The following is a 56797-nucleotide window of genomic DNA, read 5'->3' as shown; positions in this document are numbered from 1 at the left end:
ACAGATATCCTGTTTCGGCATTATCTTCTGATTCAGGCCGCCACATCGGCCAGCGTCGCTCGGACGGTTCCGGGCGCTTACGTACTCAGAGGAAGCCATGGCCATCCCAGGTTCGCCGCGCCGCTTTGCGCGCATCGATCGTCTCCCCCCTTACGTCTTCAACATCACTGCCGAACTCAAGATGGCTGCCCGCCGCCGTGGCGAGGACATCATCGACCTGAGCATGGGCAACCCCGATGGCGCCACCCCGCCGCACATCGTCGAGAAGCTGGTGCAGGTTGCCCAGCGTGAAGACACCCACGGCTACTCCACCTCTCGTGGCATTCCGCGCCTGCGTCGGGCCATTTCCAACTGGTACAAGGAACGCTACGAGGTCGACATCGACCCGGAAAGCGAAGCCATTGTCACCATTGGCTCCAAAGAAGGCCTGGCCCACCTGATGCTGGCCACCCTTGACCAGGGCGACACGGTGCTGGTGCCCAACCCCAGCTACCCGATCCACATCTACGGTGCGGTCATTGCCGGCGCTCAGGTGCGTTCGGTACCACTGGTGCCGGGTGTGGACTTCTTCAACGAACTCGAACGGGCCATCCGCGAGTCGATTCCCAAGCCGAAGATGATGATTCTCGGTTTCCCGTCCAACCCCACCGCCCAGTGCGTGGAGCTGGACTTCTTCGAGCGCGTGGTGGCCCTGGCCAAGCAGTACAACGTGCTGGTGGTACACGACCTGGCTTACGCCGACATCGTCTACGACGGTTGGAAGGCCCCGTCGATCATGCAGGTGCCTGGTGCCAAGGACATTGCGGTGGAATTCTTCACCCTGTCCAAGAGCTACAACATGGCAGGCTGGCGGATCGGCTTCATGGTCGGCAACCCCGAATTGGTCAACGCCCTGGCGCGGATCAAGAGTTACCACGACTACGGCACCTTCACCCCGCTGCAGGTGGCAGCCATCGCTGCGTTGGAAGGCGACCAGCAGTGTGTACGCGACATTGCCGAGCAGTACCGCCAGCGCCGCAACCTGTTGGTGAAAGGTCTGCACGAGCTGGGCTGGATGGTCGAGAACCCCAAGGCATCGATGTATGTGTGGGCGAAGATCCCCGAGCAATACGCGCACCTGGGTTCGCTGGAGTTTTCCAAGAAGCTGCTGGCCGAGGCCAAGGTCTGCGTCTCGCCGGGGATCGGCTTTGGTGACTATGGCGATGACCATGTGCGCTTCGCCCTGATCGAGAACCAGGACCGTATTCGCCAGGCCATTCGCGGGATCCGGCAGATGTTCCGGGCTGACGGGCTGACCAACAAGTAATTTTCAAGGGGGCCGCTTTGCGGCCCCCTTTCTTCAGGTGAGAGCTTTCCGCCTGCATTCCATCGATCTGCCTACCTATCTTCAGCACTCATTTCTCACCACAGAGATCCACGAATGAGTGTCTTCACCGCCTATTTCTGCGGCACCGGCTCCCACCGCTTCGACGATACCAACCCCAACTTCTGGAACGGCGAGCTGGTCTCGACCCTGGCCAGCAACGACCAGGGCCGCGAATTCGCCCACTGGATCGCCGTAGACGGCCCTGGCAGCGGCAACCTGCAGGATGACAACCTGTTCGTCGAGCCCGGCGGCTACTTCAACTGGACGGGCCAGCTGTTCGGTCGCGGCTGGGAAGAAAACGTCAACCATGTGCTGCAGGTGATCAAAGGGGAGAGCAGCTGGCAGCGCACCAAACTCAGCGAAGAGGATTACGAGCGGCTAAAGAGCGCCGGCGTACCCATCCCGGACCCTTCCTCCACAGCCTCCTGGTTCTGGCGCACTTACGACTACGGCGAGCGCCACCCAACCCCGCAGGAACTGCAAGAGCGCATCATCAGCATGTTCCGCAAACCACGCATTCCAACCCAGGTCAACCTGGTCGGCTGGAGCAGGGGAGGAATCAGTTGCCACATGCTGGCCAATGCCATGGCGCAAGACCCTGTACTGCGCGGCATCCCGGTGAACATATTTGCCATCGACCCGGTGCCTGGGGTCGGCAATGTGCAAACCGAGCGCGTCACTTTGGCTGATAACGTCAAAGAGTACGTCGGCTTCTACTCGCGGGATGAGCGGTCCAAAGGGTTTGCCTGCGTGATCCCGTCAATTGCCAGTGGCACGCGGATCTGCGTTTACCCGATGCCGGGGCGCCATGCCACGCTGGTGGGTAATGCATCCGGCGATGGTGCGAGCGACGGCAAAGTGCTCAAGGAACCGGGGCTGATCGTTCGCCATCTCGCCGAAGTCTGCCTGACCCGTTGGGGTGTTCAGCTGGGCAAGCGGCTGGCCTTGAACGACACGCAACTGATGGCGTACCACCAGGCCATGGCCGCTGCCGAGGGGCAGTACCAAGCCATGCGAAGTAAGTCGTACACCGTACTGACCGAGGGTGACAAGCACGACCGGTTGGTACATTGCGGCGAGACCCGCACGGGTTTCAGCAAGGTGTGTGGTGATGACTACGATCCGATCGAGGGCCTAGCCCTGCAGCGTTGGGATACCACGACCTACAAGGCACTGCGATAAATGAAACGGGCGGCCGGATCAGTGGCAATTTTTTTTGCAGGCGCCCTCTATCCAGCCGCCCCGGATTCGATTGAAAATGGCGCAGCGGGCCAGCCCCGATAACAACAACCTTCCCTCCGTGACATCATGTCTGAATATAACCCTTGCCTTGACTGCGGCGCCTGCTGCGGGTACTTCCGTGTGTCCTTCTTCTGGGGCGAATGCCAGTCTGCCGGGGGCGTTGTGCCGGATGACCTGGTGGTGCAGATCAACCCCACCCGCGTTGCCATGATCGGCACCGATGCCAAGCCATGCCGCTGCGTCAGCCTTGATGGCGAGATCGGCAAGGAAGTGGCTTGTACCATTTATGCCAACCGTTCCAGCCCTTGCCGTGAGTTCGAGGCGTCGTGGGAGGGCGGGGTGCACAACCCAAGCTGCGACGATGCACGGGCGGCGTATGGGCTGCCCCCGCTCACGCCGCCGGGGGCCAACGAGCCGCATTGGCCGGATGATGGCGCTGAGGTGGCCTGATACTGCAAGGTTGCCAGTAGCGGCTGGCATGTGCATGTCGGAACGTTTGCGGGGATTTTGAAATCGAGCGCCGCCCGCGCGGCGCTCGATCTCTGCATCACCAAAAGACCCAAGCCATGCCCATCCACCCCCGCATGTAGTTAAACTGTCATCTCCCCAGCAATGGACAGGAGATCCGGCGTGACCCCACCCCGCAGTTTCCCCAGTGACCTCTGCCTCGACAGCCCGCGCCTGCAATTGCGCCCCATGCGCCATGCCGATGCCGCGCAGTGGCTGGCGATCATGGCCGACCCGGAGGTCATGCGTTATTGGCACCATGCCCCCTGGCAAGACCTGGCCGAGGCCGAAAGCGCTCTGGCCGCCGACCGCGAAGCCTATGCCAATGGCGACCAGCTCAAGCTCGGCATGTACCGCCGTGACAACGGCGAGCTGATCGGCATGGTCCAGCTGTTCAACATCGATGACGTATCGCGCCGTGGCGAAATCGGCTATTGCCTGGCCAGCGCGGTGCAGGGCAGGGGCTACATGGACGAAGCATTGACTTGCTTCATCGACTACCTTGCCCACACCCTGCACATGCGCCGCCTTGAAGGCGAAATCGACCCGCGCAACCAGGGCTCGGCCCGCACCCTGGAGCGCCAGGGCTTCGTGCTCGAAGGCACCCTGCGGGCGCGCTGGTGCGTGGCCGGCGAGCTGTCCGACTCGGGTATCTACGGCTTGTTGCTCGAACCACCTGTTGCATAGTCTTACGGCGAATAGCTACTATTCGGGAACAATTCTCACTTGTGTCCCGGTGCCCCATGCCCGTAGCCGACTCACCGAGCCCGTACCCGCTCGAACAGCTGTACAGCGAGCACCACGGCTGGCTGTTCAGCTGGTTACGGCGCAAGCTGCGCTGCTCGCACAGCGCAGCCGACCTTGTCCAGGACACCTTCGTGCGTATCCTGGCCTCGCGCGATGCCCTGCTGGGCATGCGCGAGCCTCGCGCCTACCTCAGTACCACCGCGCGCCGCCTGCTGATTGACCAGGCCCGTCGGCGGCAGATCGAAGAGGCCTACCTCAGCGAGCTGGCCCTGACTGCCGAGTTGCTGGAAGGGCATCAGCCCCCCGAAAACATCCTCATCACGCTCGAGGCGCTGGAACAGATCGCCTTCCTGCTTGAAGGCCTGCATGTAAACGCACGCGAAGCATTCGTGGGTTACTACCTGGACGAGCTGACCCAGCCACAGATCGCGCAGCGCCTGCAGATTTCCCCGCGTATGGTGCGCAAGTACCTGGCCCAAGCCCTGATTCATTGCCACCGCACGCTGGACATTGCCGCACCGTGAACCCGTCCCGTATCGAGCAGGAGGCCGCCGAGTGGGCCCTGTGCCTGGGGGAGGGCGAACTGGGTGCCACCGAGGCGCGTGAGTTCGAGGCCTGGCTGCAGGCCGACCCGCGCCACGGTGCGACCTTGCGGCGCATGCAAGGGGTGATCAGCCAGATGCATGCCCTGCGCCAGCAACGCGGGCCGGTTGGCGCAGGGTTACGCGCCGGCATGCAGCCCTCGGCGCCACGTTCGGTGGCGCGGCGCACCTTGCTCGGCCTGGTGCTGGCGGGTTCGTTGCTGGGCACCTTGCCGCTTGCCGGTGTGTCGCCACGAGACTGGCTAGCCGACCTGCACACCGCGCCGGCCGAGTGGCACAGTCAAACCCTGAGCGATGGCTCGCAACTGACTTTGGCGGGCAATTCCGCCGTGGATGTCGAGTTCAGTGCTGGCGAGCGGCGTATCCGCCTGCTGCACGGCCAGGTACTGGTGGATGTCAGCCATGACCCGGCGCGGCCGTTCGTGGTGCAAACCGACGAGGGCAGCTTCAAGGCCTTGGGTACTCGCTTCGTGGTCGGCCAAGGGCGCGAACGCAGCGAGCTGACCATGCTCGAATCCCGTGTCGAGGCGCGCAGTGCCGTGTCCGGCGATCAACTGGTCGCGGGGCGCGGTGAGCGGGCCTGGGTGGCACGCGACGGGCTTGGCCCGCTGCCGGCTATCGATCCGGCACGTGTGGACCAAGCCTGGCAGCGTCACCAATTGGTGGCCGAAGGCGTGCCGCTCGATCAGGTGTTGGACGCGTTGTCGCAGCAAAGGCGCGGCGTGCTGCGCTTCGACCGCCAGGCAATGCAGGCCATCAAGGTGTCGGCGGTACTGCCGCTGGATGACAGCGAACGCGCCCTGAGATTGCTGGCCGAAGCGCTGCCGATTCGCATCGGTGGTTTTGGCCGCTGGTGGACCACGGTCGAGCCAGCGCCGCGAGAAAATTGATCAAGGTGGTTCCGCTTCTGTGCGCTGGCCCGTCAAACAAGAGGCCAACCGATCAAGAACAAGGAGCCGATCCACCATGCGCCGATTTCCTGGCCACCCCGTCCTCAGCCCGCTAGCCCTGGCCTTGCGCCTGTCCTGCGCCGGGCTGGTCTTCTCCGTTGCGGCCTTGCCGGCCGTGGCCGAGGAGGCCGCCCGCCGTAGCTTCGATGTGCCTGCCGGCAAGCTGGCCGAGGCCCTTGGCAGCTATGCCCAGCAAGCCGCCGTGTCGCTGGCCTTCACCCCCGAAGCGCTGGCCGGTTTGCAAAGCAATGGCCTGCATGGCCTGTATTCGGTGGACAGCGGTTTTGCCGTGCTGCTGGCTGGCAGCGGCTACCGGGTGGCACGCAGCGACAACGGCTACCGGCTGGTGGCAGAGCCGCTGGTGGCCGTGAGTGGTGACGCGCTGGAACTGGGCGTGACCACCGTGGCCGGGCAGGGCATGGGCGAGAGTACCGAGAACACCGGCTCGTATGCGCCAGGCTTGATCAGCGTCGGCTCCAAGAGCCCCACCAGCCTGCGCCAGACGCCGCAATCGGTGTCGACGGTGACCCGCCAACTGATCGAAGACCAGCAACTGACCGACATCAACCAGGCGATGAAAGTAACGCCGGGCATCGTCACCCAGAGCACCACCTTCCGTACCCAGGACTTCCTTTCACGCGGCTTCAGCATCCAGAACCTGCAGATCGACGGCGCTGCGCCGCAGGCGTTGGGCACCGCCATGGGCTCGTTCTACTCGTCGAACATCTTCGAGTTGGCCGAGTTCGACCACATCGAAGTGCTGCGAGGTACCGCTGCACTGTATGGCGGCTCGGGTGACCCGGGCGGCATCATCAACATGGTGCGCAAGCGGCCCACCGCCTACAACCAGCTCAAGCTGACCCTGTCGGCCGGCAGTTGGGACAACTATCGCCAGGAGTTCGACCTGTCCGGCCCGCTGGGCTGGGATGGCCGCCTACGTGGGCGCTTGGTGATGTCCAATACCGACCGACAGTACTTCACCGACAACCGCGCCACCGAGCGGCCGCTGGTGTATGGCGTGCTTGAGGCGGACGTTACCGACGACACCATGCTTACCTTCGGCGCCCGTTACAACAAGTCCCACGAAACCGGCAGCAACAGCGCGGTGCCGCGCTATAGCAACGGTGCTGATCTGAACCTGCCGCGGCACACTGGCCTGACCAAGAACTGGGCCTACCTGGATGCCACCGCGCGCGAGTACTTCGCCAAGGTAGACCACCGCTTCAACGACGATTGGAAGCTCAATCTCAGTTACACCAACACTTGGGACCTCGGGCTGTTCAAGACCGCCACCACCCTGAACGCGGTAGACCCGGTGACCAATACCGGCGCGACCTGGTACGGCACGTCGACCCGCCAGGAGAACGAGCAGCACCTGTACGACGCTAACGTGTCCGGGCACTTCCAGGCCTTTGGCCTGGACCACGAAGTGGTTTTCGGGGCCGACTACCAGAAGATCGACAGCCGTTGGCTGGGCACCGCCCCCTACGCTGCATCGGGCTCGCCGGCCAACGTGTTCGACCCCGACAGCTCGGCGTTCGACGACCCTGGCAACGGGCGTGACTACAAGCGTGACTACAGCCCCAATTCGCAACGCCAGTATGGTTTGTATGGCAGCCTGCGCCTGCAGCTGGCCGAGCCGCTGCACCTGATCGTCGGGGCGCGTGCCCAGCGCTTCCACTTCTGGCAGACCTACACCAATGCCTTGACCACTAATGTGTCCAGGACCAGCCCCGAGCAGCGCATTGGCACCAAGGTCACGCCGTTCGGTGGCCTGGTGTACGACCTGGACGATCAATGGTCGGCCTATGCCAGCTATTCGGAGATCTACCGGCCGCAGTCCAGCAAGATCAGCGGCCCCGCCGAAACCGGTACGGCGCTTGAGCCTATGACCGGAAAAACCTACGAGACCGGCCTAAAGGGCGAGTTGTTCAATGGTGCGCTCAATGCCAGCGTGGCGCTGTACTACACCACCCGCGAAAACGAAGCGGTCCAGGACCCGAACTTCCCGGCGAGTTTCGCCGGCTTCTCCGGTAGCTGCTGCTATGTGCCCAACGGCAAGGTCGTGAGCAAGGGCATCGACATGGAGCTGTCCGGCGAGCTGTTGCCTGACTGGATGCTGGTGGGTGGCTACACCTTCAACCTCAACCGTAACCGCAGCTCCGACGCCCCGCTGAGCACGGTAATGCCCAAGCACCTGTTCAAGCTGTACACCACTTACCGCCTACCGGGCATCTTCAGCGACTTCAAAGTGGGTGGAGGTGTGCAGGTGCAAAGCGCTACCTACGCCACTGGTGAAGTCAACCGCTACGACAGCAGCGGCAAGCTGGTGCAACAGAATGTGCCCTTCGATTTCGACCAGAGCGGCTACGCCATCTGGAACGCCCTGGTCGAATACCGTGTCGACGACCATTGGAACGTCACGCTCAACGGCAACAACCTGTTCGACAAGAAGTACTACGAAACCGTGGGTACCTCGACCTACGGCAACTACTATGGCGAGCCACGCAACTTCATGGTGACCCTGCGCGGCACTTATTGAAGGTTTGGAAGCGGGGCAGGGCCTGAGTTAAGGTCGTAGCCTGTCCCGCTTCCCCAGGTATGTCCCTTGCCCGTTTTCTACTTGAGCATCAGCCTGCTGCTGTATCTGCTCGCCCTGTTTTTCGATGGCGCGCTGCTGAGCGGCGAGCGCCACATGCCGGCCTTGCAGATGCTGCTGTACGGGCCATGGGGCATGCCCTTCGGTTTGTACCAATGGTTCGCCAACCCGCTGCTGGCCCTGGCGGTTCTTGCCCACCGACGGTTCCGCAGGCTGGCCTTGCTGGCAGGGCTGGCTGCTGTCTACCTGGCCGCCAGTAGTTTCGGAATTGACCGCTTGCCGGACAACCAGAGCTACGCGTTTCATGAGCGGGTCGGCTTTGGCGCCGGTTTCTACCTGTGGCTGGCGGCAATGGGGGTGTTCTGCCTGGGCCAGGCCTGGCATTGCTGGAAGGCGCGCAGCGCCGACGACATGCCGGGCTGGAATTGGCTCGATGTGGCGTTGATTGCGGCGCTGGCCGTTGCGCTCTACTGGGCAACGCAGATACCGTCGCTGCGCTTCGAGCCGGGCAAGGTGTTGATGCCGCCAGAACAGCCGCAGTCACTTTGATTCCCACAAGGAGGGTTAGCATGATCAAGCATTACCTGGCAGGCCTGGCACTGGCCTGCGTGCTGCCGCTGGCCGTGGCAGAAGATTATACGGCGGCCTACGGGCAATGCATGGACAAGGCTTCCAGCACGGTGGCCATGAGCGCGTGCATCAACGCTGAAACGCAAGTACAGGACCAGCGTCTGAACCGGGTGTACAAGCAATTGATGGGCAAGCTGGAGGCCGGGCAGCAGAAGAACCTGCGGGAGGTACAACGCAAGTGGATGGCCTACCGCGATGGCAATTGCCAGTTTCATGTGCAGGCCAGTGGCGGGACCCTGGCGCAGCTCGAAGGCGGTACCTGCGTAATGAGCATGACCCGCGACCGGGCTGCGGAGCTGGAACGGGTGCTCAGCCCGGGGCAGTGAGGTGGCCTGCACCGGCCTCTTCGCGGGTAAACCCGCTCCCACAGGTAGGGTGCAGTTCTCAAGTGCAGCGCGGTCCCTGTGGGAGCGGGTTTACCCGCGAAGCAGGCGACGCGGTTGATGAGTTCGGCTGTACCGGTGTTAATGGTGAGGTTGTCGCCGCGCCCGTGCCTTCAGGTACTCGCGCACTTCCACTGCATCCCCGGCAAACTCGATGCGCTCGGCCTTCGCCGCACGCTGGTAGGCATACATCGGGTCGTAGTACTCGTTCAGCAAACCTTCGATCCAGCCCCGGTGCAGGTCCACTGCACCGCTGCGCTGCTGTTCTTCCAAGGCCAGGCGCAGGATCTCCGACAGCCGCTGATAACGTTCGCCACCCAAGCGCTTGTAGATGTTGGCCATGCTTTGCAGCATACGCTCGGCGAACAAGCGGCGGCCATCTTCCTCGCCATGCACGGCGATAAACTCGGCACTCAGGTTGACCACGTAGTCGCGCAAAATGCGCTCAACGCGGTTGGCAAAGCTGTCCTCAAGCCACACCAGCGAGTACTGCTGCATGCCTTGGTACAACTCCAGCGGCACAGTGCAACTGCCGACGATGCGGCCTTCATCTTCCAGCACGAACTGCTCGCAGCCGCGGGCGCGTTTTTTCAGTACATCGATGGCCAGCTGGTTTTCGAAATCGATCTGCGCCGGCTGCGCAGTGGCGCGCTTGCCGAAGCTGGAACCGCGATGGTTGGCGTGGCCCTCCAAGTCGAGCACGTTGTCCAGCTGGTGCAATACATCGGTCTTGCCGGTACCCGTCAGGCCGCCCAGCAATACGAAATCGCATTGCGCCACTGCCTGTTGGGTGGTCTCCAGCAAGAAGGTGCGCATGGCCTTGTAGCCACCTTTGACACGGGGGTACTGAATGCCCGCTTCATCGCGTAGCCAACCTTGCACGATCTGCGATCGCAGGCCACCACGGAAACAGTACAGGTAACCTTGCGGGTTAGCCTGGGTGAACGCCACCCAGGCGTCCATGCGTGCCTGTTTGGTGGTGCCACTGACCAGCTGGTGGCCAAGGGCGATGGCGGCGGCCTGGCCCTGCTGTTTGTAGCAGGTGCCGACCTTTTGCCGCTCCTGGTCGTTCATCAGCGGCAGGTTGACGACACCGGGGAAGGCGCCCTTGGCGAATTCGACGGGGGCACGCATGTCCATCATCGGCACGTCGTCGAGGAATAGCTGACGGAAGTCGGTGCAGTCGGGGCGCATCAGATCACCTCGACCGCGTGGCTCTGTCGCTCGACCAGCTTGCCGATCGGCGACAACTGCAGGCCCAGTTCGGCGGCCACGGCAAGGAACTCGGCTTCGCCCTTCGGGGTAACGGCCACCAACAGGCCACCGCTGGTTTGCGGGTCGCACAGCAGGTGCTTCTGCTCGTCGCTGAGGGCGCCGATCTTGTGCCCGTAACTGTCGTAATTGCGCAGGGTTCCGCCGGGGATGCAGCCTTCGGCCAGGTAGTGCTCGACGCTGGGTAGACGCGGCACGGCGGTGTAGTCCAGGTGTGCGGTGAGGCCACTGCCTTCGGCCAGTTCCACCAGGTGGCCGAGCAGGCCGAAACCGGTGACGTCGGTCATGGCCTTGACCCCGTCGAGCTTGCCGAAGCGGCTGCCGGGGGTGTTGAGGGTGCACATCCAGTCGCGGGCCAGGCCCTGGTCCTGCGCGCGCAGCTTGGCCTTTTTCTCGGCGGTGGTGAGGATGCCGATGCCCAGCGGTTTGGTCAGGTACAGCTGGCAGCCGGCGCAGGCGGTGTCGTTGCGCTTGAGATGGCGCTTGCTGACCACACCGGTGACGGCCAGGCCGAAGATGGGCTCAGGGGCGTCGATGGAGTGGCCGCCGGCCAGCGGGATACCGGCTTCGGCACATACCGCTCGGCCGCCGCGGATCACTTCGCGCGCCACTTCCGGTGGCAGCACGTTGACCGGCCAGCCAAGGATGGCGATGGCCATCAACGGGTCGCCGCCCATGGCGTAGATGTCGCTGATGGCGTTGGTGGCGGCGATGCGGCCGAAGTCGTACGGGTCATCGACGATCGGCATGAAGAAGTCGGTGGTCGAGACCACGCCGCGCTCGTCGTCCAGCGCGTACACGGCCGCGTCGTCGCGCGAGGCGTTGCCAACCCACAGGTTCGGGTCCAGGGCCTGGGCACCGCTTTCGGCGAGGATCACGTCCAGCACCTTGGGGGAGATCTTGCAGCCACAGCCGGCACCGTGGCTGTACTGGGTCAGGCGAATCGGCTCGCTCATACGTACCTCAGCAGGTCAAATTGTTGCGCGATTGTAGCAAAGCTGGCCTTTGGGCCTTTGCCTCTTATAATTCCCACTGTCGGCGGACTTGTCGGCGGATTTGTTGGCATCGTCCCGTTATTGAACCGGAGAACACCCATGCTCAAACGCCCCCTGGCGCTCGCCGCCGGCCTTGTGTTGTCTTGCTGCGCCGTTGTCGTTCAGGCCGCTGAAACCTTGCGGGTCAGCGCCATACCCGACGAAGCACCGACCGAACTGCAGCGCAAGTTCAAGCCCTTGGGCGAATACCTGGCCAAGCAGTTGGGCATGGACGTGAAGTTCGTACCGGTGGCCGATTACCCGGCGGTGGTCGAGTCGCTGGCCGCGGACCGCCTCGACCTGGCCTGGCTGGGCGGCTTCACGTTCGTCCAGGTGCACTTGAAGGACCCAACCGCCACACCGCTGGTGCAGCGTGAACAGGACGCGCAGTTCACCTCCAAGTTCATCACTGCCAACCCCGACGTGAAAAGCCTGGCGGACCTTAAGGGCAAGTCGTTTGCTTTTGGTTCCATTTCGTCCACGTCGGGCAGCCTGATGCCGCGTTACTTCATGCTCAAGCAAGACAACATCAAGCCTGAAGAGTACTTCAGCCGCGTGGCCTATTCCGGCGCCCATGACGCCACCGTGGCCTGGGTACAGGCTGGCAAGGTCGATGGTGGCGTGCTCAACGCCAGTGTGTGGCAGAAGCTGGTGGATGCAGGCAAGGTCGATACCAGCAAGGTGAAAGTGTTCGCCACCACCCCGACCTACTTCGACTACAACTGGACCGTGCGCGGCAACATGGACCCGGCGTTGAAAGAGAAGATCAAGCAAGCCTTCCTTGGCCTTGACCCGGCCAACCCGGAGCACAAGGCGATCCTCGACCTGCAGGCCGCCAGCCGCTTCATCGAAACCAAGCCTGAGAACTACGTGGGCACCGAACAAGCCGCACGCGAGGCCGGCCTGCTCAAGTGACCGCTTCGAACGTGGCAATCCATCTGCACGCTGCCAGCCTGCGCCATGGCCAGGTACGTGCGCTTGAAACGATCAGCCTGCGCATCGGGCAGGGTGAACGCATCGCCATCATCGGGCCGTCGGGGGCGGGCAAGTCCAGCTTGCTGCATGTGATGGCCACGGCCATCCAGCCCAGCGGCGGGCGCCTGGAACTGCTCGGTGAGCAGCCTTGGGCGTTGTCGGCAAGGGCTCGTCAGCGCCTGCGCGCGCGGGTTGGCCTGGTGCATCAGGCGCCGCCTTTGCCGCCGCGTCAGCGGGTGGTGACAGCGGTGTTGGCTGGCCGCCTGGGGCAGTGGGGTGTGCTGCGCGGTTTGCTTAACCTGCTATACCCCAGCGATGTGCCGGGTGCGCGCCAGGTGTTGGCCGAGCTGGGCCTGGCCGACAAGCTGTTCGTGCAGTGTGGGCAATTGTCGGGTGGCCAGTTGCAACGGGTGGGCATTGCCCGCGCGTTGTATCAGCGGCCGCAGGTGTTGTTGACCGACGAGCCGGTGTCGGCCATGGACCCGGTGCTGGCCGATCACAGCCTGGCCTTGCTCAATCGCCATGCCCAGACTAACGGCGTGACCCTGGTGGCAAGCCTGCATGCCGTCGAGTTGGCGCTGGCGCATTTCCCGCGGGTGATCGGTATTCGTGAAGGTCAGGTGGTATTCGACTGCCCGGCCCAAGCGGTTACCGAGCACATGCTCGATGCACTGTACGCCAACGAACAACTGGCTTCGCCACCAACCCAGGGGCCTACCCTGACCGTGCAGATCCCGAGATGTTGAGGGCCGACGCCCGCGACCCGGCATCGTTGCCACGGTTGCTGCTGGCCTTGCTGGCCGTGGCGGTGCTATGGCCGGGTATCCAGTTGAGCGAACTGAACCCTTGGGTGCTGTTGCAGGCGGACAACCGTCAGCAGATCGCCAGTTTCACTAGCGCCTTCTGGCCGCCGGCACATGATGCTGATTTTATCGCGCTGTTGTATGAAGCCACGCTGCAGACCCTGGCCGTGGCCACCGCTGGCATGGCGTTGGCGTTGCTGCTTGCAGTCCCGACAGGGCTGCTGGCCAGCCGCGCCTTGTCGTTGCGCGCCGCCTCTCGTGGAGGTCGCGCTGGGTTGTGGTCGCGGCTGCTGCGCCTGCCGGTGCGCGGGTTGTTGATTTTCCTGCGTAGCGTGCCGGAAATTGTCTGGGCGCTGTTGTTCGTACGGGCCGTGGGGCTGGGGCCGACGGCGGGTGTTCTGGCGATCGCCATCACCTATAGCGGCATGCTCGGCAAGGTTTACGCCGAGATTTTCGAATCGGTGGACCAGCGTCCGGCCCACGCGTTGTTGCAGGCGGGCAGTGGCCGGCTGGCGGCGTTTCTATACGGCATCCTGCCCAATGCCGCTTCCGAAGTTGTGTCGTACACCGTGTACCGCTGGGAATGCGCGGTGCGGGCTTCGGTGGTGATGGGCTTTGTCGGCGCTGGCGGCCTGGGGCAGCAGATCGACCTGTCGATGCGCATGTTCGCGGGTGCGGAGGTAGCCAGCATGCTGCTGACGTTCCTGCTGTTGGTGATTCTGGCCGACCTGCTGAGCCGCCTGTTGCGCTGGAGGCTGGCATGAACCGGGTGATCAACCTGTTGCTGCTGGCTGCAATCGTGGCGTCGGTGGTGGCTTCGTTCACTTACCTGGAGCTGGACCTGCAAGCCCTGGTCGGCAACGGCGGGCTGGGGCAGATGGGCGAATACGCCGGGCGTTTTCTGCACCCGGACCTGTCTGCCGGGCACCTGAAGGCAGTATGGCGTGGGGCGCTGGAGACACTGGCCATGTCTGGCCTGGGCACCTTGTTGGCGATGGTATTGGGGATGTTGCTGGCGCTGCCGGCGGCTGGCCGCTTCGGTTGGCCGTTGCAGGGCGCCGCGCGGTTGCTGCTGAATGCTCTGCGCGCCATTCCAGAGCTGGTGTGGGCCGCGCTGACGGTATTGGCGGCCGGCCTTGGGCCCAATGCCGGTACCCTGGCTTTGGCGCTGCACACCGCTGGTGTGCTGGGGCGCTTGTTTGCCGAGGCCTTGGAAAATGCGCCGCCGGAGCCTGCGGCGGCGATCCGCCTGCAGGGCGGTAGCCAGGTGGCGGCGTTCTGCTTTGGTACCTTGCCCAACCTGTGGCCGCAGTTGCTGGCCTACAGCTTGTACCGCTGGGAAAACAACATCCGCATGGCCAGCGTGCTGGGGTTTGTCGGTGCCGGTGGGTTGGGGCAGATGTTGTACACCACCTTGAGCCTTTTCCAGGAGGCCCAGGCCAGCACGGTGATTATCGGGATGCTGGTGCTGGTGTTGCTGGTGGACGCGTTGAGCGATGTGCTGCGCCAGCGTTACGTGCGGGCCTGACCAATAACCGGGCCCTAAGCCAGCTCCCCATGCTGCGCCTCCCGCTGCATCGACTCCAGGTTGCGCTCGATCGTTTCGCAAATGGTGTCCATCTGAATCTGGTGCTCACTGAACCTGAACGGGCTCTGCAAATCAGTCCCGATCCGCTCGATAGCCAGCAGCATGAAGCCAACTACCGTCGACGCCAGGGGGGTGAACCAGCCCAGCGACTCCACGAGCCCTACCGGCACGATCAAGCAGAACAGGGTGATGAAAAGCCGTGGGAAATACACATAGGGGTAGGGCAGCGGTGTGTTGGCAATCCGCTCCATGCCGCCCTGGGCATTGGACAGGTCCACCAGGGTCGATTCCAGCCGGGCCAGGCGGATGCTGTCCAGCCGCCCGGCCTGGTATTCACGCGCCAGCAAGGCCGCCGAGCCGCCGAGGATGTCGTTGGCGAAGTTGTTCGAGCGGTTGCGCCGTTCGAACTCCCCTGGCGGTATGAAGGCCATCAGTTCGTCCGGGCATTTTTCGCCCTTCAAGTGCGCCGCCAGGCAGTTCACATAAGCGATATGCCGGCGCAGCAGGGTAGCTTTGACCGGGTTCGGGCCTTCATCCGGGTCATCGATCAGGGTCAATGTCTGCCGGGCGAAGCTGCGCGAACCGTTCACCAACGCCCCCCACAGCGTGCGGGCTTCCCACCAGCGGTTGTAGGCGCTGCTGTTGCGAAAGCTCACCAGCACCACCAGCGCTGAACCCAGCAAGGTCAACGGGATCAGCGGCAGGGTGAACTTGCTGTTGAAGAACAGCATGAAATCGATGGTGACCAGCACATCCCAGATCAACAGCCAGAACAGCGACCAGCCGATGTAGCCGATGGTCTTCACGACCAGGCGGTACTTGCGAGTGATGATGTCTTTCACGCGGAGGGCCTCGAAACGCAGGGGATGCAGGATCGGACGTCGAGGCGGGGGCATGGTTCGGTGCTGTTCGTCGAGGTGTGTGAGCAAACGTATCTTACTAGCTGAATATTTGTTTCATCTGCACCAATGCCACCCGTGTGCCGTCCCACGCTTGCCGCTGCTCGATGCCGCACGGCACAAAGCCCAGTTGTGGATAAAGCAGCAAGCCCGCTGTGTTGTGGTTGAAGCAGGACACCCACAGTTCTTGGGCTGCGAATTGCTCCCGAGCCAGATCGACCATGGCGGTCACCAAGTAGCGTGCTACACCGTGGCCACGGGCGCCAGGTGCCACTACCACGTTGCCCAATGCACATACGCCGCCATGTTCGGCTTTGTAGAAGTTGGCAAAGGCCAGAATTGCGCCGTTGCCTTCCACCACTGTGGAGCCGCTGCGTTGGGCGACGGCGTCGCTCAACTGTGCGGGAGTGAGTGGGTAGGTGGCTTTGGGGAACATGTAGAACAGTTCGTCCGGGCTCTGCGGGAAGCCGCAGATGACAGGGATGTCCTCAGGCCGGACAGGGCGGTGGGTCAGATGCATGGCAGGTCCTTCGTGCGCTGGCGGGTAGGCCCTATTGGCGGGCAAGCCCACGAACAGGTCATCAGCCTTGCATCATAAGCCGCTTTGCATCGGCATATTCAACTCAAGGTTTGGCCGCCACCGCCACGTAGCCTTTGACCGAAGCCGGTGCCTGGGGCTTGGCCTTGTGCGCCAGCAGGTACTGATAGCGCCGCCATTCCTTGTCGATTTCGTTGAACGACATGAATACGCTGATGCGCGCCTTGCCGGCCAGGTCCGGGCGCTTGCCGGCGTCGATCTCGCGGGTGGGAATGATGGCGACGTTGATGCCCACCACCTTGCCATCATCGGCGAACACCGGCCCGCCCGACATGCCCTTGGTGATCGGGCCGTCATGCACCGAGTAGAAGACGCTGCCCGGTGTACCTTCCAGCCGAACCAACGACGGCAGGGCATGGCCCTTGCCCTGCATCGGCATCATCAAACTGTTGAAACCTACCGCCGTCACCGCTTCCCCTGGCACGTACTGCCGCCACAGCGGCACGCTGCTGGCCTTGTGCTTGAAGAACACCACATCGCCGAGGCCCTCGTGGACCACGTTGCGCAGGAAGGGGGTGTGTTTGGCGGTTACTGCGTAATCCTCGTTCCACTGGATGGCGCTGGCCATCAGCAACATCGGCAGTGGGGCACCGGAGGTGACCACGAAAGCCTGGTTGTAGACAGGATCTGAAACGTACGACGTTGGCACTCCATTGCACCCACTGAGCAGCATCATTGCCGCCATGCAGGGCGCGATTGTTTTCATGAGACACACGGGGGTGGAGAAATGGGAGCGCAACTATGGCTAAGTGCCATTACGCTAACAATACTTTCGGCATATATCCGATGAATGACAGCTTAAGAGCTAATCCTGTGTGCGACCAATAGATTGCAGGTATGGCTGCAAGCCCTGAAGTCATTGGTGCGGCGTCAAATCCTGATGGCGCTGCGGCCGCTGTGAAGGCGGCTTCAATGAATAATTGATCTGATAATCGTTATCATCTAAGGTGCTGTCCTCGCCCGGAGGGATACCCGTGATGAACGACGATCTGAGTCAGGTCTATGTCGAGCACAATGGATGGCTCAAGCAATGGCTCTACCGCCGGTTGGGCTGCTCGGCGCAAGCTGCAGACCTGGCACAAGATACCTTCCTGCGTATTCTTCAGGCCCAGCAGAAGGCCGGCGCCAAGCTGAGCCTGCAGCGCCCCCGCGCCTACCTGGCAACGGTGAGCCGGCGGTTGGTCTACGACCATTTCCGCCGTCAGTCACTGGAACGCGCCTACCTGGAAATGCTCGAGCAACTTCCCGAGCTGTTCGCGCTGTCCGCCGAAGAGCAGTGGTCCATGCGCGAAACCCTGCAGCAACTGGACGCACTGCTCGACACCTTCAAACCGGTGGTGCGCTCGGTGTTCCTGCTGGTGCAGTTGGAGGGCTTGACCTACATCGAGGTGGCACGCCGCCTGGGCATTGGCGAGCGCACGGTCAAGCGGCACATGGCCAACGCCCTGCAAGCCTGCATCCTGTTCGAAGAAGACTTCTGATGCCCAACCAACAGCCTCGAATCACTGCGCAAGTGGCTCGGCAAGCAGCCAATTGGCACATGCTGATGCTCGAAGACGCCGTCAGCCCGGCCCAGCGTGCTGCCTGCAACCGCTGGCGTTCGGCTGCGCCCGAGCATGAGCGGGCCTGGCAGAAAGCGTTGCGGGTGCAAGCGCAGCTGGGCCTGCTGCCGCCACAACTGGCCATGGGCACTTTGAACCGCGAGCGCCGCCAGGTGATGAAACAGTTGTTGGCGTTGGCCATCGTCGCGCCACTTGGCTATGTGGGTTATCGCCAGCTTGCACCGCAGAACGCTTATGCAACCGACGTGGGCCAGCACAAACAGCTGACGCTGGCCGACGGCACATTGCTCGACCTCAATACCGATACTGCGGTGGATGTGAATTTCGATGCGCATCAGCGCCTGATCAGTCTGCGCCGTGGTGAGATCCTGATAGACAGCGGGCGCGACAGCAGCAGCCCTCAGCATCGGCCACTAAGGGTTGCCTGCGAGCAGGGGTTGCTGGAGGCCTTGGGTACGCGCTTCCTGGTCCGCCAGCGCGAGGGGGCGACCCAATTGACCGTATTTCAAGGGGCGGTGCTGGTCACGCCCAGCCATGGCCCACGGCAAACCCTCGACGCCGGCCAGCAAGTCACTTTCGATGCAGCAGGGCAGGGGGCCGTGACCCCTGCGCGGGAACAAGACAGCCAATGGATTCGTGGGCAACTGCTGGTCGACGAGATGCCGCTGCGCGAGTTCCTCGGTGAGCTGGGGCGTTATCGGCCAGGTTGGCTGCGCTGCCAATCCGATGTGGCGCAACTACTGATCAGCGGCGCTTTCCAGCTGGAAAACACCGACGCCATCCTGGCTGCGCTGCCCGCCACGTTGCCGGTTCAGGTGGATTACCGCACCCGCTACTGGGTTACCGTGAACAAACGTTAATGAGAATTGGCCCGATCTTGAAACTCATCAGTCCTTACCTGTGGAACTGCCACACATAAAGGGACAATTTCTCAATGATTCGCTCTTCTTCAGCGGTCGTCATGACCGATCGCAGCATGGGCAACGCTCGCGTGCCTGGTTATCGACGTGCGCTCGCCCTGAGTGCGCTGGCCATCGCCTTGCTGGGTGCTGGCGTGCACGCCCAGGCCGCATCCGTCCAGGCACCACAAGCCTATAGCATCGCTTCTGGCAGCCTGGCCCAGGTGCTTGCCCGCTTCGCCAGTGAGGGAGGGTTTACCCTGCAATATACCTCGGAGCTGACCCGTGGCCTTTCTAGCCCTGGGTTGCAGGGGCAATACGGTATCGAGGAAGGTTTCCAGCATTTGTTGGCGGGCACCGGCCTGCAAGCCGTGCGTCGCGGCAATAACGTCTATGGCCTGCAGCCCTTGCCGCTGAGCGCGGCTTCTGGTGGCGAGGCGCTTAACCTGGAGCCGCTGAATATCAACGGTATCCAGGACAATGCAACCACCGAGGGCTCGGGCAGCTATACCGCCAATGCCGTCACCATCGGCAAAGGCACCCACCGCCTCAAGGATATTCCGCAGTCGGTCAGCGTGGTCACGCGCAAGGCCATGGACGACCAGCGCCTGGACACGCTGGATGAAGTGCTGGAAAAGACCACTGGCATCACCACCCTGCAGAGCCCGTCGGGCGGCAAGTACATCTACTCCCGTGGTTTCGAGGTGGAAACCATTCAGTACGACGGCGTGCCGCTCGATCGCCGCTACTATGCAATCGGCAGCAGCTTCACCTCCGACACCTTGCTGTACGACCGTGTCGAAATCTTGCGCGGCGCCAACGGGCTGCTGCAGGGCAGCGGCAACCCTGGTGCGGCCATCAACCTGGTGCGCAAGCGGCCGAAAGCCGAGCCTTCGTTGTCGGTAACCGCCAGCGCCGGTTCGTGGGACACCTACCGGCAGACCATCGACGGCAGTGCCCCGCTCAACGCCGACGGCTCGCTACGCGGCCGCCTGGTGGCAGGCCATGAAGACCAGAACTACTTCTACGACACTGCCGAGAGCCGCAAGAACGTACTCTACGGCATCCTTGAATACGACCTCAGCGACCGCACCACGGTAGCGGCGGGCGCCAGCGTGGAAGACCTGCACTCAACGCCGTTCTTCAGCGGCCTGCCGCGCAACAAGGATGGCAGTGCGGTCAACGTCAGCCGGTCCACCTACACCGGTGCCGACTGGAACAAGTGGGATAACAAACAGACCACCTACTTCGCCGATGTTACCCACGATTTCAACGAAGACTGGCGCCTGAAAGCTTCTGGCAGCTACATGCGCGAAACCAACTACATCCTCTACAGCTTTGGCCGCGGCGCTGTAGACCCGGCTACCGGTAACGGCATGCGTTCGCGTGCCTACCTGTACGACTTCGAAAACATCAACAAGGGCGGCGACATCAACCTGACCGGCAAGTGGCGTGCATTTGGCCGCGAGCACGAAGTGGTGGTGGGGGCCAATGCCAGCGATCTGCAGACTGACGACCTGCAAGGCGGCTTCATCAACCTGGGCCCGATGAACATCTACGACCCGGTTTCGCCACAGCGCCCGACCATGGATCAGCTATTGGGTGCCGAAGGGACCAACACCTACCCCGGTACTTCCAAGGCCAAGATCCGCCAGAGCGGCATTTATGCGGTGACTCGCTACAAACTCAGCGACCCGCTGACGTTGGTGCTCGGTGGGCGTAGCAGCAACTACAGCTACGACTATGAGCTAAACCGGTTCAACGGTGTGTCGCCAACCCCGGCTCATTCGCGGGAAAGCGGCGAGTTCACCCCCTATGGTGGCCTGATCTATGCGCTGAACGAGCAATGGTCGGCTTATCTGAGCTACGCCGATATCTTCAAGCCGCAGACCGAGCTGAGCGTGGACAACGCGCCGCTGAAACCTATCGTCGGCTCCAATTATGAGATGGGGCTGAAGGGCGAACTGTTCGACGGCCGCGTCAATACCAGCTTCGCGCTGTTCCAGGTCGACCAGGAAAACCGCGCCCAGGCCACTCTGTGCGGCGATAATGGCGGCGAGAATTGCTACGTAGCGGGTGGCAAGGTGCGCACCCAAGGTTTCGATGCCGAAATCAGCGGTGAAGTGCTGGACCGCATGCAATTGTTCGCTGGCTACACCTACACCCATACCGAGTACCGCAACGACCCAGCCGATGGCGAGTCGGAGGCCGGCGGCACCTTCAACACCTATACGCCCAAGCACCTGTTCCGGTTTTGGGCGGATTACAACTTGCCTGGCGAACTGGACCCGTGGACCGTGGGTGCTGGCGCCAACATCCAGAGCCGCAACTACCACGGCAACTTTGGTGGTACGGACGGGGTAGGGAAGATCGAGCAGGCGGGGTACGCCATCTGGAACGCTCGGGTGGCCTACCAGATCAACAAGAACTTCAGCGTTTCGTTGAACGGCAACAACCTGTTCGACAAGAAGTACTTCTCCAGCGTCGGTTGGCTGTATGCGGCCAACTACTACGGAGATCCGCGTAATTACACCTTGACCCTGCGAGCGGATTTCTAAAGCCAGCCACGATTGAGCTGTGGGAGTGGGCGTGCCCGCTCCTACAGGGATTTGCTGAGGCAGCAGTTCAACAAAGTGCAGGCGAAAAAAAACCGACTATAAGGTCGGTTTTTTCCGGATTTTGGTGCCCCGAGGGAGACTCGAACTCCCACTCCTTTCGAAAACGGATTTTGAATCCGCCGCGTCTACCAATTCCGCCATCAGGGCAGTGGCGCGCAGTATAGAGAGCTGCCGCTGGTCGGTCAATCGGCTTTCATGGTCAATTTTCACACATTGGGCTAAACTTCCCGGCCCTGCCGAACCGAACATCATCATGCGCGTCGCCGATTTCTCCTTCGAACTCCCTGATTCCCTGATCGCCCGCCACCCGTTGGCCGAGCGCCATGGCAGCCGTCTGCTGGTGCTCGATGGGCCGACCGGCGCGCTTTCGCACCGGCAATTCCCCGACCTGCTCGACTACCTGCGCCCCGGCGACCTGATGGTGTTCAACAACACCCGGGTGATCCCAGCGCGGTTGTTTGGCCAGAAAGCCTCCGGCGGCAAGCTGGAAGTGCTGGTCGAGCGCGTGCTCGACAGCCACCGGGTGCTGGCCCATGTGCGTGCCAGCAAGGCGCCGAAAGTGGGCGCGGTCATCCTCATCGATGGCGGTGGCGAGGCCGAGATGGTCGCGCGCCACGATACGCTGTTCGAACTGCGCTTCACCGAAGAAGTGCTACCGCTGCTCGACCGTGTCGGCCACATGCCGCTACCGCCGTACATCGACCGGCCCGACGAGGGCGCCGACCGTGAACGCTACCAGACTGTGTACGCCCAGCGCGCCGGTGCGGTCGCCGCGCCTACCGCAGGCCTGCACTTCGACGAGGCGCTGCTTGAAAAGATCGCCGCCAAGGGCGTCGAGCGAGCCTTCGTCACCTTGCACGTGGGCGCCGGCACCTTCCAGCCGGTGCGGGTCGACAAGATCGAAGACCACCACATGCATAAAGAGTGGCTCGAAGTGGGCCAGGATGTGGTCGATGCCATCGAGGCCTGTCGGGCCCGTGGTGGTCGAGTGGTTGCGGTCGGCACCACCAGCGTGCGCTCGCTGGAGAGCGCCGCGCGCGATGGCGTGCTCAAGGCCTTCAGTGGCGATACCGACATCTTCATCTACCCGGGCCGGCCGTTCCATGTGGTCGATGCCCTGGTCACCAACTTCCACCTGCCGGAGTCCACGCTGCTGATGCTGGTCTCGGCCTTCGCCGGCTACCCCGAGACCATGGCCGCCTACGCGGCGGCGGTCGAGCACGGGTACCGCTTCTTCAGTTACGGTGATGCCATGTTCATCACCCGCAATCCGGCGCCACGCGGCCCCGAGGATCAAGCATGAGTCGCACCTGTCGAATGTCCTTCGAACTGCTGGCCACCGACGGCAAGGCCCGTCGTGGTCGCATCACCTTCCCACGCGGTACCGTGGAAACCCCGGCGTTCATGCCGGTGGGCACCTATGGCACGGTCAAGGGCATGCTGCCACGCGATATCGAGGCCATTGGTGCCGAGATGATCCTCGGCAACACCTTCCACCTGTGGCTGCGCCCAGGTACCGAGGTGATCAAGAAGCACAACGGCCTGCACGATTTCATGCAGTGGAAAGGCCCGATCCTCACCGATTCCGGTGGCTTCCAGGTGTTCAGCCTGGGTGCCATGCGCAAGATCAAGGAAGAGGGCGTGACCTTCGCCTCGCCGGTCGATGGCTCGAAGGTGTTCATGGGCCCTGAAGAGTCGATGCAGGTGCAACGTGACCTGGGCTCGGACGTGGTGATGATCTTCGACGAGTGCACCCCGTACCCGGCCGAGCACGATGTGGCGCGCACCTCCATGGAGCTGTCGCTGCGCTGGGCTCAGCGTTCGAAGAACGCTCACGCCGACAACACCGCGGCGTTGTTCGGCATCGTTCAGGGCGGCATGTACCAGGACCTGCGCATGCGCTCGCTCGAAGGCCTGGAAAACATCGGTTTCGATGGCCTGGCCATTGGTGGCCTGTCGGTGGGCGAGCCCAAGCACGAAATGATCAAGGTGCTGGACTACCTGCCGGGCCAGATGCCTGCTGACAAACCTCGTTACCTTATGGGGGTAGGCAAACCGGAAGATCTCGTTGAGGGTGTGCGCCGCGGCGTCGACATGTTCGACTGCGTGATGCCGACGCGTAACGCGCGCAACGGTCATCTGTTCGTCGATACAGGGGTGATCAAGATCCGCAATGCGTTCCATCGCCATGATGAATCGCCGCTGGATCCGACCTGTGACTGCTACACCTGCACCAACTTCTCGCGCGCCTATCTGCATCACCTGGACAAGTGCGGCGAAATGCTGAGCAGCATGCTGAATACCATCCACAACTTGCGCCATTACCAGCGCTTGATGGCCGGTTTACGCGAGGCTATTCAACAGGGTAAATTGGCCGCCTTTGTCGACGCCTTCTACGCCAAGCGCGGGCTTCCTGTTCCGCCCTTGGACTGACTGTCCGCATCCATTATTAGAAAATTACATTAGGAGTGCCCAATGAGCTTCTTCATCCCCGCCGCATACGCGGACGCTGCAGCACCTGCCGCTGGCCCAGCCGGTACCGGCTTCGAGTGGATCTTCCTGGTCGGTTTCCTGGTCATCTTCTACCTGATGATCTGGCGCCCACAGGCCAAGCGCGCCAAAGAGCAGAAGAACCTGCTGAGCAACTTGCAGAAGGGTGACGAAGTTGTCACCAACGGCGGCATCGCCGGCAAGATCGTCAAGGTTTCCGATGACTTCGTGGTACTGGAAGTGTCCGACACCGTCGAGCTGAAGTTCCAGAAGGGCGCGATCGCTGCGACCCTGCCAAAAGGTACGCTCAAGGCTATCTGAGTTACCGGTTTTATTTTCCAGTCGGGGCGCGCAACGCGCCCCGCGTCTTGAACGGGCGGCGTGATGCTGAACAAATATCCTCTGTGGAAATATGCACTGATCGTGCTGGTACTGGTGGTCGGTTTCATTTATTCCGCTCCCAACCTTTACCCGGATGACCCGGCAGTACAGATCAGCGGTGCCAGCTCGGCGCTGCAGGTGAACCAGGCCGACCTCGATCGCGTCAGCAAGGCGCTGGTCGATGCCAAAATCACCGTCAAGGGCGCCAGCCTGGGTGAGAAGGGCAGCGGGCTGATCCGCCTGACCAATCAGGAAGACCAACTGCCAGCCAAAGATGTCGTGCGCAAGGCACTGGGCGATGATTACGTCGTGGCCCTCAACCTGGCTCAGACTACCCCGCAATGGCTGCGCAACCTGGGTGCAAGCCCGATGAAGCTGGGCCTGGACCTGTCCGGTGGTGTGCACTTCCTGCTGGAAGTGGACATGGACAAGGCCATGACTGCCCGCATGAAAGTCTACGAAGGCGAGGTCAAGACCTTGCTGCGCAAAGAGCGCATCCGCTACCGCAGCCTGCCTCAGCAGGATGGCGGCATCATGCTGGGCTTCGCTGACGATGCTACCCGCGAACAGGCACGTGTCCTGATCCGCAAGAATTTCAATGATTTCGACCTGACCACCACCGAGCGCAACGAGCTTGCGGTGCTGCGTCTGGCGCTGACCCAGGCGAAAGTCGCCGAGATCCGCGAATACTCGATCAAGCAGAACCTTACCACCGTGCGCAACCGCGTGAACGAGCTGGGCGTGGCCGAGCCGCTGGTACAGCGCCAGGGCGCCAACCGCATCGTGGTCGAGCTGCCAGGCGTGCAGGACACTGCCGAAGCCAAGCGTATCCTCGGTAAAACCGCCAACCTGGAGTTCCGCTTCGGTGCCGAGCCGGGCGCTTCCAAGGCCACTACCGAAGTGTTCGAGTTCCGTGAAGGCGGCCGTTCCGCCCCGGTCGAGCGCGGCCTGATCATTACCGGTGACCAGGTTACCGACGCCCAGGCCAGCTTTGACGAGCACGGCCGCCCGCAAGTGAACATCCGCCTGGATGGCCACGGTGGCGAGCTGATGAGCCGCGCTACCCGCAGCAACGTCGGTCGCAGCATGGCGGTGATCTTCATCGAGCAGAAGCCGGTCACTCGCTATGTGAAGCAGACCGTCGACGGCGTCGAGAAGGACGTTGCCGTACAAAGCTTCGTGGAAGAGAAGAAAATCATCAGCCTGGCGACCATCCAGTCGCCGCTGGGCAGCCAGTTCCGCATCACCGGCCTGAACGGCCAGGGCGAATCGTCGGAGCTGGCCCTGCTGCTGCGTGCCGGTGGTCTGGCCGCGCCAATGTACTTCGCTGAAGAACGTACCATTGGCCCAAGCCTGGGTGCTGACAACATCACCAAGGGTATCGATGCGTCGCTGTGGGGCATGTTGTTCGTCTCGCTGTTCATCATCGCCATCTACCGCGGCTTCGGCGTGATCGCCACCATCGCCCTGGCGGGCAACATGGTGCTGCTGCTGGCGCTGATGTCGCTGCTGGGTGCCACCCTGACCCTGCCGGGTATCGCCGGTATCGTGTTGACCATGGGTATGGCGGTGGACGCCAACGTGCTGATCTTCTCGCGTATTCGCGAAGAGCTCAAAGCCGGCATGTCGGTGCAGCGCGCCATCCACGAAGGTTTCAACCGCGCCTACACCGCGATCATCGACGCCAACCTGACCAGCCTGCTGGTCGGCGGCATCCTGTTCGCCATGGGGACCGGCCCGGTCAAGGGCTTTGCGGTCACCATGTCTCTCGGGATTTTCACCTCGATGTTCACCGCCGTCATGGTGACCCGTGCAATGGTCAACCTGACCTGCGGCGGGCGTGACATCAAGAAGCTGTGGGTTTGAGGGAGCTGCGATGAAAACCATCAATTTCATGGGCGTACGCAATGTCGCGTTCGCCATTACCGTGCTCCTCACCGTGCTGGCGCTGTTCAGCTGGTGGCAGAAAGGCCTGAACTTCGGCCTGGACTTCACCGGCGGTACGCTGATCGAGCTGACCTACGAGCGCCCGGCCGACCTCAAGGCGGTGCGGGCCGAGCTGGTCGATTCGGGCTTCCACGAGGCGGTGGTGCAGAGCTTTGGCGCTACCACCGACCTGCTGGTGCGTATGCCGGGCGATGACCCACAGCTGGGCAACAAGGTAGCTGCCGCGCTGCAGAAGGCTGGCGGCGACAACCCGGCAACCCTCAAGCGTGTCGAGTTCGTCGGCCCGCAGGTGGGTGAAGAGCTGCGCGACCAGGGTGGCATGGGCATGCTCCTGGCCCTGGGCGGCATCCTTATCTACCTGGCCTTCCGCTTCCAGTGGAAGTTCGCCGTGGGTGCGATCATCTCGCTGATCCATGACGTGGTGGTGACCCTGGGTATCCTGTCGTTCTTCCAGATCACCTTCGACCTGACGGTGCTGGCAGCGGTGCTGGCGATCATCGGCTACTCGTTGAACGACACCATCGTCGTGTTCGACCGTGTGCGTGAGAACTTCCGCGTCATGCGCAAGGCCTCGCTGATCGAGAACATCAACGTTTCCACCACCCAGACCCTGCTGCGTACCATCGCTACCTCGGTTTCGACCTTGTTGGCCATTGCCGCGCTGCTGTTCTTTGGTGGTGACAACCTGTTCGGCTTCTCGCTGGCCTTGTTCATCGGCGTCATGGCCGGTACCTACTCGTCGATCTACATCGCCAACGTGGTACTGATCTGGCTGAACCTGAACAGCGAAGACCTCATCCCGCCGACCAAGGCAGAGGGCGTGGACGAGCGTCCATAAGCTTCTGTTCCACGCCGTTTGGCGGCCCGAAAGGCGCGAGTATTGAACTCGCGCCTTTTTTTTTGCTCCAAGGCTGGGAGAAGCGGGTGGGACCCGCAAGTATGATCAGGAGGTTCATGTGAACAAATCAATGCTGGTGGGTGCGGTACTGGGTGCTGTCGGTGTGACTGCCGGAGGTGCTGTCGCGACCTACAGCTTGGTCAACAAGGGGCCTGAGTATGCGCAGGTTACCGACGTGCAGCCGATCAAACAGCAGGTAAAAACCCCGCGCGAGGTCTGCAAGGACGTCGCCGTCACACGCCAGGCGCCGGTCAAGGACCAGCACCAGATTGCAGGTACCGTGGTGGGTGCCATTGCCGGCGGCCTGCTGGGTAACCAGATTGGTGGCGGTACCGGCAAGAAAATCGCCACCGTGGCTGGTGCGGTAGGTGGTGGTTATGCCGGTAACAAGGTGCAGGAGGGCATGCAGGAGCGTGACACCTACACCACCACGCAAACCCGCTGCAACACGGTCAACGACATCAGTGAGAAGGTGGTGGGCTACAACGTCACCTACTCCATTGGTGATCAGGTAGGCAAGGTGAAGATGGACCGTGAGCCGGGCTCGACCATTCCGCTGGACAAGAATGGCAAGTTGATCCTGAGCGAAGCGGGTCAGTAAGCCGTACGCCGTTTGCCCCCACAAGTATCGCGCAAGGCCGGGGGAGAGGGCGCCGGGCACAAAAAAAGCACCCCGAGGGGTGCTTTTTGCGTTTCGGCAATCTGCGGTTAGCGCTTCATGCTTTCTGGCAGGTGCGGCTGGATAGCGGTCAGCACGGCCTTGAAGCACTTGATGTTGCCTGCAACGATGTGGCCCTTGTCGAGGAAGTCGTGGCCACCGTTGAAGTCGCTCACCAGGCCGCCGGCTTCCTGGATCAGCAGTACGCCAGCTGCCATGTCCCATTCCGACAGGCCCGACTCCCAGAAGGCATCGAAGCGGCCAGCGGCCACATAGGCCAGGTCCAGGCTGGCGGAGCCTGCACGGCGGATGCCGGCGGTCTGGCCAGTCAGGGCGCGGAACATGCCCAGGTAGTTGTCCATGTCGGCCATCTGGCCGTCACGGAACGGGAAACCGGTACCGAGCAGGGCGCCTTCCAGGCTGGTGCGCGAGCTGACACGCAGGCGACGACCGTTGAGTTGGGCGCCACGGCCACGGCTGGCGGTGAATTCTTCCTGGCGTACTGGGTCGAGTACCACGGCGTGTTCAAGGCGACCGCGGTATTTGCACGCGATGCTGACGGCGAAGTGGGGGATGCCGCGCAGGAAGTTGGTGGTGCCGTCCAGTGGGTCGATGATCCACAGGTAGTCTTTGCCTTCTTCGCCGGTGCCCGCGTGCATGCCCGTCTCTTCACCCTGGATGGAGTGGTTCGGGTAGGCCTTGCGCAGCGCGTCGACGATTTTCTGCTCGGCGGCACGATCAACCTCGGAAACGTAGTCCTTAGCCTCTTTCTCGTCCACCTTGATGCTATCCAGGCGTTCGATGGAGCGGAAAATCAGTTCACTGGCGCTGCGAGCGGCGCGCAGGGCGATATTCAGCATAGGCTGCATGGGCGGGTCACCTGGAGATGTTAAAGAAGAAAGCCGATCATTCTAGCAGAAAACTTTGGCGGCAGAAGTGTCACATTTGCTTTCATAGCGTTACGTCTGTCGGTTCTGTAAGATCGAAGGCCTTGATTCCTGCATCTGTGAGCACAACACCTTGCTGCAAAATATTCGTGTTGTTCTGGTCAATACCAGCCACCCCGGCAACATCGGCGGCGCTGCGCGTGCCATGAAAAACATGGGCTTGTCGCGTCTGGTGCTGGTGCAGCCGAAAGAATTCCCCGCCGTGGATGCCAGCGCCCGTGCATCGGGCGCCGACGATGTGCTGGATAACGCCCTGGTGGTCGACAGCCTCGAACAGGCACTGGTCGGCTGCAACCTGGTGATGGGCACCAGCGCCCGCGAGCGCAGCATTCCCTGGCCGTTGATCGGCCCGCGCGAGTGCGGGGCCAAGGCGGTGGAGCATGCCAATGGCGGCGAGGAGATCGCCCTGGTGTTCGGGCGTGAGCACGCCGGCCTGACCAACGAAGAACTGCAGCGATGTCACTTCCACGTGCACATTCCCTCCAACCCCGACTTTAGTTCGCTGAACCTGGCCGCTGCTGTGCAGGTGCTCTCTTACGAGGTGCGCATGGCCTGGCTGGCTGCCGGTGAAGCACCCGAAAAAGTCGAGAAGGTTGACGCCACCGAGCTGGCGACCATGGACGAAATGGAGCTGTTCTACGACCACCTGGAGAAAACCCTGGTGGGCATCGGCTTCCTCGACCCCGAAAAGCCCAAGCACCTGATGCCGCGCCTGCGCCGGCTGTATGGGCGGGTGGCGGTCGAGCGTTCGGAAATGAGCATTTTGCGCGGCATCCTGACCGAGACCCAGAAAGTGGTCCGGGGCGAGCCGCATAAACGGAAGGACTGATAGATGTTCGAACGCCTGCGTGAAGATATTCAAAGCGTATTCCACCGTGACCCGGCTGCGCGCAATGCCTTCGAGGTGCTCACCTGCTACCCCGGCATGCACGCCATCTGGCTGCACCGCCTGGGCAACGCCCTGTGGAAGCGTGATTTCAAATGGCTGGCCCGCCTGGTGTCGAACTTTGGCCGTTGGCTGACCGGCATCGAGATCCATCCCGGCGCCACCATCGGTCGGCGCTTTTTCATTGACCACGGCATGGGCATCGTCATTGGCGAAACCGCCGAAATTGGCGATGACGTCACCCTTTACCAGGGTGTGACGCTGGGCGGTACCAGCTGGAATAAAGGCAAGCGCCACCCCACCCTGGAAAACGGTGTGGTGGTAGGGGCGGGGGCCAAGGTGCTGGGGCCGTTCACCGTCGGTGCCGGGGCCAAGATCGGCTCCAACGCCGTGGTGACCAAGGCGGTGCCGGCCGGGGCCACGGCGGTGGGTATTCCCGGGCGAATCATCGTCAAGAGCGAAGACACCGAAGTCGAGGCCAAGCGCAAGGCCATGGCCGAGAAGATCGGCTTCGATGCCTACGGTGTCAGCGGCGACATGCCCGACCCGGTGGCGCGTGCCATCGGCCAGATGCTCGATCATCTGCAGGCGGTCGACGAGCGGTTGGAGGGTATGTGCGGTGCCCTGACCAAGATGGGCAGTGACTACTGCGCCAAGGAACTGCCGGCCTTGCCGGAGGATGACTTCACCGAAGCCGCCCTGGTGGCCAAGCGCGACACTCAGTCGCATTGATTGCGCCGCACTGAAATCATAGTGACATACGGGGCGTGTGCTCACGCCCCTCGTCTGCTACAATCGCGCCCGCCTCCCGATGCCAAACCCGACTAAAGCACTAGGTCTAATAGTTGACTTAAATGCTCGGGAATCGCATACTCGCACACATCCCGAAACTCCCGTGGTACCCAATAGCCATGCGACTGACTACCAAAGGCCGATACGCCGTGACCGCCATGCTTGACCTGGCGTTGCACGCGCAGCATGGGCCGGTGTCTTTGGCCGACATTTCCGAGCGCCAGGGCATTTCCCTCTCTTATCTGGAGCAGCTGTTCGCCAAGCTGCGCCGCAGCAGCCTGGTTTCCAGTGTGCGCGGTCCAGGCGGTGGCTATCAGCTGTCGCGAGGCATGGAAACCATCCAGGTGGCCCAGGTCATCGATGCGGTCAACGAATCGGTCGATGCTACCCGCTGCCAGGGTCTCGGGGACTGCCATGCCGGTGATACCTGCCTGACCCACCACTTGTGGTGCGACCTCAGCCAGCAGATCCATGAATTCCTCAGCGGCATCAGCCTGGCCGACCTCGTCATGCGCCGTGAGGTGCAGGAAGTCGCCCAGCGCCAGGACCTGCGTCGTGTCGCAGGCCGAACCGCCCAGTTGGACAAGATTGAGACGTCCGCCGTCGATTGATCCCTTTGGGACGACGAGCGACGCCACCGCCTGATAGGAGAGACAAATGAAGTTGCCGATCTACCTTGATTACTCCGCGACCACCCCGGTCGACCCACGCGTGGCCCAGAAGATGGCCGACTGCCTGCTGGTTGACGGGAACTTCGGTAACCCGGCTTCGCGTTCCCACGTATTCGGCTGGAAAGCCGAAGAAGCGGTCGAGAACGGTCGCCGCCAGGTTGCCGAGCTGATCAATGCCGATCCGCGCGAAATCGTCTGGACCAGCGGTGCTACCGAGTCCGACAACCTCGCACTCAAAGGCGTCGCGCACTTCTATCAGACCAAGGGCAAGCACATCATCACCTCCAAGATCGAGCACAAGGCGGTCCTGGATACCGCTCGCCAGCTGGAGCGTGAAGGTTTCGAAGTCACCTACCTTGAGCCAGGCGAAGACGGCATCGTCACCCCGGCCATGGTAGAGGCGGTGCTGCGCGACGACACCATCCTGGTCTCGCTGATGCACGTGAACAACGAAGTTGGCTCGATCAACGACATCGCCGCCATCGGTGAGCTGACCCGCTCGCGCGGCGTACTGTTCCACGTCGACGCCGCCCAGTCGGCCGGCAAGGTCGAAATCGACCTGCAAAAGCTCAAGGTCGACCTGATGTCGTTCTCGGCTCACAAGGTCTACGGCCCTAAAGGCATCGGTGCGCTGTACGTCAGCCGCAAGCCGCGTGTACGCCTGGAAGCCATCATTCACGGTGGCGGCCATGAGCGCGGCATGCGTTCGGGCACCCTGCCAACCCACCAGATCGTCGGCATGGGCGAAGCGTTCGCCATCGCCAAGCAGGAAATGGTTGCGGAAAACGCGCGCATCAAGGCCCTGAGCGACCGCTTCTTCAAGCAGGTCTCGGACCTTGAAGAGCTGTACGTCAACGGCAGCCAGACTGCCCGTGTTCCGCACAACCTGAACCTGAGCTTCAACTACGTCGAAGGTGAATCGCTGCTGATGTCGCTGAAGGACATCGCCGTATCGTCCGGTTCGGCCTGCACCTCGGCATCGCTGGAGCCGTCGTACGTACTGCGTGCTCTGGGCCGCAACGACGAGCTGGCGCACAGCTCGATCCGCTTCTCCTTCGGCCGTTTCACCACCGAAGAAGAAGTCGACTACGCCGCGCAGAAAGTCTGCGAGGCCGTCAACAAACTGCGTGAGCTGTCGCCGCTGTGGGACATGTACAAAGACGGCGTTGACATCTCCAAGATCGAGTGGGCCGCCCACTAAGCAGTCGCCGGCAAGAGCGGCTCCCTGATGAGGAAGGAATTGCACCATGGCATACAGTGAAAAGGTCATCGACCACTACGAAAACCCACGCAACGTCGGCAAGATGAATGCCGAGGACCCGGATGTCGGTACCGGCATGGTCGGCGCCCCAGCGTGCGGTGACGTGATGCGTCTGCAGATCAAGGTCAACGAGCAAGGCGTTATCGAAGACGCCAAGTTCAAGACCTACGGCTGCGGTTCGGCCATCGCTTCCAGCTCCCTCGCCACCGAGTGGATGAAGGGCAAGACCCTGGACGAAGCCGAAACCATCAAGAACACCCAGCTGGCCGAAGAACTGGCGTTGCCGCCGGTCAAGATCCACTGCTCGGTACTCGCCGAGGATGCCATCAAGGCAGCCGTGCGCGATTACAAGCAGAAGAAAGGCTTGATCTAAGTCGCCTGCGAGGTAAGGAGTTCTGATGGCTATCAGCATGACAGAAGCCGCCGCCAACCACATTCGCCGCTCCCTCGACGGGCGCGGCAAAGGTGAGGGCATTCGCCTGGGCGTGCGCACCACCGGTTGCTCGGGCCTGGCCTACGTGCTGGAGTTCGTCGACGAACTGGCGGACGAAGACCAGGTGTTCGAAAACCACGGCGTCAAGGTGATCATCGATCCCAAGAGCCTGGTCTACCTCGACGGCACCGAGCTGGATTTCGTCAAGGAAGGGTTGAACGAAGGCTTCAAGTTCAACAACCCCAACGTGCGCGGTGAGTGTGGCTGCGGCGAAAGCTTCAACGTTTGAGGCTGGCTGTGGGTACTCCTTGTCATTACGCATTGTTTGACCTCCAGCCAAGCTTCCGCCTGGATCTCGACAAGCTGGCCACTCGCTATCGCGAGCTGGCCCGCGAAGTCCATCCCGACCGCTTTGCCGACGCCTCCGAGCGAGAGCAACGTATAGCGCTGGAAAAATCCGCGGCCCTCAACGACGCCTACCAGACGCTGCGCAGTGCGCCGCGTCGCGCGCGCTACCTGCTGGCCATCAGCGGCCACGAAGTGCCCCAGGAGGTCACGGTCCACGACCCCGACTTCCTGCTGCAGCAGATGCAGTGGCGTGAAGAGCTCGAAGAGCTGCAGGACGAAGCCGACCTTGATGGTGTCGGTGTGTTCAAGAAGCGCCTGAAGGTTGCCCAGGACACGCTGAACGAGGACTTTGCCGCCTGCTGGGATGCCCCAGGCGAGCGCGACAAGGCCGAGCGCCTGATGCGCCGCATGCAGTTCCTCGACAAGCTCGCCCAAGAAGTGCGCCAACTGGAAGAGCGCCTCGACGATTAACCCGGTGCTGCCCGTGATGGCACCTAAGGTATTCAGATAAGCATGGCCCTACTGCAGATTGCCGAACCCGGTCAAAGCCCTCAGCCGCACCAGCGCCGCCTGGCGGTGGGGATCGACCTGGGTACCACCAACTCTCTGGTCGCTGCATTGCGCAGCGGTCGTAGCGAGCCCCTGCCTGACGCGCAGGGTAACGTCATTCTGCCGTCCGCGGTGCGCTACCTCGAAGGGCGCAACGAAGTGGGGCAGGCAGCGCGTGATGCCGCTTCCAGCGACCCGCTGAACACCGTGCTGTCGGTCAAGCGCCTGATGGGGCGCGGCCTGGCCGACGTCAAGCAACTGGGCGAGCAGCTGCCGTACCGCTTTGTTGGTGGTGAGTCGCACATGCCGTTCATCGACACTGTCCAAGGGCCGAAAAGCCCGGTGGAAGTGTCTGCCGATATCCTCAAGGTGCTGCGCGAGCGCGCCGAAGCGACCTTGGGTGGCGAACTGGTAGGTGCGGTGATTACCGTGCCCGCCTATTTCGATGACGCCCAGCGCCAGGCCACCAAGGACGCTGCGCGCCTGGCGGGGCTGAACGTGCTGCGCCTGCTCAACGAGCCCACTGCGGCTGCAGTGGCCTACGGCCTGGACCAGAACGCCGAAGGCGTGGTGGCCATCTATGACCTGGGCGGCGGCACCTTCGATATTTCCATCCTGCGCCTGACCGCTGGTGTCTTCGAAGTGCTTGCCACCGGTGGTGATACCGCCTTGGGTGGCGACGATTTCGACCACGCCATTGCCGGCTGGATCATCGAGCAGGCTGGCTTGTCGTCCGACTTGGACCCAGCTACCCAGCGCGCATTGTTGCAAACCGCCTGCGCGGCCAAGGAAGCGTTGACTGACACCGATGTGGTCAGTGTCAGCCATGGCGCCTGGCAGGGCGAGCTGAGCCGCGCCGCCTTCGAAGCCATGATCGAACCGCTGGTTGCCCGCAGCCTCAAGGCTTGCCGCCGCGCCGTGCGCGACAGTGGCGTCGAGCTGGAAGAAGTCAGCGCCGTGGTCATGGTCGGTGGTTCGACTCGCGTCCCGCGTGTGCGTGAAGCCGTGGGCGCGTTGTTCGGGCGCACCCCGTTGACGTCGATCGACCCCGACCAGGTGGTGGCCATCGGCGCCGCCATCCAGGCCGACACCCTGGCTGGCAACCGCCGTGAAGGTGGTGAACTGCTGCTGCTCGATGTCATCCCGTTGTCGCTTGGCCTTGAAACCATGGGCGGGTTGATGGAGAAGGTGATCCCGCGCAACACCACCATTCCGGTGGCCCGCGCCCAGGAGTTCACCACGTACAAGGATGGCCAGTCGGCCATGATGATCCATGTGCTGCAGGGCGAGCGCGAGCTGATCAGCGACTGCCGCTCGCTGGCCCGCTTCGAGCTGCGTGGTATTCCGGCCATGGTGGCCGGCGCGGCAAAAATTCGCGTTACCTTCCAGGTGGACGCCGATGGCCTGCTCAGTGTCGCCGCCCGCGAGCTGGGTTCGGGCGTGGAAGCCAGCATCCAGGTCAAGCCGTCCTACGGCCTGACCGACGGCGAAATCGCCCGCATGCTGAAAGACTCCTTCGAGCATGCCGGTTCCGACAAGCACGCCCGCCAGTTGCGCGAGCACCAGGTGGACGGCGAGCGCCTGCTCGAAGCGGTACAGGGCGCCCTGGACGCCGATGGCGAACGCCTGCTCAGCAGTGACGAGCGCGACGCCATTGCATTCCAGATGCAAGAACTACGTGATTTGCTGGCCGGCACCGATGGCGCTGCCATCGAGCAACAGACCAAGCGTCTGTCGCAGGTGACCGATGCTTTTGCCGCCCGTCGCCTTGATTCGACGGTCAAAGCCGCACTGGCCGGGCGCAACCTGAATGAGATCGAGGAGTAACCGATGCCGCTGGTGACATTCCTGCCGCATGAGAAGTTTTGCCCGGAAGGGCTGACCGTGGAGGTGCCGGCCGGGACCAACATCCTGGAACTGGCCCACGATCATCACATCGAGATGGAAAGCGCCTGCGGCGGTGTCAAGGCCTGCACCACTTGCCACTGCATCGTACGCAAGGGTTTCGACTCGCTTGAAGAAGCCGACGAGCTGGAAGAGGACATGCTGGACAAGGCCTGGGGCCTGGAAGCGCAGTCGCGCCTTGGCTGCCAGGTGGTCGTCGCTGACGAAGACCTGACCATCGAGATCCCCAAGTATTCGCTCAACCACGCTGCCGAAGCACCGCACTGAGGATCTGTACATGAGTCTGAAATGGGTTGATGTACTTGAGATCGCAATCCAGCTTGCAGAAAGCAAGCCGGAGGTCGATCCTCGTTATGTGAATTTCGTAGACCTGCACCGTTGGGTGCTGGCATTGCCAGAATTCAGCGACGATCCGTCACGCGGCGGTGAGAAAGTGCTCGAGGCCATCCAGGCTGCCTGGATCGACGAAGCCGACTAAGCGTCACTTGCAGGTTAGGCAATCCCCCAGAACCCGCGTATAATTCGCGGGTTTAATTTTTCGTAACACTCATATTCTGGAGTTTTCCATGGCTGTTCAACGTACTTTCTCGATCATCAAGCCTGACGCCGTTGCCAAAAACGTCATCGGCAAGATCACCACTCGCTTCGAAGAAGCTGGCCTGAAAATCGTTGCCTCGAAAATCAAGCAACTGTCCAAAGCCGAAGCCGAAGGCTTCTACGCTGAGCACAGCGCTCGCGGCTTCTTCGGTGACCTGGTTGCCTTCATGACTTCCGGTCCAGTTGTTGTTCAGGTTCTGGAAGGCGAAAACGCCATCGCTCTGAACCGTGAGCTGATGGGCGCGACCAACCCTAAAGAAGCTGCTGCCGGCACCATCCGTGCTGACTTCGCCGAGTCGATCGACGCCAACGCCGTTCACGGTTCGGACTCCGAAGCTGCCGCTGCTCGCGAAATCGCTTACTTCTTCGCTGCTACCGAGGTAACCACTCGCTAAGCGAAAGCTTACGGGTGAGGGTGAATCCATGACGACATCTACTGGCAAAATCAACCTGTTGGGCCTGACCCAGCCGGAAATGGAACAATTCTTCGACTCTATCGGGGAGAAGCGCTTCCGTGCCGGCCAGGTGATGAAATGGATTCACCATTTTGGCGTGTCCGACTTTGCGGCCATGACCAACGTAGGCAAGGTCTTGCGCGAAAAGCTCGAGGCCGTTGCCGAGATTCGCCCACCGGAAGTGGTCAGTGAAGACATTTCCGCCGACGGCACCCGCAAATGGGTGATCCGCGTTGCCTCCGGCAGCTGCGTCGAGACCGTCTACATTCCTACCGACGACCGCGGTACCCTGTGCGTATCGTCGCAAGCCGGCTGTGCCCTGGACTGCAGTTTCTGCTCCACCGGCAAGCAAGGCTTCAACAGCAACCTCACCGCCGCCGAAGTGATCGGCCAGGTGTGGCTTGCCAACAAATCCTTCGGGACCGTCCCTGCCAAAGTCGACCGCGCGATTACCAACGTGGTGATGATGGGCATGGGCGAGCCCTTGCTGAACTTCGACAACGTCATCGCCGCCATGAAAATCATGATGGATGACCTTGGCTATGGCATTTCCAAGCGTCGCGTCACGCTGTCCACCTCGGGCGTGGTACCGATGATCGACGAACTGGCCAAGCACATCGACGTGTCGCTGGCCCTTTCGCTGCACGCGCCGAACGACGAACTGCGCAACAAGCTGGTTCCGATCAACAAGAAGTACCCGCTGAAGGTGCTGCTGGAATCGTGCATGGGCTACATGTCTACCTTGGGCGGCAAGCGCGTGCTCACCGTCGAGTACACCTTGCTCAAGGACGTCAATGACCAGCCTGAGCATGCCGCGCAAATGATCGAGTTGCTGCGCGACGTACCGTGCAAGATCAACCTGATCCCGTTCAACCCGTTCCCGCATTCGGGCTACGAGCGGCCGAGCAACAACGCCATTCGTCGCTTCCAGGACCTGCTGCACCACGGTGGTTTCAACGTCACCACCCGTACCACCCGTGGCGACGACATCGACGCTGCCTGCGGCCAGCTGGTTGGCCAGGTCAACGACCGTACCCGCCGCAGTGAACGCTATATCGCTGTTCGCCAGCTTTCCGCAGACGTCGAGCTGCAAGACAGCGCCGCCAGCCACTGACCGGGACCTCGCCCATGAGCCTGCGCACCGCGCTGTCGATCCTTGCGCTTTCGCTGCTGGCCGGCTGCGTGTCGGGTGGCGTGGGCGACCCCCTGGCCAGTCGCCAGGGGAAGGTGGAAGCGGGGCGAGCTTATGTGCAGCTTGGCCTGGGTTATTTGCAACAGGGTTTGACCGAGCAGGCCAAGGCACCACTGGGCAAGGCCTTGGCGCTGGATGGGCGGGATGCCGACGCGCACGCTGCCCTGGCGCTGGTGTTTCAGGCCGAAGGCGAACCGGCGCTGGCCGAAACGCACTTTCGCAAGGCCCTGCAGATCAGCAGCGGCGACACACGAATTAGCAACAATTACGGCAGTTTCCTTTATGCTCAGGGGCGATTTGCCGAGGCCGAGCAGATGTTTCGCCTGGCCAGTGCCGATACCCTGTATCCTGAGCGCTCACGCGTGTACGAGAACCTGGGCCTGACCGCCCTCAAGCTCGAGCGCCGCGACCAGGCGCATGCCTATCTGTTGAAAGCGTTGCAACTCAACCAGCGGCAACCGAAAGCGTTGCTGGAAATGGCTGAGTTGTCCTACGAAAACAGGCATTATGTGCCGGCCCGGGACTACTACGATCGTTTCAGCCAGTTGAGCGACCACGACGCCCGTAGCCTGCTGCTGGGCAGCCGCCTTGCCAGGGTGTTCGACGAGCAGGGCGCACTGGCCGAACTGGGCCAGCAATTACAACGACTTTATCCCGGTACGCCGGAATACCAGCAATACCTGTCGGAGCAACGATGAACGCCGCGCATCCCGAAGTAGCAGTAGCGCCTGGCCAGAACCCCGGTGAGCTTTTGCGCCTGGCCCGTGAGAAACGGGACTGGTCTCAAGCCGAGGTGGCCCGCAAGCTCAACCTCACTGTCAGTTCGTTGAACCACGTGGAAACCGGCGCCTTCGACAAGCTGCCCGGGCATACCTTCGCGCGTGGCTATATTCGCGCCTATGCCAAGTTGATGGAGCTCGACCAGGCCGCCCTGGTAGAGGCCTTCGACCGCTACACCGGTACTCACGCCAAGGGCAGCGAAGTGCATTCGCTGGGCCGCATCGAAGAGCCGGTGCGCCTGTCGCATAACATCCTGCGCGGCGTCAGCCTGCTGTTGCTGGTGGCCGTGGTCGGTGGCGGCTTTGTTTGGTGGCAGGACCAGGGCAGCCTGCGTGGCAAGGACCTGGCCAAGATTGCCCTGGAGCACGTCGAAGTCGAAAGCGCCGACGGCACCACCCAGATTCACCCGCTCGATGAGCCTGAAGACCAGGCCGTTTCCGTCGGCCAGCAGGCCGAAAGCGCGCCATTGGCGCTGGAGCAGGGCGCAACCGAGCAGCCTGCCGCGGCCGCTGAACAGGCGCCGACCAGCGCGGCCCCAGCCGCTGCCGCAGTGCCGGCCCCGGCAGCGGGCCAGCAAGCACCCGCGCAACCCGCGCCTGCTGCTGCGCCTGCCCCGGTAGCACCGGTTACCCCAGCACCTGCCGCTGTTGCGCCTGCGGCGCCCGCGTCTACCGTGGTCGCCGCCGAGCCTGCCGCAATACCGGCTGGCAGTGCCAAGGTTGCCATCCAGTTCACCGCCGATTGCTGGACCCAGGTCAGCGACGGCAACGGCAAGGTGCTGTTCAGCGCCATCAAGCGCAAGGGGGACAACCTCGAGCTGACCGGCAAGCCGCCGTTCGCGGTGCGTCTGGGCTTTGCCCGTGGCGCCCAGGTCAGCTACAACGGCCAGGCCGTCGATGTTGCCCCGTTCACCAGTGGCGAGACCGCTCGCCTGAAGTTGGGACAGTAAGTCATGCACGGCGAATCTCCGATCAAACGTCGCGAATCCCGCAAAATTTGGGTCGGCAATGTGCCGGTGGGTGGTGACGCACCCATCGCGGTGCAGAGCATGACCAACACCGATACCAACGATGTAGCCGCCACCGTGGCGCAAATCCAGCGCCTGGTCGATGCCGGCGTGGACATCGTACGTGTCTCGGTACCGGACATGGACGCCGCCGAAGCCTTCGGCAAGATCAAGCAGCTGGTCAGCGTGCCGCTGGTCGCCGACATCCATTTCGACTACAAGATCGCTTTGCGCGTTGCCGAGCTGGGCGTCGATTGCCTGCGTATCAACCCAGGCAACATCGGCCGTGAAGACCGTGTGCGCGCCGTGGTCGATGCCGCCCGCGACCGTGGTATCCCGATCCGTATCGGGGTCAACGCCGGTTCCCTGGAAAAAGACCTGCAGAAGAAGTACGGCGAGCCAACCCCGGCAGCGCTGGTCGAGTCGGCCCTGCGCCACGTCGAGCACCTCGACCGCCTGGACTTCCAGGACTTCAAGGTCAGCGTCAAGGCCTCCGACGTGTTCATGGCCGTCGAAGCCTACCGGCTGCTGGCCAAGCAGATCGTGCAGCCGTTGCACTTGGGCATCACCGAAGCCGGTGGCCTGCGTTCGGGGACGGTGAAATCTGCCGTCGGCCTCGGTATGCTGCTGGCCGAAGGCATTGGCGATACCATCCGTATCTCGCTGGCGGCCGACCCGGTCGAAGAAGTGAAAGTCGGCTACGACATCCTCAAGTCGCTGCACCTGCGTTCGCGTGGCATCAACTTCATCGCCTGCCCGAGCTGCTCGCGGCAGAACTTCGATGTGGTCAAGACCATGAACGAGCTGGAAGGGCGCCTGGAAGACTTGCTGGTGCCGCTGGACGTGGCGGTGATCGGTTGCGTGGTCAACGGCCCAGGTGAAGCCAAGGAAGCCCATGTAGGCTTGACCGGCGGCACGCCGAACCTGATCTACATAGACGGCAAGCCTGCGCAGAAACTGACCAATGACAACCTGGTCGATGAGCTGGAAAAACTCATCCGCCAGAAAGCGGCCGAAAAGGTCGAGGCCGACGCGGCGCTGATCGTCCGTGGCTGACACACAGAATTCGTAAGGACTTTTCGTGAGCAAATCGCTGCAAGCCATCCGTGGCATGAACGACATCCTGCCAGAACAGTCGCCACTGTGGCGCTACTTCGAAGGCACCGTGGCCGGCCTGCTGGACACCTACGGGTACAGCCAGATCCGCACGCCGATCGTCGAGTTCACCGAGCTGTTCAAGCGCTCGATCGGTGAAGTGACCGACATCGTCGAAAAAGAGATGTACACCTTCGAGGACCGCAACGGCGATTCGCTGACCCTGCGCCCTGAAGGCACCGCGGCCTGCGTGCGCGCTGTGCTCGAACATGGCATCACCGGCAACGGCCAGGTGCAGAAGCTGTGGTACATCGGGCAGATGTTCCGCCATGAGCGCCCGCAGAAGGGCCGCTACCGCCAGTTTCACCAGATTGGCGTGGAAGTGTTCAACCTGGACGGCCCGGACATCGACGCCGAGCTGATCATGCTGACCTGGCGCCTGTGGGGCCTGCTGGGTATCCAGGATGCGGTCAAGCTCGAACTCAACAGCCTGGGCACCAGTGAAGCCCGTGCACGCTACCGTGACGCGTTGGTCGAGTTCCTCTCGGCGCGCCTGGAGCAGTTGGACGAAGACAGTCAGCGCCGCCTGAAGAGCAACCCGCTGCGCATTCTCGACAGCAAGGACCAGAACACCCAGGCGGTGCTGGTTGGCGCTCCGAAGCTGGAAGACTACCTGGACGAAGAATCCCGCGTGCACTTCGAAGGCCTCAAGGCCCGCCTGGACGCCGCCGGTATTCCGTTCGTGATCAACACCAAGCTGGTGCGTGGCCTGGACTACTACAGCAAGACCGTGTTCGAGTGGGTGACCGACAAGCTCGGTGCCCAGGGCACCGTGTGTGCCGGTGGCCGCTACGATGGCCTGGTCGAGCAGATGGGCGGCAAGCCAACCACGGGTGTTGGTTTCGCCATGGGCATCGAGCGCCTGATCCTGCTGCTGGAAACCCTGGGCAAGGTGCCAGAGTCCATCAGCCGCCAGATCGACGTTTACCTGTGCGCCTTCGGCGAGCAGGCGGAACTGGCTGGCCTGCGCCTTTCCGAAGGCCTGCGCGACCGCCTGCCGGGCCTGCGCCTGGCAGTCAACGCCGGCGGTGGCAGTTTCAAAAGCCAGTTCAAGAAAGCCGACAAGAGCGGCGCGCTGTTCGCCCTGATCCTCGGCGACGACGAATTGGCCAAGCAAGAGATTGGCTTGAAGCCCCTGCGTGGCCAGGGCGAACAACAGAACATTGCCTGGGATGCTCTTGCAGAGCACCTGGAAACCGCGATCGCGCAGGCGTAACGCGGTTCAACAAGCGAATAGGCGAAAAGGAGTATTGGGGTGTCGAGTACCGATGATGATGACCTGGCAGGGGTCAAGGACTGGTGGAACCGCAACGGCAAGCCGCTGCTGACCGGCGCATTGCTGGCTGGCGTGGTGGTGCTGGGCTGGAATACCTGGCACAAGTACCAGAACAACCAGTCGCAAGGTGCCTCGCAGCTGTATCAGGCTTTGCTTGAAACCAGCCTGACGCCGACTGGCCAGCCAGACGCCACCAAGGTCGCGGAGCTGTCCGGCAAGCTCAAGAGCGAGTTCGGCGGCACCGCCTACGCCCAGTACGGCAGCCTGTTCGTGGCCAAGGTAGCGGTCGAGACCGGCAAGCTCGACGACGCTGCCGCCGAGCTGAAAAGCGTGCTGGACAAGCCGGCCGACGTGACCCTGGGCGAGATTTCGCGCCAGCGTCTGGCTCGCGTACTGGCCGCCCAGAACAAGGCCGAGGACGCCCTGAAGCTGCTTGACGGCGACGCCGACAAAGCCTTCCTGGCCAGCCGTGAAGAGTTGAAGGGTGACCTGCTGGTACAGCTGGGTCGCGCCGACGACGCGCACAGCGCTTACGAAAAAGCCAAGGCTGCGCTGTCCGATGACGCGGCGGTCGGTGGCCTGCAATTGAAGCTGGATGACCTGGCTAAAGGGGACGCGTAAGTGATCGGTTGGAAACATGCAGCAGTGCTGACCCTGGCCGTACTGGCCGCAGGTTGCAGCAGCAACAGCAAGAAGGAACTGCCCCCGGCCGAGCTGACCAAGTTCACCGAGGAAGTGGTACTGAAAAAGCAGTGGAGCCGTTCGATCGGTGACGGCCAGGGTAAAACCTACAACACCTTGGTACCGGCCATCGAAAACGACCGTATCTACGCTTCCGACGTCAATGGCGAAGTCTTTGCCCTTGATCGCATCACCGGTGACGTGGTGTGGAAGAAAGACCTGGAGCTGCAGGTTTCCGGCGCTGTTGGCGTGGGCTACGGCCTGGTCATGCTCGGTACCCTCAAGGGTGAAGTCATTGCCCTGGACTCCAGCACCGGTGAAGAGCGCTGGCGCTCCCGCGTGACCAGCGAAGTGCTGGCACCACCGGCCAACAACGGTGATGTGGTGGTGGTACAGACCCAGGACGACCGCCTGATCGGCCTGGATGCCGCCACTGGCGACCGCCGCTGGATCTACGAAAACACCCCGGCCGTACTGACCCTGCGTGGCACCGGTGCGCCGATCGCCACCAACCGTCTGGCCATTGCCGGCCTGTCCACTGGCAAGGTGGTCGCGGTGGACATCAACAACGGCGTGCCGGTGTGGGAAAGCCGCGTGGCCATCCCGCAGGGCCGTTCCGAGCTGGACCGTGTGGTCGACATCGACGGCGGTCTGCTGCTGTCCGGTGAAACCCTCTACGTCAGCACCTACCAGGGCCGCGTAGCGGGCCTGGACCTGGAAAGCGGCCGCGTGCTGTGGCAGCGCGATGCCTCCAGCTATGTGGGTGTCGCCCAGGGTTACGGCAACGTCTATGTCAGCGAAGCCTCGGGTACTGTCGAGAGTGTCGACGAGCGCTCTTCCAGCGCCCTGTGGAGCAACGACACCATGGCCCGCCGTCAGCTGTCGGCACCGGAAGTGTTCTCCAGCTACGTGGCTGTAGGGGACTTCGAAGGCTACCTGCACCTGCTGAGCCAGGTCGATGGCCGCTTCGTCGGCCGTGAGCGTATCGACAGCGATGGCCTGCGCGCCCGGCCACTTGTGGTCGGTGACACCATCTACGTCTTCGGCAACAGCGGCAAGCTCGAGGCACTGACCGTCCGCTGAAGCTATGCTTGGAGCCTTGGCGGGCTTCAAGCCGCGGCGTAGGAAACGCCGCCCGTACTCCGGCCGCTGCCTTGCAGCGGCCTTTGCATTTTCAAGAATTCGAGAGTGGAGAGCCGATGGTTCCCGTAATAGCCCTGGTGGGCCGCCCGAACGTCGGCAAATCCACCATGTTCAACCGCCTGACCAAAACCCGCGATGCCATCGTCGGTGACTTGTCGGGCCTGACCCGTGACCGCCAGTACGGTGACGCCACCTGGCAGGGTCGTTCCTTCATTTTGATCGACACCGGTGGTATCACCGGTGACGAAGTGGGCATGGACGAGAAAATGGCCGAGCAGTCGCTCATGGCCATCGAAGAAGCCGACTATGTGCTGTTTCTGGTCGATGCCCGTGCGGGCATGACCGCAGCAGACCAGATGATCGCCGAGCACCTGCGCAAGCGGAACAAGTCGGCGATTCTGGTTGCCAACAAGATCGACAACATCGACCCCGACGTTGCCCGCGCCGAATTCTCGCCAATGGGCATGGGTAACGCCATTCCGGTGGCGGGTTCCCAGGGCCGTGGTATCAATGCCCTGATGGAAGCCGTGCTCGGCCACCTGCCGCGTGATGCCGAAGACGAAGCCCTCGACCAGGAAGTCGCCGAAGGCGAGGAAGCCGTGCGCATTCCTGGCCCAAGCGAAAAGGATGGCATCAAGATCGCCATCATCGGCCGCCCCAACGTTGGTAAGTCGACCCTGGTCAACCGCATGCTCGGCGAAGAGCGTGTGGTGGTCTACGACGAGCCAGGCACCACCCGTGACAGTATCTACATCCCGTTCGAACGCGATGGCGAGAAGTACACCTTCATCGACACCGCCGGGGTGCGTAAGCGCGGCAAGATCCACGAGGAAGTCGAAAAGTTCTCGGTGGTGAAGACGCTGCAGGCGATCAAGGACGCCAACGTGGTCATCTTCGTCATGGACGCCCGCGAAGGCGTGGTTGACCACGACCTCAACCTGCTGGGCTTCGCCCTGGAAGCCGGCCGCGCCATCGTCATCGCCCTGAACAAGTGGGATGGCATGGAACCGGGCGAGCGTGCCTACGTGAAGACCGAGCTGGAGCGCCGGCTGTTCTTCGTCGACTTCGCCGACATTCACTTCATTTCCGCCTTGCATGGCACAGGTGTAGGCAACCTGTACAAGTCGGTGCAGGCCGCGTTCAAGTCGGCGGTCACCCGTTGGCCGACCAGCCGCCTGACGCAGATCCTCGAAGATGCCGTGAGCGAGCACCAGCCGCCGTTGGTCAATGGCCGCCGCATCAAGCTGCGCTATGCCCACCTCGGGGGTGCCAACCCGCCGCTGATCGTGATCCACGGCAACCAGACCGAGAGCATTCCCAAGTCGTACTCGCGTTACCTGGAAAACACCTACCGCCGCGTACTGAAACTGGTCGGTACGCCGATCCGTATCGAGTACAAGGGCGGTGAGAACCCGTTCGAGGGCAAGAAGAACACCCTCACCGACCGCCAGGTCAACAAGAAGCGCCGCTTGATGTCGCACCACAAGAAGGCCGAGAAGAAGCGCCGCGACAAGCGCTAGCAGTGATAACGGGGCCGCTATGCGGCCCCGTTTTTGATCCACCGCAATCCCCCTATTGTTTCAACCTTTTTCCTGACCGCTCGATCCGCTATGCTCGGACTCCACCCCGTGCCGGATACACCCCAGGAAAGAGGGCTCCATGATCCGCAGCAAACTGCCGAATGTCGGCACGACCATCTTCACCACCATGTCCCAGCTCGCCGTGCAGACTGGCGCGCTCAACCTGTCCCAAGGCTTCCCCGATTTCAATGGCCCGCAGGCACTGCTCGATGCGGTAGGCCGGCACGTGGCCGCCGGGCATAACCAGTATTCGCCGATGACCGGCTTGCCGGCCCTGCGCCAGCAGGTGGCGGCCAAGGTCGAGCGCCTGTATGGCGCCAGGGTGGATGCGGACCAGGAAGTGACCATCACCCCGGGTGCCACCGAGGCGATCTTTTGTGCCATCCAGGCGGTGGTGCATGCCGGTGACGAGGTGATTGTCTTCGACCCGTGCTACGACAGCTACGAGCCGTCCGTGGAGCTGGCCGGTGGCCGCTGTGTGCATGTGCAACTGAGCGACGGCAATTTCCGTATCGACTGGCAGAAGTTCAGCGATGCGCTGAGCCCGCGCACGCGCATGGTCATCCTCAACTCGCCGCACAACCCCAGCGGTGCCTTGATCACCCGCGAAGACCTTGACCAGCTGGCAAAGCTCGTTGCCGACCGCGATATTTACCTGGTCAGCGATGAAGTGTACGAGCACCTGGTTTATGACGGCGTTCGCCATGCCAGCGTGCTGGCCCACGAGCAGCTGTACCAACGTGCCTTCGTGGTCAGCTCGTTCGGCAAGACCTACCACGTTACCGGCTGGAAGACAGGCTACGTGATCGCTCCGCCCGCGCTGAGCGCAGAGCTGCGCAAGGTGCACCAGTACGTCAACTTCTGCGGGGTGACACCGCTGCAGTGTGCGCTGGCCGACTTCATGGCCGAGCACCCCGAGCATATCGATGAACTGCCGGCGTTCTATCAGGCCAAGCGCGACCTGTTCTGCGGTTTGCTGGAGGGCTCGCGCTTCAGCTTTGCCCGCACGGCGGGCACTTATTTCCAGCTGGTGGATTATTCGCAGATCCGCCCGGACCTGAACGATGTCGACATGTCGCTGTGGCTGACCCGTGAGCACGGCGTGGCGACCATCCCGGTGTCGGTGTTCTACCAGCAACCCATCCCCGAGCAACGCCTGGTGCGCCTGTGCTTTGCCAAACGAGAGGAGACGCTGCGTCAGGCAGCGGAACGACTATGCGCGATCTGAGCACACTGCCGAACCTGAGAGTCGCCCTGGTGCAAACCACCCTGGCCTGGCACGACCGCGAGGCCAACTATGCACACTTCGAGGAGTTGCTGGAGCAGGTGGGCGAAGTGGACCTGGTGATCCTGCCGGAAATGTTCACCACCGGCTTTTCGATGCAGTCGGAAAGCTTGTGCGAGCCGGAGAACGGCCCGACCTATAAATGGCTGAAAGCCCAGGCGAAGAAATACAGCGCGGTGATTACCGGCAGCGTAATCATCCAGGCCGCCGATGGTAGCCACCGCAACCGTCTGTTGTGGGCGCGACCGGACGGCGAGATCCTGCATTACGACAAACGCCACCTGTTCCGCATGGCCGGTGAGCACAAGCATTACACCCCAGGCGAGCGCCAGGTGCAGTTCGAGGTAAAGGGCTGGCGGATTCGCCCGCTGATTTGTTATGACCTGCGCTTCCCGGTGTGGAGCCGCGATGCCCAGGACACCGACCTGCTGCTGTACACCGCCAACTGGCCGGCAGCGCGCCGCCAGCACTGGAACCGCCTGTTGCCGGCGCGGGGTATCGAGAACCTGTGTTATGTGGCTGCGGTGAACCGGGTGGGCACGGATGGCAAAGGCTTTGCGTATTCGGGTGACAGCCAGGTGCTGGACTTCCAGGGCGAGAGCCTGCTGAGCGCCGGCGAGGCGGACGGGGTATTTACTGCTGTGTTGAGTGCGGCGGAACTGGCGGCGTACCGGGCCAAATTCCCGGCCAACCTGGATGCCGATACCTTCGAGTTGCACTGACAGCAGGTCAGGCCCCTTGTAGCACAAGGGGCCTGATGCCTTTACATCAATGTCTGATCAGTAAACATCCCGCCGATACCGCCCATCCTCGATCAGTTGCTGCACAGCGGCTTCCCCAAGCATGCCGTTTAGCGCCGCATCTACCCCCGCAGCCATGCCTTGCAGGCTGCCGCAGACATACACATAGGCACCCTCCGCGACCCAGCGTTTGAGCGCGTCAGCCTGCTGCAGCAACACATCCTGCACATAGACCTTCTCGGCCTGATCCCGCGAAAACGCCAGGTCCAGCCGTGCCAGGTCGCCGCTGTCCAGCCAGCCCTGCAGTTCATCCCCACACAACAGGTCATGCGCTCGGTTACGCTCGCCAAACAGCAGCCAGTTGCGCTGCTCGCCTGCATTTGCCCGGGCCCGGATCAAGCTGCGCAGGCCGGCAATGCCTGTGCCGTTGCCGATCAGGATCAGGGGGGCAGCGGTTTCGGGCAGGTGGAAGCCACTGTTCCTTCGCAGGCGCAGGCTCAATGTGCCGTTCAACGGCAAGTACTCGGTCAGCCAACCGGAACCCAGGCCCAGGTGGCCGTCGGCGTGGCGTTCCTGGCGCACGATCAGCTCCAGCACACCATCACTGGCGATCGAGGCAATGGAGTATTCGCGGCTGCCGATTGGCACCAGTGCGTCGATCAGCGCTTGCGGCTGCAAGCCGATCAGGTGATCCCGGCGTGTTGGCAGCTGGCGGCCAGCCAGGGCTTGGGCCAGTGTTTCGCTCAGGCCATTCACTTGCACCTGGGTGTTGGCGTCCAGTGCCATACCCTTGAGGAACGCGTCGATCCGTGGCTGACCATTGAGCGGCAGGATCTCCACCAGGTCACCGGCTTCCCAGCTGGCAGGCGCCTCTGGGCGCAGGCCTAGCAGGTACACCGGTTGGCCCTGACTGCCCGGGTTGAGCAGTTCGCGGTGCACCAGCGACCAGTTGCCAAAGCTCGGCGGTTGCCATGCAGCTACCGGCTGGGCACCGGTTAGTTGTGCCAGTTCCTGCTGCCACTGCTGCAGGGCAGCCTGGTCGGCGTTGTCCACTTCCACCGGGCTGAAGGCGCTGCTGGCACCGCGCTCACCCAGCCACGCCTGCAGGCGTCGAGCAAAGCCGCAGAAGTGCGGGTACTGGCGATCACCGAGGGCGAGCAGGGCATAGCTGAGGTCGTTCAGTACCCAGGGCTGGCCGAGCACCTTGCGCTCGAAGGCGCGGGCGCTGTCGGGGGCTTCGCCATCGCCGAACGTGCTGACCACGAACAGCGCACGGCGGGCCTGGCGCAGGTCGTTTTCGCCCAACTCGGCCAGGGCGCGCACTTGCACTGGCAGGCCGGCGGCTTGCAATTGCCCGGCACTCTGCCAGGCCAGCTGTTCGGCAAAGCCGCTTTGGCTGGCAAAACCGATCAGCCAGCTATCGCCACTGCCGTTGCTACTGGCGACGTTGCCACGGGCCTCACGTACCTGGCGCTTTTTGCGGCGACGGTCGAGGTACAGCAGCCAGCCGGTGACGAAGAACAACGGCATTGTCAGGCTGGCGATGGTGACGATGATGCGCCCCGGCAGGCCAAAGTACTCACCGACGTGCAGGGCGTAGACGCTTTGCAGCAGTTGGGCCTTGAAGGATTTGTCGGTGTAGCGGTCGTGGTTTTTCACCTGGCCGGTGGCCGGGTCCAGCACCAGGGTGTTGAAGGCGCGAGGGTGATCGGCGTTGTCCAGCAGGTAGAACAGGTTGGCCGGCTGGCCGCCAGCCGGTGGCAGGCGCAGGTTGTAAGCGGCAAGGCCTGGGCCTGCGGCGTCCTTGAGGTTGGACCAGATGGCGTCGTAGTCGACCACCAGCGGCGGGGCATTCTTGTCGACTTTCTGCGGCCCGTGGCGGCCACGGCCTTCGCCGCGCTTCTGCTGTTGTCCGGCTGCTGGCGCGTCGGCCAGCAGCTTGTTCAGGCCTTCGCGGTACCATTCATAGGACCAGAACAGCCCGGTCAGGGCGAACAGCAGATAGAACAGCAGGCACCAGGTGCCGGCCACGGCGTGCAGGTCCCAGTTGAAGGCACGGCCTTTCTTGGCCCAGTCGAAGGTCAGCCAGGTGCGCCAGTCCAGCGCCTTGCGCGGCCAGCGCAGGTACAGGCCGGACAGGCAGAAGAACACCAGCATCAGGGTGCAGGCACCGGTGATCTGCCGGCCAGTGTCGCCCATGGCCAGGAAACGGTGCAGGTTGAGCATGAGATTGAAGAAGCCTTGCCCGGCTACTTCGCCTTTTAGTTCGCCAGTGTACGGGTCGGCATAGCGCAGCTCGCCACGGCGTTCGCCCGGTGGTGGCATGAAGAAGATGCGTGCGGCATTGCCTTCGCGCACGTCCACCCACAGCATCGACACTTTGTCATGTTGCTGGGCTTCGACCCGCTGCACCAGTTCGGCCGGTGGCAGCACGCCTTCGGCGCGCACTTCTACCTTGAGCACATCGGCATTGAACGCACGCAGCAGTTCTTCCTGGAACGAGTACAGGGCGCCGGTAATGCCCATCAAGGCCAGTACCAGGCCTGCGGTGATGCCAAAGAACCAGTGCAATTGGAACAGCGTCTTCTTCACCACATCGATCACCTTGTCTTACTGCCGCACACTGCGCGGCGTGCATTATGCCTTGATACGCAAAAGCCCCGCTCACAGGAATGAACGGGGCTTGAGGGTGTTTCGTCAGAAGTGGACGCTGGTGGTCAACAGTGCAGTCCGCCCGGCCGCCTGGTTGGCGAAGTGGGTGGAGAAGGCCTTGTCGTAGTACACCTCGTTGGTCAGGTTCTGCACGTTCAACTGCAGGTCGACGTTCTTGGTCAGCTTGTAGGCGGCCATGGCGTCGTAGCGTACGTAGCTGTCGACCATGGTGGTGTTGGCCACGCTGCCGTACACGTCATCCACGTAGAAGGCACCGCCACCGACGGTCAGCTTCGGCGTGATCGAGTAGGTCGTCCACAGGCTGGCGCTGTTGTTCGGCGTGTTCGGCAGCTGGTTGCCGTCGTTGGCCTTGCCCAGCGGGCCGCCGTCGATCTGGCGAGCCTGCATGTAGGTGTAACCGGCGAATATCTGCCATTTGTCGGTGATCTTGCCGCTGGCCGACAGTTCGATACCTTGCACGCGGGTTTCGCCGACGTTTTCGTAGGTGGTGGTGTCCACCTGGACGCGGGCGTTTTCCTTCTCGGTGCGGAACAGTGCGGCGGTCAGCGACAGGCGCTGGTCGAGCAGGTCCCACTTGGTGCCGATTTCGTAGTTGGTGGTTTCTTCCGGCTCCATGTCGCTGCTCAACAGGTTGCCGTTGCGGTCAGTGCTGTTTGGTGGCGGGTTGCCTTCCATGCCTTCGCCAAGCATCGCGCCTGGAGGTGTCGCGGAGGTGGCATAGGAAACGTAGATGCTACCGTTCTCGGCTGGCTTCCAGACCAGGCCAAGTTGGCCCGTTACGAATTCACTCTTGTCTCGACCTTTGGCTGCGATTCCTTTGGTGTTCACGACGGTCGCGCCAGCAGCGTCATAAGTACGGTACTGGGTGTCGAAGTGGTCGTAGCGCAGCCCCATGTTCAGCAGCCAATCAGGCGTTAGCTCCAGGGTGTCGAACACATACAGGGCGCGCGTAGTGCCTTTGGTATCGGTGCCGGCGTAGTTGCGCGAGATCGCGCCGTTCCATGGGTCGTCCGGGTTCGGGTTGCCCAGCGAGGTGCAGTTGTAGCCACTGTGCGCGCCGATCAGGCTTGGGTTACAGGTGGTGGCGGTCGAGCCACGGGTATTGGTGTCGACGTTGTAGGTGGAGCGCTTGCTCTCTTCACGGCTCAGTTCGATACCGGTGGAGAAGCTGTTCTTCAGGCCGCCCAGGTAGAACTCGCCGAACAGGTCGGTCTGGTTGGTGGTGGTGGCGGTGTTGCCGACACGGGTGTTGGCACGGCGCCAGACGCTACCGTTGTTGACGTTGCCCTTGCTGTCGTCAGGCTGGGTCAGGATGTAGTCCTGCATGCTGTTGCCGTGACGCAGGGTGTTCTTGATGGTCAGCGAGTCGGTCAGGTCGTGCTCGATGGCGAAGGTGGCGATGTCCACGCGGCTCTTGCGGAAGTCGCGACCGGTCAAGCCATAGAAGTTATCGCTGTCGCCGCCGTCGTCCGGTTTGCTCGGGTGCGCCGAGGTGCGTCCACCGCTGCCATTGGTCGGAATGCTGTACGGGATGCCCGAATCCGGCAGGTCGTCGCTTTCCAGGTGATAGTAGTCGAGGTTGACGCGGGTCGGGGTGCCCAGGCCGAAGGCCAGCGATGGGGCGATACCCCAGCGGTCGTAGTTGACCTTGTCGCGGCCGGCGACGTTGCTTTCGTGGGTCATCAGGTTCAGGCGGCCGGCAACGGTGTCGCTGAATTGGTAGTTGCCGTCGAAGGTGTAGCGTTGGGTCTGGTCGCTGCCCCAGGTCCAGGCGCCGTCCAGCGAGTTGCCCAGGTGCGCACGCTTGCTCACCAGGTTGATGGTGCCGCCGGCCGCGCCGCGGCCACCGATGGCCGAGTTCGGGCCCTTGGCCACTTCAACCGATTCGATGGCAAAGATTTCGCGGGTTTGCGCGCCAGTGTCACGCACGCCATCCAGGTAGGTATCGCCTTGGGCGTCGAAGCCGCGAATGAACGGGCGGTCACCTTGCGGGTTGCCGCCTTCGCCGGCACCAAAGGTGATGCCCGGCACAGTACGCAAGGCGTCCTGCAGGGTCAGGGCATTGGTGTCCTTGATCACTTGCTGCGGGATCACGGTGACCGAGCGCGGGGTGTCCACCAGCGGCGCGGTGTACTTCTGCGAGGCGGCCTTCTCGACCTTGTAATCGGTGCTGGCTTGTTCAGCCTTGCCGTTGACGCTGGTGGCATCGAGGGTAATGGCGCTGCTGGCGGCCGGGTCGGCGGCATACACCGACGAGGCGCTAAGGGCGACACCGATGGCAGACACGATCAGGCGTGGCGAACTCACTGCAGATGGTACGTACTGGCGCATTGCTTAGGACCTTCCCCAAGGTGTTGAGGCGGCGGATACTAGTGTAAGCAATTGTGACTAACAATTGAGAGTCGTTACCATTAGTGAAGAATTTACAATCTTTACAATTTGCCCTTACGGTTTCATACAGCTGAAACGTCTTAAGCGGCGAACGGGGCTTGTGCAGCGCAAAAGGGAATCAATATCATTGGCGCCTTTACATTTCCTAACGGTGCTGCCGCCATGCTGCTTCACATCCCAGGCCTGTTCGACGCTGATGAACTGGCCCGTATCCGCGAGGCGCTGGAGCAGGCCGACTGGGCCGATGGCAAGGTCACGGCTGGTTATCAGTCGGCCAAGGCCAAACACAACCTGCAGTTGCCGGAAGGGCACGCGCTGGCCAAGGAGATCGGCTCTGCGCTGATCGACCGCTTGTGGAAAACCCCGCGCTTCATGTCTGCAGCGTTGCCGCACAAGGTGTTCCCGCCGCTGATCAATTGCTACCGCGAAGGTGGCAACTTCGGTTTCCACATCGACAACGCCCTGCGCCAGCCCAAGGGCAGCCCGGAGCGGGTGCGTACCGACCTGTCTTCCACGCTGTTCCTCAGCGACCCAGACAGCTACGACGGCGGTGAGCTGGTGATTCAGGACACCTATGGCGTGCAGCAGGTCAAGCTGGCCGCCGGTGACCTGGTGCTGTACCCCGGCACCAGCCTGCACAAGGTCAACCCGGTGACCCGTGGGCAGCGCTATGCCGCATTCTTCTGGACCCAGAGCCTGGTGCGCGAGGACAGCCAGCGGGCACTGCTGTTCGAGATGGACAACGCCATCCAGCAACTGACTGCCGATGTGCCAGACCATCCTTCGCTGCTGCAACTGACGGGCACCTACCACAACCTGCTGCGCCGCTGGGCTGAGGTCTGAGCCGTGTCCTATCTGTTGCGACGTGAAGAAGTGGTGGATGTGGCCGGCTTGCAGGCCATGCTCGAAGAAAGCCCCGGCAAGGCCGCCCAGGCGATCTTGGCGGCGGCGGGGCAGGGCGCGGTCGAGGCGCAGTTGCTGTTGGGGCAGATCCTGCTGGATGGCCGCGGTATTGAAGAAGATGCAACCGTGGCCCGGCGTTGGTTTGGCATCGCCGCACAGGGCGGCAGTGCCATGGCGCACAACATGCTCGGGCGTTGCCTGGAACATGGCTGGGGTGGCGAGGTGAGTTTGTCGCAAGCGGCCGTTCACTATGCGCGTGCCGCCGACGCGGGGCTGGACTGGGGCCTGTACAACCTGGGCAACCTACTGGCGACCGGGCGCGGTGTGCCGGCCAATCAGGGGCAGGCACTGATGTGCTACGAGAAGGCTGCGCAAATGGGGCATGCCAAGTCGATGAACCTGTATGGGCGTTACCTGGAGCAGGGCATTGCCACGGCGCCCAGCCCGGCGCGGGCGGTACGCTGGTATCGGCGTTCGGCCGAGGCGGGGGATTTCCGTGGGATGTTCAGCCTGGCGCTGGTGCTGGTCGAGCGTGGGCAACTGACCGAGGCTGGGCAGTGGCTGGAACACGCGCGGGTTGAAGGGAACATGAACTTCCTGCGCGCTGCGTTGGTAACCTTGCAGGCCGCCGGGCCGGTGTTGATGGCTTTTGCGGCGCGGTATGCCGAGGAGATCGAGCGGCGCGGGGCGTGATGGCGCGGCCCGAAGGGCTGCCCGGTACCTGTGGGCGCCGGTAGCCGTTCCACATTACCTTCGGTGCGCGTGATGATCATGCTGAAAGCCCATTTCCCGAGGGGCTGACATGTCATTCATTCAAGAACGTTCTTTCATTGCCACGCTGACTTCCACTACGCCTGGCTACCAGGGCATTCTCGATTCTGTCGAGTTCAAAACTATGCCTGCCTCGCGTTGTAACAACTGGCTCACCGTTGCATCACCGTATTCAGTCCGGGCACAGCAACGCTTTTGGTTTGGTTACTTCGAGGGCGACAGGCCTGGCTACAGGATTGTCACCGTGGAGTCGGAGGCGGGGGCGTCCCATCGTGATACCTGGGACCTGGGCAGCGGAAACTGCGTGGGTTACTACCCGAAAGTCGCCAAGCCATTGTTATGGCGCATTTGGGTCAGTGGCCAAGCGCTGGCGATCCCAGAGGTTTCCGAGTATTCAGGGGTGACGATTGCCGCAGTTGGTAGCGTACCGCTGGGGGTTCGTGATCGTAAATCGTGGGAGGATCACTATGTCAGCGCAGGTGCGCCGAACAAACTGATCATGCAGATGTGTATCAGCGAGGTGAACGTGCCGTACTTCGACAGCTATTCAATGTTTCGGCGCTGAGCGAGCATTGAAAACGGGGCCTTGCGGCCCCGTCTTGCATTACAGGTAGTAAGCCTTCAGCGGCGGGAAACCGTTGAATTCCACTGCGCTGTAGCTGGTGGTGTAGGCGCCGGTCGACAGCCAGTACAGGCGGTCACCGATGGCCAGGTTCAACGGCAGGCCGTACTTGTAGTTCTCGTACATGATGTCGGCGCTGTCGCAGGTCGGGCCGGCGATGACCACTTCTTCGGCTTCGCCTTTTTTCTCGGTCCAGATCGGGAACTTGATGGCTTCGTCCATGGTTTCGATCAGGCCGGAGAACTTGCCCACGTCGGTGTAGATCCAGCGCTCGACGGCGGTACGCGACTTGCGCGCCACCAGCACCACTTCGCTGACCAGGATGCCGGCGTTGGCGATCAGCGAACGGCCTGGCTCCAGGATGATTTCCGGCAGCTCGTCACCGAAATCTTCCTTGAGGAAGCGAATGATTTCTTCAGCGTAGGTTTCCAGGCTGTTGGTGCGGGTGATGTAGTTGGCCGGGAAGCCGCCACCCATGTTGATCAGCTTCAGCTCGATGCCGTCTTCTTCTTTCAGGCGCTCGAAGATCACCTTGACCTTGGCGATGGCGGCGTCCCACACGCTGATGTCACGCTGCTGCGAGCCCACGTGGAAGGAAATGCCGTAAGGTACCAGGCCCAGGTCGCGGGCGAGGATCAGCAGGTCCATTGCCATGTCGGTCTGGCAGCCGAACTTGCGGGACAGCGGCCAGTCGGCAGTGGTGGAGCCTTCGGTCAGGATACGCACGTACACTTTCGAGCCCGGTGCGGCCTTGGCAATGTTGCGCAGGTCGGCTTCGGAGTCGGTGGCGTACAGACGCACGCCCTTCTCGTAGAAGTAGCGGATGTCCTTGGACTTCTTGATGGTGTTGCCGTAGCTGATGCGGTCGGCGCTGACGCCACGGTCCATCACCTTGTCCAGTTCGTAGATCGAGGCGATGTCGAAGCTCGAACCTTTCTCTTTGAGCAGGTCGATGATCTCGACGGCCGGGTTGGCCTTGACCGCGTAGTAGACCTTGGCGAATTCGAAACCGGCGCGCAGGTCGTCATAGGCCTGGCTGATCATCTGGGTATCGATGAGTACGAACGGGGTTTCCTGCTTGTCGGCGAACGCCTTCATTTTCTGGAAGGTGTCACGCGCGAAATAGTCTTCGACCTGGATCGACATGCTCAGGGACTCCATGGGCAAACTGAAAGATTAAGTGGCTGCAAACTGAACGTCCTCCGTATCCCCACTTTGGTTCGCCTACTCAGTACTTGAGCCGGATGGATCGTTTCCAGCATGGACGTTCGGCGCGCACTTTAGGGCGTGAAGAATGCAGAATCAACAGGCAATCCGGGCGTGATCGGCGTGGATCGACGACCAGCCATTTGAATAACCGACTCGTGTGACCGGCTGATGTTCCCCACGATGTTTCAAGCGTAAAAAATTGTGGAATGGACCCTGTCGGCCCCCGCGCGGGTAAACCCGCTCCCACAGGGTTTTTGCTGTTCCTGTGCCTGCATGTCTACCCGTGAAGGGGGCGTAGGTGTTCATATTTATGGCCACATTTTCCTGGTACCCACGTACAGGAAATGGCCCATAAATTTTTTGTTACCGACTGGCGGATTTGCTGGTTTTGATGAGAAACATTACTATTCGCACCCTTATCCGCCTCCCTGATGACCCAGACCGTGTCCGGACACAAAGGCTTCTTCGACCATTACCATGAGCTTATAGGCACCTGGACGCGCAAGCTGCGCTGTCGTCAGCAGGCCGAAGACCTCACCCATGATGCCTTTGTCCGGGTACTGGAAAACCCGCGCGAGCAGGTCGAGCAGCCACGCGCCTACCTGCACCAGACCGCACGCAACATTGCCGTGGATGGTTTTCGCCGCGAAGACCGCCGCCAGGCCCTGGCGCTGGAAGCCTTTGACGAGGGCAGCACCGGCAGTGGTGACCCAGAGGCCTACGTGCATGCGCTGGAGCTGGCCGACAGCGTCGAGCGGGCATTGGCCGAGTTGCCGCTCAACTGCCGGCAGGTGTTCATCTGGCAGAAGCTCGAAGGCCTGACCCAGGCCGAGATCGCCGAGCGCATGGGGTTGAGCAAGAACATGGTCGAAAAGTATATGATCCGCACGCTCCGGCA

56 protein-coding genes and 1 tRNA gene (1 of these 57 only partly in view) are annotated in these 56797 nt (G+C 62.3%); 47 read left to right on the top strand and 10 right to left on the bottom strand.

Annotated elements, in window-relative coordinates; genetic code table 11:
- The first annotated feature begins 97 nt into the window (after window positions 1–97).
- The 9 genes from alaC to DM807_RS27080 all read left to right on the top strand — a co-directional run bounded on the left by alaC (window position 98) and on the right by DM807_RS27080 (window position 8969).
- A complete protein-coding gene (alaC, locus tag DM807_RS27120; protein WP_012270562.1) occupies window positions 98–1306 on the top strand; it encodes an alanine transaminase in 1209 nt (402 codons plus the stop codon).
- Window positions 1307–1420: 114 nt separating this feature from the next.
- A complete protein-coding gene (locus DM807_RS27115; protein WP_179028170.1) occupies window positions 1421–2548 on the top strand; it encodes a hypothetical protein in 1128 nt (375 codons plus the stop codon).
- Window positions 2549–2674: 126 nt separating this feature from the next.
- Window positions 2675–3058 (top strand): YkgJ family cysteine cluster protein, encoded by a 384-nt coding sequence (locus DM807_RS27110; RefSeq protein ID WP_012270564.1) that lies wholly within the window; start codon window positions 2675–2677, stop codon window positions 3056–3058.
- 180 nt (window positions 3059–3238) lie between these two features.
- A complete protein-coding gene (locus DM807_RS27105; protein WP_012270565.1) occupies window positions 3239–3802 on the top strand; it encodes a GNAT family N-acetyltransferase in 564 nt (187 codons plus the stop codon).
- Window positions 3803–3858: 56 nt separating this feature from the next.
- A complete protein-coding gene (locus DM807_RS27100) occupies window positions 3859–4386 on the top strand; it encodes a sigma-70 family RNA polymerase sigma factor (RefSeq protein ID WP_179028169.1) in 528 nt (175 codons plus the stop codon).
- Window positions 4383–5354 (top strand): FecR family protein, encoded by a 972-nt coding sequence (locus DM807_RS27095; protein ID WP_012270567.1) that lies wholly within the window; start codon window positions 4383–4385, stop codon window positions 5352–5354. The genes DM807_RS27100 and DM807_RS27095 overlap by 4 nt, the downstream gene beginning before the upstream one ends.
- 76 nt (window positions 5355–5430) lie before the next feature.
- Window positions 5431–7956 carry a TonB-dependent siderophore receptor gene (locus DM807_RS27090; protein WP_179028168.1) on the top strand — a complete coding sequence of 842 codons (2526 nt, stop codon included), beginning with the start codon at window positions 5431–5433 and terminating at the stop codon, window positions 7954–7956.
- Window positions 7957–8022: 66 nt separating this feature from the next.
- On the top strand, window positions 8023–8562 hold the full coding sequence (locus tag DM807_RS27085; protein ID WP_012270569.1) for a hypothetical protein: 540 nt from the start codon (window positions 8023–8025) through the stop codon (window positions 8560–8562).
- Window positions 8563–8582: 20 nt separating this feature from the next.
- Entirely contained in the window at window positions 8583–8969 is a 387-nt protein-coding gene (locus tag DM807_RS27080) for a lysozyme inhibitor LprI family protein (protein WP_012270570.1), read from the top strand.
- A gap of 138 nt (window positions 8970–9107) precedes the next feature.
- On the opposite strand, the gene mnmH is transcribed toward DM807_RS27080, so the two are convergent.
- Together mnmH and selD are read right to left on the bottom strand one after the other, a co-directional pair.
- On the bottom strand, window positions 9108–10220 hold the full coding sequence (gene mnmH, locus DM807_RS27075; protein WP_060494634.1) for a tRNA 2-selenouridine(34) synthase MnmH: 1113 nt from the start codon (window positions 10218–10220) through the stop codon (window positions 9108–9110).
- On the bottom strand, window positions 10220–11254 hold the full coding sequence (gene selD / locus DM807_RS27070; RefSeq protein ID WP_179028167.1) for a selenide, water dikinase SelD: 1035 nt from the start codon (window positions 11252–11254) through the stop codon (window positions 10220–10222). The genes mnmH and selD overlap by 1 nt, the downstream gene beginning before the upstream one ends.
- 138 nt (window positions 11255–11392) lie before the next feature.
- Between selD and DM807_RS27065 the strand changes: the two genes are divergently transcribed.
- Genes DM807_RS27065 through phnE form a run of 4 tightly spaced genes read left to right on the top strand, consistent with a single transcriptional unit; the run spans window position 11393 to window position 14638 of the window.
- The gene (locus tag DM807_RS27065) at window positions 11393–12247 is read left to right on the top strand and encodes a putative selenate ABC transporter substrate-binding protein (RefSeq protein WP_012270573.1); all 855 of its coding nucleotides are present in this window, start codon (window positions 11393–11395) and stop codon (window positions 12245–12247) included.
- Window positions 12244–13053 (top strand): ATP-binding cassette domain-containing protein, encoded by an 810-nt coding sequence (locus tag DM807_RS27060; RefSeq protein WP_179028166.1) that lies wholly within the window; start codon window positions 12244–12246, stop codon window positions 13051–13053. Before DM807_RS27065 ends, DM807_RS27060 begins: the two co-directional genes overlap by 4 nt.
- Complete coding sequence (locus tag DM807_RS27055) at window positions 13047–13874, top strand: PhnE/PtxC family ABC transporter permease (RefSeq protein WP_012270575.1); 828 nt, start codon at window positions 13047–13049, stop codon at window positions 13872–13874. Before DM807_RS27060 ends, DM807_RS27055 begins: the two co-directional genes overlap by 7 nt.
- A complete protein-coding gene (gene phnE / locus DM807_RS27050) occupies window positions 13871–14638 on the top strand; it encodes a phosphonate ABC transporter, permease protein PhnE (protein WP_012270576.1) in 768 nt (255 codons plus the stop codon). Before DM807_RS27055 ends, phnE begins: the two co-directional genes overlap by 4 nt.
- A gap of 14 nt (window positions 14639–14652) precedes the next feature.
- Here the strand turns inward: phnE and DM807_RS27045 are convergent, their stop codons facing one another.
- From DM807_RS27045 to DM807_RS27035, 3 genes are all read right to left on the bottom strand, one after another.
- Window positions 14653–15540, bottom strand: coding sequence for a bestrophin family protein (locus tag DM807_RS27045; protein ID WP_012270577.1), 888 nt, complete (start codon window positions 15538–15540; stop codon window positions 14653–14655).
- A gap of 97 nt (window positions 15541–15637) precedes the next feature.
- A complete protein-coding gene (locus DM807_RS27040) occupies window positions 15638–16117 on the bottom strand; it encodes a GNAT family N-acetyltransferase (RefSeq protein ID WP_012270578.1) in 480 nt (159 codons plus the stop codon).
- A 103-nt stretch (window positions 16118–16220) separates the two neighbouring features.
- Window positions 16221–16868, bottom strand: coding sequence for a trypsin-like peptidase domain-containing protein (locus DM807_RS27035; RefSeq protein ID WP_041166376.1), 648 nt, complete (start codon window positions 16866–16868; stop codon window positions 16221–16223).
- A 304-nt stretch (window positions 16869–17172) separates the two neighbouring features.
- On the opposite strand from DM807_RS27035, the gene DM807_RS27030 reads away from it, so the two are divergent.
- The 3 genes from DM807_RS27030 (at window position 17173) to DM807_RS27020 (ending at window position 21214) form a co-directional block, all read left to right on the top strand.
- Window positions 17173–17676: a sigma-70 family RNA polymerase sigma factor gene (locus tag DM807_RS27030; protein WP_041166377.1), complete on the top strand. Its 504-nt coding sequence runs from the start codon at window positions 17173–17175 to the stop codon at window positions 17674–17676.
- Window positions 17676–18617 (top strand): FecR domain-containing protein, encoded by a 942-nt coding sequence (locus DM807_RS27025; protein ID WP_012270581.1) that lies wholly within the window; start codon window positions 17676–17678, stop codon window positions 18615–18617. The genes DM807_RS27030 and DM807_RS27025 overlap by 1 nt, the downstream gene beginning before the upstream one ends.
- A gap of 101 nt (window positions 18618–18718) precedes the next feature.
- Window positions 18719–21214: a TonB-dependent siderophore receptor gene (locus tag DM807_RS27020; protein ID WP_069942234.1), complete on the top strand. Its 2496-nt coding sequence runs from the start codon at window positions 18719–18721 to the stop codon at window positions 21212–21214.
- Between the two features lie 122 nt (window positions 21215–21336).
- On the opposite strand, the gene DM807_RS27015 is transcribed toward DM807_RS27020, so the two are convergent.
- Window positions 21337–21421 (bottom strand) — tRNA-Leu (locus DM807_RS27015).
- Between the two features lie 106 nt (window positions 21422–21527).
- Between DM807_RS27015 and queA the strand changes: the two genes are divergently transcribed.
- From queA to DM807_RS26985, 6 genes are all read left to right on the top strand, one after another.
- A complete protein-coding gene (gene queA, locus DM807_RS27010; protein ID WP_012270583.1) occupies window positions 21528–22577 on the top strand; it encodes a tRNA preQ1(34) S-adenosylmethionine ribosyltransferase-isomerase QueA in 1050 nt (349 codons plus the stop codon).
- 14 nt (window positions 22578–22591) lie between these two features.
- The gene (tgt, locus tag DM807_RS27005; protein WP_014589748.1) at window positions 22592–23707 is read left to right on the top strand and encodes a tRNA guanosine(34) transglycosylase Tgt; all 1116 of its coding nucleotides are present in this window, start codon (window positions 22592–22594) and stop codon (window positions 23705–23707) included.
- 42 nt (window positions 23708–23749) lie between these two features.
- Window positions 23750–24085: a preprotein translocase subunit YajC gene (gene yajC / locus DM807_RS27000; protein WP_003248556.1), complete on the top strand. Its 336-nt coding sequence runs from the start codon at window positions 23750–23752 to the stop codon at window positions 24083–24085.
- A 63-nt stretch (window positions 24086–24148) separates the two neighbouring features.
- Window positions 24149–26011 (top strand): protein translocase subunit SecD, encoded by a 1863-nt coding sequence (gene secD / locus DM807_RS26995; protein ID WP_012270585.1) that lies wholly within the window; start codon window positions 24149–24151, stop codon window positions 26009–26011.
- Window positions 26012–26021: 10 nt separating this feature from the next.
- Window positions 26022–26930, top strand: a complete 909-nt coding sequence (gene secF, locus DM807_RS26990; RefSeq protein ID WP_012270586.1) for a protein translocase subunit SecF — start codon at window positions 26022–26024, stop codon at window positions 26928–26930.
- A gap of 118 nt (window positions 26931–27048) precedes the next feature.
- Entirely contained in the window at window positions 27049–27591 is a 543-nt protein-coding gene (locus tag DM807_RS26985; RefSeq protein ID WP_041166378.1) for a glycine zipper 2TM domain-containing protein, read from the top strand.
- A 107-nt stretch (window positions 27592–27698) separates the two neighbouring features.
- On the opposite strand, the gene suhB is transcribed toward DM807_RS26985, so the two are convergent.
- Entirely contained in the window at window positions 27699–28517 is an 819-nt protein-coding gene (suhB, locus tag DM807_RS26980; protein WP_012270588.1) for a type III secretion system regulator SuhB, read from the bottom strand.
- A 151-nt stretch (window positions 28518–28668) separates the two neighbouring features.
- Between suhB and trmJ the strand changes: the two genes are divergently transcribed.
- The 21 genes from trmJ to DM807_RS26875 all read left to right on the top strand — a co-directional run bounded on the left by trmJ (window position 28669) and on the right by DM807_RS26875 (window position 47312).
- The gene (trmJ, locus tag DM807_RS26975) at window positions 28669–29424 is read left to right on the top strand and encodes a tRNA (cytosine(32)/uridine(32)-2'-O)-methyltransferase TrmJ (protein ID WP_012270589.1); all 756 of its coding nucleotides are present in this window, start codon (window positions 28669–28671) and stop codon (window positions 29422–29424) included.
- Window positions 29425–29427: 3 nt separating this feature from the next.
- Window positions 29428–30213 (top strand): serine O-acetyltransferase, encoded by a 786-nt coding sequence (cysE, locus tag DM807_RS26970; RefSeq protein WP_012270590.1) that lies wholly within the window; start codon window positions 29428–29430, stop codon window positions 30211–30213.
- A gap of 179 nt (window positions 30214–30392) precedes the next feature.
- Entirely contained in the window at window positions 30393–30884 is a 492-nt protein-coding gene (gene iscR / locus DM807_RS26965) for a Fe-S cluster assembly transcriptional regulator IscR (RefSeq protein ID WP_008092572.1), read from the top strand.
- 46 nt (window positions 30885–30930) lie between these two features.
- Window positions 30931–32145, top strand: coding sequence for an IscS subfamily cysteine desulfurase (locus DM807_RS26960; protein WP_012270592.1), 1215 nt, complete (start codon window positions 30931–30933; stop codon window positions 32143–32145).
- A 46-nt stretch (window positions 32146–32191) separates the two neighbouring features.
- The gene (iscU, locus tag DM807_RS26955) at window positions 32192–32578 is read left to right on the top strand and encodes a Fe-S cluster assembly scaffold IscU (protein WP_003248539.1); all 387 of its coding nucleotides are present in this window, start codon (window positions 32192–32194) and stop codon (window positions 32576–32578) included.
- 25 nt (window positions 32579–32603) lie between these two features.
- Complete coding sequence (gene iscA / locus DM807_RS26950; protein ID WP_003248536.1) at window positions 32604–32927, top strand: iron-sulfur cluster assembly protein IscA; 324 nt, start codon at window positions 32604–32606, stop codon at window positions 32925–32927.
- An 8-nt stretch (window positions 32928–32935) separates the two neighbouring features.
- Window positions 32936–33457, top strand: a complete 522-nt coding sequence (gene hscB / locus DM807_RS26945) for a co-chaperone HscB (protein ID WP_060493217.1) — start codon at window positions 32936–32938, stop codon at window positions 33455–33457.
- A 42-nt stretch (window positions 33458–33499) separates the two neighbouring features.
- Entirely contained in the window at window positions 33500–35362 is a 1863-nt protein-coding gene (hscA, locus tag DM807_RS26940; RefSeq protein WP_179028165.1) for a Fe-S protein assembly chaperone HscA, read from the top strand.
- 3 nt (window positions 35363–35365) lie between these two features.
- Window positions 35366–35707, top strand: coding sequence for an ISC system 2Fe-2S type ferredoxin (fdx, locus tag DM807_RS26935; RefSeq protein ID WP_110735783.1), 342 nt, complete (start codon window positions 35366–35368; stop codon window positions 35705–35707).
- Window positions 35708–35717: 10 nt separating this feature from the next.
- A complete protein-coding gene (gene iscX, locus DM807_RS26930; protein ID WP_003248529.1) occupies window positions 35718–35918 on the top strand; it encodes a Fe-S cluster assembly protein IscX in 201 nt (66 codons plus the stop codon).
- 88 nt (window positions 35919–36006) lie between these two features.
- Window positions 36007–36432: a nucleoside-diphosphate kinase gene (ndk, locus tag DM807_RS26925; protein ID WP_008092560.1), complete on the top strand. Its 426-nt coding sequence runs from the start codon at window positions 36007–36009 to the stop codon at window positions 36430–36432.
- Window positions 36433–36460: 28 nt separating this feature from the next.
- Window positions 36461–37606, top strand: a complete 1146-nt coding sequence (rlmN, locus tag DM807_RS26920) for a dual-specificity RNA methyltransferase RlmN (protein ID WP_012270596.1) — start codon at window positions 36461–36463, stop codon at window positions 37604–37606.
- Window positions 37607–37620: 14 nt separating this feature from the next.
- Entirely contained in the window at window positions 37621–38382 is a 762-nt protein-coding gene (gene pilW, locus DM807_RS26915) for a type IV pilus biogenesis/stability protein PilW (RefSeq protein WP_060493215.1), read from the top strand.
- Window positions 38379–39413, top strand: a complete 1035-nt coding sequence (locus DM807_RS26910; RefSeq protein WP_012270598.1) for a RodZ domain-containing protein — start codon at window positions 38379–38381, stop codon at window positions 39411–39413. The genes pilW and DM807_RS26910 overlap by 4 nt, the downstream gene beginning before the upstream one ends.
- A gap of 3 nt (window positions 39414–39416) precedes the next feature.
- Complete coding sequence (gene ispG, locus DM807_RS26905; protein ID WP_012270599.1) at window positions 39417–40526, top strand: flavodoxin-dependent (E)-4-hydroxy-3-methylbut-2-enyl-diphosphate synthase; 1110 nt, start codon at window positions 39417–39419, stop codon at window positions 40524–40526.
- Window positions 40527–40551: 25 nt separating this feature from the next.
- Window positions 40552–41841 carry a histidine--tRNA ligase gene (hisS, locus tag DM807_RS26900; protein ID WP_003248516.1) on the top strand — a complete coding sequence of 430 codons (1290 nt, stop codon included), beginning with the start codon at window positions 40552–40554 and terminating at the stop codon, window positions 41839–41841.
- A gap of 39 nt (window positions 41842–41880) precedes the next feature.
- Window positions 41881–42522: a tetratricopeptide repeat protein gene (locus tag DM807_RS26895; RefSeq protein ID WP_012270600.1), complete on the top strand. Its 642-nt coding sequence runs from the start codon at window positions 41881–41883 to the stop codon at window positions 42520–42522.
- Complete coding sequence (gene bamB, locus DM807_RS26890; RefSeq protein WP_012270601.1) at window positions 42523–43665, top strand: outer membrane protein assembly factor BamB; 1143 nt, start codon at window positions 42523–42525, stop codon at window positions 43663–43665.
- 116 nt (window positions 43666–43781) lie between these two features.
- Window positions 43782–45245: a ribosome biogenesis GTPase Der gene (der, locus tag DM807_RS26885; RefSeq protein WP_012270602.1), complete on the top strand. Its 1464-nt coding sequence runs from the start codon at window positions 43782–43784 to the stop codon at window positions 45243–45245.
- 139 nt (window positions 45246–45384) lie between these two features.
- On the top strand, window positions 45385–46533 hold the full coding sequence (locus DM807_RS26880; protein WP_012270603.1) for a pyridoxal phosphate-dependent aminotransferase: 1149 nt from the start codon (window positions 45385–45387) through the stop codon (window positions 46531–46533).
- Window positions 46521–47312 carry an amidohydrolase gene (locus tag DM807_RS26875; protein ID WP_012270604.1) on the top strand — a complete coding sequence of 264 codons (792 nt, stop codon included), beginning with the start codon at window positions 46521–46523 and terminating at the stop codon, window positions 47310–47312. The genes DM807_RS26880 and DM807_RS26875 overlap by 13 nt, the downstream gene beginning before the upstream one ends.
- Window positions 47313–47369: 57 nt before the next feature.
- Here the strand turns inward: DM807_RS26875 and DM807_RS26870 are convergent, their stop codons facing one another.
- Together DM807_RS26870 and DM807_RS26865 are read right to left on the bottom strand one after the other, a co-directional pair.
- On the bottom strand, window positions 47370–49925 hold the full coding sequence (locus DM807_RS26870) for a PepSY domain-containing protein (RefSeq protein ID WP_179028164.1): 2556 nt from the start codon (window positions 49923–49925) through the stop codon (window positions 47370–47372).
- A gap of 102 nt (window positions 49926–50027) precedes the next feature.
- The gene (locus DM807_RS26865) at window positions 50028–52334 is read right to left on the bottom strand and encodes a TonB-dependent receptor (protein ID WP_179028163.1); all 2307 of its coding nucleotides are present in this window, start codon (window positions 52332–52334) and stop codon (window positions 50028–50030) included.
- Window positions 52335–52556: 222 nt separating this feature from the next.
- Between DM807_RS26865 and DM807_RS26860 the strand changes: the two genes are divergently transcribed.
- The 3 genes from DM807_RS26860 (at window position 52557) to DM807_RS26850 (ending at window position 54633) form a co-directional block, all read left to right on the top strand.
- Window positions 52557–53237, top strand: coding sequence for a Fe2+-dependent dioxygenase (locus DM807_RS26860; protein ID WP_060493213.1), 681 nt, complete (start codon window positions 52557–52559; stop codon window positions 53235–53237).
- A 3-nt stretch (window positions 53238–53240) separates the two neighbouring features.
- Window positions 53241–53990: an SEL1-like repeat protein gene (locus tag DM807_RS26855; protein ID WP_179028162.1), complete on the top strand. Its 750-nt coding sequence runs from the start codon at window positions 53241–53243 to the stop codon at window positions 53988–53990.
- Window positions 53991–54099: 109 nt separating this feature from the next.
- Window positions 54100–54633 carry a hypothetical protein gene (locus DM807_RS26850; protein WP_012270609.1) on the top strand — a complete coding sequence of 178 codons (534 nt, stop codon included), beginning with the start codon at window positions 54100–54102 and terminating at the stop codon, window positions 54631–54633.
- A 39-nt stretch (window positions 54634–54672) separates the two neighbouring features.
- Here DM807_RS26850 and DM807_RS26845 read toward each other — a convergent pair whose 3' ends face one another.
- Window positions 54673–55836: a type III PLP-dependent enzyme gene (locus DM807_RS26845; protein ID WP_012270610.1), complete on the bottom strand. Its 1164-nt coding sequence runs from the start codon at window positions 55834–55836 to the stop codon at window positions 54673–54675.
- Window positions 55837–56330: 494 nt separating this feature from the next.
- On the opposite strand from DM807_RS26845, the gene DM807_RS26840 reads away from it, so the two are divergent.
- Window positions 56331–56797, top strand: the 5' portion of a protein-coding gene (locus tag DM807_RS26840; RefSeq protein WP_012270611.1) for a sigma-70 family RNA polymerase sigma factor. Its footprint extends 31 nt past the window's final position; the window shows 467 of its 498 coding nt (coding positions 1–467); it begins with the start codon at window positions 56331–56333; its stop codon lies off the right edge, out of view.

It is taken from the genome of Pseudomonas hunanensis (assembly GCF_013393325.1).
GTDB lineage: Bacteria > Pseudomonadota > Gammaproteobacteria > Pseudomonadales > Pseudomonadaceae > Aquipseudomonas > Aquipseudomonas putida_P.
This window is presented reverse-complemented; position numbering and strand designations above follow the sequence as displayed.

Bases quoted from the DNA above. Each gene is read 5' to 3' on its own strand.
- ispG (WP_012270599.1), top strand. From the start codon at position 39,417: ATGCACGGCGAATCTCCGATCAAACGTCGCGAATCCCGCAAAATTTGG.
- secF (WP_012270586.1), top strand. From the start codon at position 26,022: ATGAAAACCATCAATTTCATGGGCGTACGCAATGTCGCGTTCGCCATT.
- DM807_RS27115 (WP_179028170.1), top strand. From the start codon at position 1,421: ATGAGTGTCTTCACCGCCTATTTCTGCGGCACCGGCTCCCACCGCTTC.
- iscU (WP_003248539.1), top strand. From the start codon at position 32,192: ATGGCATACAGTGAAAAGGTCATCGACCACTACGAAAACCCACGCAAC.
- suhB (WP_012270588.1), bottom strand. From the start codon at position 28,517: ATGCAGCCTATGCTGAATATCGCCCTGCGCGCCGCTCGCAGCGCCAGT.
- yajC (WP_003248556.1), top strand. From the start codon at position 23,750: ATGAGCTTCTTCATCCCCGCCGCATACGCGGACGCTGCAGCACCTGCC.
- DM807_RS26845 (WP_012270610.1), bottom strand. From the start codon at position 55,836: ATGTCGATCCAGGTCGAAGACTATTTCGCGCGTGACACCTTCCAGAAA.
- DM807_RS27025 (WP_012270581.1), top strand. From the start codon at position 17,676: ATGCCCAACCAACAGCCTCGAATCACTGCGCAAGTGGCTCGGCAAGCA.
- DM807_RS27100 (WP_179028169.1), top strand. From the start codon at position 3,859: ATGCCCGTAGCCGACTCACCGAGCCCGTACCCGCTCGAACAGCTGTAC.
- phnE (WP_012270576.1), top strand. From the start codon at position 13,871: ATGAACCGGGTGATCAACCTGTTGCTGCTGGCTGCAATCGTGGCGTCG.
- DM807_RS27030 (WP_041166377.1), top strand. From the start codon at position 17,173: ATGAACGACGATCTGAGTCAGGTCTATGTCGAGCACAATGGATGGCTC.
- DM807_RS26850 (WP_012270609.1), top strand. From the start codon at position 54,100: ATGTCATTCATTCAAGAACGTTCTTTCATTGCCACGCTGACTTCCACT.
- tgt (WP_014589748.1), top strand. From the start codon at position 22,592: ATGTCCTTCGAACTGCTGGCCACCGACGGCAAGGCCCGTCGTGGTCGC.
- DM807_RS27020 (WP_069942234.1), top strand. From the start codon at position 18,719: ATGACCGATCGCAGCATGGGCAACGCTCGCGTGCCTGGTTATCGACGT.
- fdx (WP_110735783.1), top strand. From the start codon at position 35,366: ATGCCGCTGGTGACATTCCTGCCGCATGAGAAGTTTTGCCCGGAAGGG.
- mnmH (WP_060494634.1), bottom strand. From the start codon at position 10,220: ATGCGCCCCGACTGCACCGACTTCCGTCAGCTATTCCTCGACGACGTG.
- DM807_RS27035 (WP_041166376.1), bottom strand. From the start codon at position 16,868: ATGCTGCTCAGTGGGTGCAATGGAGTGCCAACGTCGTACGTTTCAGAT.
- rlmN (WP_012270596.1), top strand. From the start codon at position 36,461: ATGACGACATCTACTGGCAAAATCAACCTGTTGGGCCTGACCCAGCCG.
- DM807_RS27110 (WP_012270564.1), top strand. From the start codon at position 2,675: ATGTCTGAATATAACCCTTGCCTTGACTGCGGCGCCTGCTGCGGGTAC.
- DM807_RS27055 (WP_012270575.1), top strand. From the start codon at position 13,047: ATGTTGAGGGCCGACGCCCGCGACCCGGCATCGTTGCCACGGTTGCTG.
- queA (WP_012270583.1), top strand. From the start codon at position 21,528: ATGCGCGTCGCCGATTTCTCCTTCGAACTCCCTGATTCCCTGATCGCC.
- DM807_RS26960 (WP_012270592.1), top strand. From the start codon at position 30,931: ATGAAGTTGCCGATCTACCTTGATTACTCCGCGACCACCCCGGTCGAC.
- DM807_RS26910 (WP_012270598.1), top strand. From the start codon at position 38,379: ATGAACGCCGCGCATCCCGAAGTAGCAGTAGCGCCTGGCCAGAACCCC.
- DM807_RS27080 (WP_012270570.1), top strand. From the start codon at position 8,583: ATGATCAAGCATTACCTGGCAGGCCTGGCACTGGCCTGCGTGCTGCCG.
- secD (WP_012270585.1), top strand. From the start codon at position 24,149: ATGCTGAACAAATATCCTCTGTGGAAATATGCACTGATCGTGCTGGTA.
- iscA (WP_003248536.1), top strand. From the start codon at position 32,604: ATGGCTATCAGCATGACAGAAGCCGCCGCCAACCACATTCGCCGCTCC.
- alaC (WP_012270562.1), top strand. From the start codon at position 98: ATGGCCATCCCAGGTTCGCCGCGCCGCTTTGCGCGCATCGATCGTCTC.
- iscX (WP_003248529.1), top strand. From the start codon at position 35,718: ATGAGTCTGAAATGGGTTGATGTACTTGAGATCGCAATCCAGCTTGCA.
- ndk (WP_008092560.1), top strand. From the start codon at position 36,007: ATGGCTGTTCAACGTACTTTCTCGATCATCAAGCCTGACGCCGTTGCC.
- DM807_RS27090 (WP_179028168.1), top strand. From the start codon at position 5,431: ATGCGCCGATTTCCTGGCCACCCCGTCCTCAGCCCGCTAGCCCTGGCC.
- DM807_RS26860 (WP_060493213.1), top strand. From the start codon at position 52,557: ATGCTGCTTCACATCCCAGGCCTGTTCGACGCTGATGAACTGGCCCGT.
- der (WP_012270602.1), top strand. From the start codon at position 43,782: ATGGTTCCCGTAATAGCCCTGGTGGGCCGCCCGAACGTCGGCAAATCC.
- DM807_RS27065 (WP_012270573.1), top strand. From the start codon at position 11,393: ATGCTCAAACGCCCCCTGGCGCTCGCCGCCGGCCTTGTGTTGTCTTGC.
- DM807_RS26880 (WP_012270603.1), top strand. From the start codon at position 45,385: ATGATCCGCAGCAAACTGCCGAATGTCGGCACGACCATCTTCACCACC.
- pilW (WP_060493215.1), top strand. From the start codon at position 37,621: ATGAGCCTGCGCACCGCGCTGTCGATCCTTGCGCTTTCGCTGCTGGCC.
- DM807_RS27040 (WP_012270578.1), bottom strand. From the start codon at position 16,117: ATGCATCTGACCCACCGCCCTGTCCGGCCTGAGGACATCCCTGTCATC.
- DM807_RS26875 (WP_012270604.1), top strand. From the start codon at position 46,521: ATGCGCGATCTGAGCACACTGCCGAACCTGAGAGTCGCCCTGGTGCAA.
- hscA (WP_179028165.1), top strand. From the start codon at position 33,500: ATGGCCCTACTGCAGATTGCCGAACCCGGTCAAAGCCCTCAGCCGCAC.
- selD (WP_179028167.1), bottom strand. From the start codon at position 11,254: ATGAGCGAGCCGATTCGCCTGACCCAGTACAGCCACGGTGCCGGCTGT.
- cysE (WP_012270590.1), top strand. From the start codon at position 29,428: ATGTTCGAACGCCTGCGTGAAGATATTCAAAGCGTATTCCACCGTGAC.
- iscR (WP_008092572.1), top strand. From the start codon at position 30,393: ATGCGACTGACTACCAAAGGCCGATACGCCGTGACCGCCATGCTTGAC.
- DM807_RS26865 (WP_179028163.1), bottom strand. From the start codon at position 52,334: ATGCGCCAGTACGTACCATCTGCAGTGAGTTCGCCACGCCTGATCGTG.